The following is a 57,671-nucleotide window of genomic DNA, read 5'->3' on the forward strand; positions in this document are numbered from 1 at the left end:
GCCATGTCCAGTGTCAGAAATAATTATAGTAAAACGTTCCGGCATTACATTCAGAGATATGCAGACCTTTCCATCTATTGGTGTTGCATCCTGAGCATTTTGTATTAGATGGTTGACGACATTTTTAAATCGCTCCCTATTGGCCCTAAGGTGAATTGGCTCGTTGTTATTACCGTTAAATGTCGGGATAGGGGGCTGTATCATCCTCTGTGAACAAGCTTCTTTTATTACCTTAGTCAGATCAAACCATTCGCTTTCATCTTGTTCTAAGCGTTTATGTTGCAACTGGCTTAAGACGGCAGCGAGGCGGCCAGTTGCCGAATCAATGGTTTCAAACGCGTCATCAATAAATTCAGGGTTGTCTTTATGGCGTGGTGCATTTTGATTAAGTAACTGTAGTTGCGTTAGTACATTTTTAAGATCGTGAACAAGGAACGATGACATCTTATTGAATGCATCAAACTGCTTGTTGATGGCCAGCTTGTTATTGGCTTCGTACATCGTGAGGTAGATGCTAATTTGGCTGCTGAGAGCTTTCATCAAATCACGGTCTTCCCAATTTATCTTGTTGGTAGAGCGTGGACGTGAGAGCAAAAACAGGCCATGAGACCCATCGTATAAAGACAAGGGGATCATTAACGAGAACTGGCAGGGGAGGGGGAGTTCCTTTCGCTCGACATGAAAAGGAGGTGTTTCTTCCCCTGCTGCTAATTTATCGAGTTCCGATACCCAACCATGATCAACGACAGGTTCCCCCAGTAAATCAAGCAGTGGAGCCAGTTCATCCTCTTTCGGCTCACAGTTGATGCTGGCAACAACTGTGTAAACACCCTGCTGTTGGATAATGAGTACGCCATAATCACAATCAAAAGGGCCGACTATTGCCGCGAGCGCTCGTGAATACGGTGATTGTTGACTATTTTCCATGGCCGAGTAAAAGGTCATCCACTCCTCACGGTATTCGTACTTATTCGCAAAAAAATGTTTAGCAATAAAGACCTTAAGTTTTTTCCTCAGCAGCTCAGAGAAGAACAGCCCCGCGAGGATCAACCCGCTGAATGACATAAAGAGTATTTGCACGACATTTGCCCAATCAGAGCCAAACGATTTAATGTAAAAGCCGGTGATTGACATCATTAGCAGGTAAAGTCCTGCTGCGAGTGTTAGCGTACTGTGGAAGACGACATCCCGCGAAATATACACTCGGCTTCCCCATTCAGGGATACGGCGCGAAGCGAATGCAATGAAAGGAATGGATGCGCTGATCAGCCATCCGCGTCCTTGCCAGTACGTGCTGGCAAATGCATTAGTGAGGAAAGCATCCGCGTAAAAAGCAAAGTTGTAACCAAAGATGAGTCCTAGCCCGAGGCATAGCGGCTTAATACCTTGGTACATGCTTTCGGGGTATTGGTGACGGTAGAGGCCTTCAACCAACCATAAGCCGATTGTTGCCTGGACGAGATGGAGTAGGAAAAAGCCCTTTTGGCTCAATAGTGGATAAAAAAGCCGAGAAACCTCGAGTATACCGATTACACCGATAGCAATTGATAGCCAAATTAGACGATGTTTGAAAAAACTTTTTAGGTTGGAGCTGTTGATGATTGTGCCAATAAGCAGCAAGGTGAGTGTAAAGTTAAAGAGGGTTTCAGCCAGTAGAGAAGGGAGCACCGAATGGCCATAGTGTATTTTAATGCCACTGACAATGGACCAGATACACCCGCTAAAACAGACCTGAAGTAAGAGTATTTTTGCGATGTTTTTCCGGTTGAAGCTTGGGAGTAACAAGGTGCTCAGAAGTGCAAAGCCAATAGCAGCAATAAAATACCCAATGGAACCGAATTGCTCTAGCATGCCACCTCTCTACACAATTGTTATTACTCACCATATAGAGCGTAGTCGAATATCATACACCATGAGCATGGCAAATTATCTAGCCGTGAATTTGACTCAACGTTGAGATGGTACTGCCGCATAACAGGCCCGCCTCTTGTTAGAGGCTCGGATTTTGTTATGCGCTCAAGTCATGGGTGAGAGAAGGATATGGTAACGATGCCGAGTAACGAACAGTATCTACCTATAACGCACCTGCACTGTGGCGGCACCTTTCTCTGTCCAGGTTCTGCTGTTAACGCAAGGTACTTCTATTTCATGCCCAAAATGTTCTTGCAACATACCGGAAGCATTGAATGAAATGATGCTGGAAAGGATCAGGATAATGAAAAGATTAAGAATAAATATCAAGCATAATTTAGCCATTAGTAACCTCTTTAATTTCATTCTCCATCGTTGGGGTTATTTCCGTATGATGTTTTAATACTACAGTTAAATATTTGTTTCTGTCGATTAATATACCCGAGAGGGGATTGGATATGGTTGTCGGAAATAATGGTCTTTGCATAGTTCTAGCCTTACTGACGTTATTTATTGTATTGGGTCCATTCGTTTAATTGGTGCCGATGTAAGCTAAGTATAAGCCAGCAACAGCCGCTTGTTGTCTGCTTTTCGATACGGTTCAGCGCCTGCTAGGTGTCGGTAAAAATATGCCTAAGTTATTGTTGGTTAGTAAGAATATGTGGCAGTACATAGACAGGTGTTTCATTGAGGGGAATCTAGATATTACTGTCGAGTAATTGTGCGTTCTTCATGCCTATCGATGAGGTTTGCTTAGTGCAATTATTCCGATGGTGAGGGGTCTGCGTGCGTCGCAGGCTCAATGACTTATTATTAATACCTGAAAGGGGTAGTCAGTTGTTTTTCAACTCAACTTCATCGATTTTGACTCTCACCTATTACGACATGTTCGCGGTATACTTGGGTGTGTATTAAGCTTAAGGTTCGCCTAAATATGATGGTTATGGCGGTAACTGCTTGTCGGTTCAAGCGCGCCGTATATGAGACAGAGTTGACGCTAATGTAGCAGGCTGTGTCATATATCGACCACGTTACCCTTTTCGCTACAACGAATATCAGTATTGAGATTGACATGTGTAAAGGGAAATACTTATTTGTATGGCCAAAATCTGTCGCAGTATCGCCGACTGTACGGCAATATCGATAATTTAGCTCAAAAATCCCAGTGTTTTCTGGTTGAGTACGCTAAGTTAGGGAAGAGGTATCAAGTGAATCCGCAGAGCTGGGGGGACGCTTGCAGGTGTTTATGTGCTTCTGTTGGGGGGAGCGGTAGGGGCTTAGTGGACGTTAGTGGCCAATATCCGATGCTTTATATGTATGTTGTTACTTGAAACTGGATCTATGTCGTTGTTTAAAAAGGTATACTCATATACGTTGAAACGGTGAAGATTGTTTATTCCCCCTGTGGGTGCTGGGAGCAAGGATGGTGACTATGATGCCTTTTCTAAACCCAAATGGTGCAATTGCACTAGCCAAGGATCGGCTGGGTGGCCTGCTGCTGATAGCTTGTTGCTTATTCGCGTTCCTATGGGCAACGTTCCACCCATCATCTTACTCTGCATTTAAACACTACCCGCTCGCTGAAGGCATATCATGGCAACTCTTTGTCAATGACTTGCTCATGGTCCTTTTCTTCTTTATGGTGGGTCTGGAGCTAAGTAACGAAACTAAGCATGGGGTTTTCCGGACCAAGCGGGCGATCGTCCTACCTTTGCTCTCGGCTTGTGCAGGCTTTATCTGTCCTGCGATTATCTACCTCTTCCTGATTGGTGGTTTTGCCTCGCCATTGAGTAGTGGTTGGGCAATTGTCACGGCTACTGATATCGCCCTCGCGCTTGGCTTACTGTCACTGTGCAGTCGTGCTCCCGTTAGTTTGAAAATGTTTCTACTTGCTGTCGCCATCTTTGATGACCTGCTAGCCATTATCACCATTGCGCTTTTCTATACGACCTCGTTTGAGGTGCTGTACCTGTGCTTGTCTGTGGGTATTACCGTTTTGATGTTTTGGTTGACTCGCTGGCAGACCAAGCGTTTGTCACCGTATTTGGCACTGGGGGCAATTTTATGGTTTGTACTTCTGAAAGCAGGTATTCATCCCGTTTTAGCCGGTGTGGTGATCGGGTTCGCAGTGAGTCAAAGTGGTTGTGCATTTAGTCGCCGGAATGAGTCAGTGTTGCAGTGGACGGTAACGTTGCTGGTATTGCCTTTGTTTGCTCTGTCAAACGCTGGCGTGTCGCTCGCTGGTATTTTTAGCTTGGAGAGTGTTATTGATCCCATTGCTGCCTATATCGCGATTGCGATGCTCATTGGCAAGCCATTAGGAGTGTTCGGCTCCGTATGGCTTGGTGTGAGACTGAAGATCTTTGAGTTACCCGAGGCGACGAATTTGCGCATGCTGTTCGCCCTGTCCATTTTTTGTAGTATTGGTTTAACCCTCTCTTTGTTTATTGGAGAGCTTTCCGGTTTAGCGAATGATCACTATAAACTGGGTATTGTGGTGGCTGCGCTGGTGGCAAGTATATTGGGGCTGATATGCATGCATTTTGCGACCCGTCATGGGGCGGATGTGTTGCAGGTCGGTGGTGATCAATAAGACGGATTATAGGTTCCATGCTGGTCGTCCCAATTCGAGCGCTTCCAAGCAAGGAGGTAGGCTTTATGTTAGCCCACTTTTACTTAGTACCTGCTGTTTTGCCCATAGTGATTAGAAAGGTTGTCGGTGTTTGCGCTTCCTTTCCAGCCTGAAGGTTTGGCAATCGCGATGACCTGAAGAGCATTAAAGGCATGGCCATCAAACAAGCGTTGGGATAACTCATGATGTTGATCCGGGTATAAATCCCCAAAGAGCGCAAACGCATATTTCTGATAGCGCAAGCTCAAGGAAGAATGCTGCAGCATCGCTGAAATCTGCCCCTTGGTATAGCTCTCTCGTGGACCATAAGATTTGAGCAGTATCGGACTGAGTATCTTAATGTATTGGCGGATAGCCCTTCGCTTGAAGAACTGGATAATCGCGAACATCGCTGGCCTCTTATGCACAAAACACTATTAATACAGTGTTCAATAGTGTTTTGCAACCTATCTATTTTAATGGGGTTACTCAAACTATCAGTAACAAAATCGATAAAAGCACTTCTCGTGAATGGCGACGTTTACGTTGTCCTCATGCTTCAAGGTGTTTGATTGAACTTAAAAATGAACGGAAAGCATCCACCCGGTAAATCCCTCGGCTCGCCATTGGGAATAAAACCCAGTTTTTGATAAAAGTTAACAGCGTACTTCGACGCATTGAGCTGAACAGATTGCTTGGGGGAGCGCTCCTCACAGACCTCGAGAGCTTTGGCAACCAATTGGCGAGCAATGCCTTGACGGTGAAACTGAGGGGCGACAAATAAATTGGAGAGGTTCCAGAACTCCTTAACCAGAATGGTTCCCACGATATTGCCGTCGATACGGTAAACATAGTGTACCGAGTTGTCAGGGTAGCGTCGCCACCACAGTATACTGTCGGCGCAGCTGGCAATAATCTCATCTCGGACATTGGCTGGTTCGTCTACGCAGGCTCTAATTGCGAGCCCCGTAATAGCAATAACCTCTGAAGTATCTCTAAATGTTGCTTGTTGTATCACTTAATGACTACCATGTCTTAATGTTAATATTTCATTTTAGCGTGTTATCGGTTCATTTGTGTAGTGCCCTAAACTGGTTTATGTGCAATGCTTTTTTGTTGTAATTTTAATTCCACCTGCGTATCAATAAGTGAATATTGGTATGTTTTTTTTGGGGGGGAGGTAAGGTTAGCTTAAAACATTTTCTTTTTAAGTATATAAGTAAAAAGAAACAAATGGAAAAAAGTACTAACAATTTTAGCAATAGGTTTTGCGATATTTTATCGGTTTAGCCTCATTGTTTGTTTTTATTTGTTGGTAGACTATTTATATGCGGATTAAAAGGTGTGGATACCACGGAGTCGGTATATGCTACATGCAGCAACTCTTGATAATAAAACAAAACAAATCGTAAAAGAGCTTGAAAAAGATCTGTACAGTATAGAAACGTTGAATACTGAATGTACCCTTCATGGCGCACTGAGTGTGAGCAAAGCAACATTTAATCGTCACCGCCTGCGAGTAAAAAATGTAGAAGGCCCGCAGTCAATGTATTATTTTATGGCTGATAATGAATATGAAAAAAATGTCAGTTGGATTGTGGGGTTAAGTCAAGCTTATATTTTATATGGATTTAAGTCGCCAACTGACGTTGATGTGCTGTTACGCGTACGAGAATCGATAAGTCCTTTGGCTGATGTCCTGTATGTTTTTGGTATAGAAGGCTTGTATAACCATATTAACAAAGCATCTATTGATGATATATATAACTGGCTTTGTCCTATATTATCTGAAACTAAATCGGACTACCGAAATGGTTTTATAAATTGCAGTAACCCAGATTACTGGTTACATAGGCTTGTAGAAAGTTATGACTTATATGGATATCCCCTAGATGCTAACTTATTTAATGTTTATTTGTTAAATCTGTCTACTCTATCTTTTGGGCAATCACTTAAAATAAAAAGTAATCATATATTTATGCCAATAAAAGGCTCTTATTTGGAAGTGATTGACTTCCAGCAATCATTATGTGAATTCGATGTGGTAGATTGGCTGTACAGCAGAGAATATGAAACGGATAAATTGAGTTTTAGACAGTTATAGTCTAATTTTTCCAATGTTCAGGCTGTACTATGATCAGTCTTCGACATTACTGGCTACTGCAATATGAGTTAGGCACTTCGTGACTAGAATGCATAATAGCCAGTAATAACTGAAAGAAGATAGCGATCCAATGACTTAAGTTATCGTGTCATGCTGAGTGTCAACGCATTCTAATTTTTGCTATGCGACGCTTACCAACTTGGAATATATTTTCGCCTACCGGAAGGTCCATTGACGGGTTATCGACTTTAATTCCATCTATCTTAACGGCTCCCTGCCTGATAAGACGAAGGGCTTCTGATGTTGATGATGTTAACCCTGCATGCTTGAGTACCTGACTGATGGTTAACCCGTGTTGCATTTCAATAGCATCTAGATTATCTGGCAGGACCTTTGCCGCGAAACGTTGGTTGAACATCGACTCGGCGTTATTGGCCTCTTCATCAGAATGGAAGCGGGCGACAATCTCTTTGGCCAGCAGCACCTTTATCTCTTTAGGGTTACGTCCCGTGTCGATATCCCGCTTAAACTGTTCAATTTCATCCATGCTGCGAAATGACAGTAGCTCAAAGTAGTTCCACATCAAGTTGTCTGAAATTGACATTAGCTTGCCGAACATTTCGTCTGGCGATTCGGTGATACCAATGTAGTTAGCCGCCGATTTTGACATTTTTTTAATGCCATCTAGGCCAACTAGCAGCGGCATGGTGATCACAACTTGGGGCTCCATTGCGTGCTGTTTTTGCAGTTCACGGCCCATAAGTAAGTTGAAGGTTTGATCCGTGCCCCCCAGCTCAATATCGGCTTTTAGCTCAACAGAATCGTAGCCCTGTAGTAGCGGGTAGATAAACTCATGGATGCCAATAGATTGTTGCTCGGCGAAGCGCTTTTTGAAATCTTCTCGCTCAAGCATTCTGGCCACGGTTTGGCAGGCGCTGAGTTTTAACATGCCCTCGGCACCTAGTTGAGATAGCCAATGGGAGTTAAAGACGATCTCGGTTTTGCTAGGGTCGAGAATCTTGAATACTTGCTGCTGGTAGGTCTCAGCATTGGCGAGAACCTGCTCCGTCGTTAGCGGTGGACGAGTGGTGTTCTTTCCACTTGGATCACCGATTTTACCGGTAAAATCGCCGATCAAGAAAACAACTTTATGGCCCAAGTCTTGAAACTGTCGTAACTTATTAAGAATAACCGTGTGACCAAGGTGAATATCCGGTGCCGTAGGATCAGCACCAAGTTTGACCACGAGCGGTCGGTCTTTTTTTAATTTATCAATCAAAGCTGATTCTGGGGTAACTTGCTCTGTTCCTCGGTGAATGAGAGCAAGGGCTTGGTCAATATTCATAGTCGCTCCGTTAGTCGTTAAGTTCAGAGCTTATCTATCATTCATTCTGATACTCTGATTGTTGAGATGGTGTCAATTCGTGGCTCGGTGTACTAACATTCCACCGCGCTAATTGATGCTTCAGCGTATCAAAGAATATTTCATGTAAAAGTTAGCAGCTATCACAAGGTGTGATAGCTTGTTTGTGGTTAATGATTTGGAAGTGAGCAATCCGTTATGTACAGCTTTGAGCAATTGAAAATGTTTGTCGCCGTTTGTGAGTGTGGGTCATTTTCGGCTGCTGCAAGAAGGTATAAACGGGCACAGTCAGGGGTCAGCCAATCGGTATCGAATTTGGAAATCGCGTTGAATCAAACCTTATTTGACCGTTCGAGCAATATGCCGAGATTAACGGCCCAAGGAGAAGCGCTGCTACCCATTGCTCGTTCAATCCTGTTACAGCAGCAACGTCTGGACCAAAAGGTTATGGCTCTGGATGCCGATGAAGAGCATGAATTGGTGGTTGCGATCGAAGAAAGTCTGCTTGAGCCAGAATTGATTAGCCAGGTTGTCGCTATTGGCGAACAGCACCCGATGACCAATATTGAGTTAATCTCCGCATCAACTTTCGATATTAAAGCAATGGTAAGTGAGGGAAGGGCGCATGTTGGCGTGGTGTATTCTGATGGAAAAATGCTGGAAGATACCGAGTTTGCTACGGTAGGGTATAACCGTTTTTTGACCTTGGCTGCACCTCAGCACCCATTAGCTGACAAGGTAGCACTTAAAGATAGTGATTTGCGTAATTACCGACAAGTTGTGCAGCGTTCGTCCAGCGGTAAGGAGTTGTGGTTTAGTTATGCCATCAGTACTCAGGTATGGTACGCCAACAATCATCAGCTTTTACTGGAATTGGCTGCTCAAGGGCTTGGCTGGGTGATCGTTCCTGAACGTTTGGCTGCACCTTATGTTGAGCAAGGTAAGTTGGTGGTCTTGGATCTTGCTTTTGAGCCAGACGGGTGGCTGACAACGGTTGATGTGATCCAGACCCGCCGTTATACCGAGGGCCCTGTGCGTCAAGCCTTACTGCACATTTTAGAAAAGGCTCTCGCTTCCAAACAGAGGCTGTAAGTTTCGGCGCTATAAATCTAAGCTACCTCACTGTTTTTGCTATAGTTCAGATGTACGGGCCTGAATTTACTCAGCGTTAGCAAGGCGGCTGGCCTGAAACGAATTATTGCGCTGCTCTTTACCTACATTATTGCAGTAGGGATCGGTTTTGCTCTTGGTATTTATGTTCTGCCAATATTGATAGCCCCTGAAGCGCCGCCTATTTCAACGATTCAATCGGTTGAGGCGAAAGCGCAGTTTAGTGCAACGTTTGATAAAGAGCGCCAAGACAGTGATTTCCTTCACTGGGGGGAAGGTAAAGTTGCACTGGCTGCAGATAGCATCAGCTTTATGGGCGAGCTAGCCCATTTATTACCTCTGCCCGGTATCAGTGATGTAATCTCAGTAAAAGGAACGCCAAATGGTCACTGGTCATCAAACTGATTATGTCGACATTGCTTGTATGTATCGCTATCCCGTCAAGCTGACCAGATAATCGTAAGCACGTTACAACGCACACCGAACGTTGAGGAAGGAAATGAACGAAGTAAAAGCGGTATTGTTTGATATGGATGGCCTGATTTTTGATACTGAAGGGCTGTACAAGGCCTGCTGGCAATATGCGGCTGAAGAGCAGGGGTTAGTCTTAACCGACGAGGATTATCAGTCCTTCATCGGGGTTCAGGATGTAGAGTGTGAGCGTCGTATTACCGTTAAGTTTGGTGAAGCGTTGGATCTCGAGCGTTTTTGCCAAGTCAGGGATAATATGTTTAATGCCGAACAAGGTAAAGGGATCCCATTCAAACCGGGTTTCAGCAAGTTGTTTGCGCACAGTAAGCAAAAAGGGCTGAAATGTGCCTTGGTGACCTCTTCCCCGCTCAAAAAGGCCAAGCACCACTTTGCCGGCACCGATTACTTCTCGCAATTTGATGTCGTTGTTACGGCCGAGGATGTGAAGAACGGTAAACCAGCACCCGATTGTTACTTGATGGCTTGTGCCCAGTTGGATATCGGCCCTGCCAATTGTTTGGTTTTGGAAGACTCAAACAATGGCATGCGTTCGGGACTGGAGGCCGGTTGCCAAGCCATAATGATCCCAGATTTGTTGATACCTGCAGCGGAGGTGGAAAGGCGGGCGACGTCAATTTGTACCTCTTTGGCTGACGTTAAGTTTTATCTCTGACATTTGATCATTAGCGCCAATTGGCCGTTTTGTGATCTAAAAAGCATGCCTTTGCTGCGCCCTCTGGCACTATACTTGATTGGAAACAGAGGTTTAATGGAAGTGGATAACAAGCGGGGATAGCATGCGACAGATTGGTGATGATATTTGGGTTCATGAAGACTCAATGAAAATGCTGGGGACAAAACTTGGGCTGAGGATGACGGTTATCCGCTTGCAGGACGGTCGCCTTTGGGTACATTCACCGACGGCTATATCGCCTTCTTTGCAGCAGGCAGTCAATGAACTAGGCCCTGTTGGTTATCTGGTGGCGGCCAATAACCACCACAGTAAGTGGCTACAAGACTGGATTGAAGTTTACCCCGATGCTGAAGTGTATGTAAGCGCTGGTATTCCCCGCAAAGTACCGCTATCGAATTACCATATCCTTCAGAGCGGTATGGAAAATGTTTGGCAAGATGATCTTGAATGGCTGACAATGCCCTCAGTGCCGATGTTCAATGAAACGGTCTTCTATCATTCTCGCTCTAATTCATTGATTGTGACAGACTTGGTGCAAAACTATCCTGAAAATCCGAATAAAGCGGGTTTTGCTGGTGCCATGACCAAATACATCTTTGAACCAATTGGGTTCAAAGGTTTCTGCGTTGCACCGCCTTTGAAAATGGGGTTCACTCTTAAAGACAAACCGGCTTTCAGTCGATTCTTGCAAAGTGTGCAAGACTGGGATTTTACCCAGATTATTGTCACCCATGGCGACATTATTGAAAAAGAGGCCAAGGCTAAATTTGCTTCACTCTCTTCTCGGTTTGTTTCCTAGTTTATGGCGAAAGCCGAGAATATCAGCGGTCTGCTGAGAGTGTGAGCACTTATCCGTTTGGGGGATTTTTTTACTTTACACTTCGTCTAGAACTCCGTATTATCCACCCCGCTTACGGAGAGATGGCTGAGTGGTTGAAAGCACCGGTCTTGAAAACCGGCATACGTTTGTAGCGTATCTAGGGTTCAAATCCCTATCTCTCCGCCACATTAGAAGAAGCCGCTGAGAAATCAGCGGCTTTTTTGTATGCGTTAAATGATATTGAGTCGGGATTTGAATCAAATCCACCTTACCCAGAGCACTCCGCCACATTCAGATAAAGCCCATCAGAAATGCGCAAATCACAATTCATGAATGAGATAAGTGATTGAAGCGACAGGTTTCGTGTAGTCGTTCCAATGCCCATTTAGAGCGCATTTATAGTCTGATTAAAGCTGTTATTTTATGGCTTTACATTTCAGGGTATTGATAAATGAGTCGTGTATCGAGAAGAACGGTATTAAAAGGGGTAGGACTAGCTAGCATAGCTGGCGGTGTTGGTGTTTGGGCTCTTGCTGGGAATAAAAAGCCTGAACAGGTGCTGGAAGAGCACTTTCAGGATGCATTAACTGACTTGCCAGCTGCTACCATCAGTGCGGCGGTAATTAGAAATGGCGAGATCGCTTGGGCGAAAAGCGTCGGTTATCAAGACTTGAAGAGTCAGACCCCGGCTTCGCTGGATAGTATCTGGCCGACATTGGGATCGGTATCAAAGCTGGTCACTTGGACTGCCTTGATGCAGCTGGTGGAAAGCGGGGCAGTTGATCTTGACGGTGATGTCAGTGATTACTTGGGCTTCACACTAAGAAATCCCAGTTTTCCTGATACGCCAATCACGCCATATCATCTGTTGACTCATTCATCGTCACTCTCGTCCCGGAAAATGACGTCTGCTCCTGATGAGATGGCGGAGCTCTTTTGTAAAGATGACTCGGAAAGCTTGAAAACCTGGGTTCAGGCACGCTTTGCACCGGCTGGTCAGCATTACGATCCTGAACTTGCGTATGATGATTATCGCCCTGGGGATTTTGACCATGTAACTGCAGATCCCCTTGGGGTGATCTCGGGATACTCTAACGTAAATGCTATGGTGGCGGCTCTTCTTATCGAAAGTGTGACCTCATTGTCCTTTGAGCAATACACCAAGAAACATATCTTTTTTCCGCTGGGGCTAACCGATATTGGCTGGAACAAGGCGGAATTAGATCAAGCTAAAATTATTACGCCTTATGAAGCGAAGAATAGCCCCCGACCACCTGTTATGGCTATCTATACCAAGAGTATGCAAGATCGCGGATATATGAGCCAGACTGCTTTCGCTGCAGACGGCAACAAACGATATTTCTCGCTGGAGGACTGCCAGTACTTTTCGTCCTTCAATGCTGCGGCATTACTCGGCTCTTCGCTCCAAGCACTGACGATATTCATGCAGTCCTTTTTACCACAAGCTAACACCACCTTGCTGAAAAGAGAGACGATAGCGCGCATGTGGGATATTCAAAGGCAGGACCCTATTACTGGAAGCCTGTTGGGACTAGGATGGTTTCAATTTTCGACACCAAGGCACGGTGTGTTTTGGGGGCATGACGGAGGGGGGCCGGGTATTCTTTCTCGAGTCATGGTTAATCCGCAAACTGGAGACGGTGTGATATTACTGATTAATAATTTTTTCGTCGACTTCAGGCGTCGTTCGCAGCTGCTCGAAGAGCTTTGCTCTGCATTTAAGGTCGCGTAGAGAACATTACGCAGTGACTGAAACGACGGTGTCGGTATCTAGGCTAGGGTGGCCAGACTAAACTAAATTATCCGTATTGTTGTTGGACGGTAGTGGCAAGTTGAAAGCAAAAGCCACACTTATTTGTTTGCAGAACTATTTCAATGCGTTAGAGCGATGTAACTAAATAACTAGAATTGAACCTCGACTTCCATACCTTCGATCCAATACTTTTGCTCAAGAGCTCCTTCGAAGCGCAGAGTGACTTTTAAATAAGCAGGCTGTCCTTCAAAGGGGCGCTGAAGTTCTTGAGGTAATTTATTAACGATTTCAACCGGTTTATTTACTGTGGCGCTCATTGTTTTTCCATCTGGAAAGGTGACTTTCGCCTTGTTATCAATGTCGCTGTATTTCAGGTGTTTGGGATTGAGAAAGGCAATAATTTCTGGAGTATTGTTTTGTGACACAGTGATAAGTGGCGTATCGGCAGTAATTCTCTCGCCTTCCAGTACGTGGATATCGATGACTCGACCATTAATGGGGCTACGAATGGTAAGGTTATCTTGCTGGGCGCGTTTGACGACCAACTCCTGCATTAATGCCCGATAGGCTTGGCTTACCGGGCCTGCCAAAGCCATTTCCTTTAAATGGCGCTGGGCTTCAATATAGGCCAATTTTTGGTTATGTAGCTGATTGTTGAGTGAACTGCTGATATTAATTATCGCGGCGTAGTCAACTTCAGACACATGGCCTTTTGCTCTGAAAGTGTCGTACTTTTTTTGTATTTGCTGGAATTTTTGCAAGTTCTGCTCTGATTGTGAAATAGCAGCCTGATAGAGCTTGTCTATTTTTGGTGAGGGTGGGGAGAGTTTAAGTAACTCTTGCTCTATAAAACGGGTTTCTTCATCAAGCGCCGGATCGGACAGCAAAATGATGGCCTGACCTTTAGTAACCTTATTGCCAACCACTGTCGGCAGTGGCGCGACGAGACTACTTTCAGCAGAGGTGATGGTGACGGGGTATGACGTAATAATCGCTGGAGCGATAACCAATACTTGGGTGCGGAACAGATAATACCCCATGATGATCAGTGGGCTGATCACCAATGCAAGGATCAGGTACCAGCGCAGCTTATAACCGCCTCGCTTAGCCTGCCCATAAACGACTTTCATACCGTTTTCTGACTGGGGCTTTTGCTGTTTGTCGAGGTGAAATTTAACCTTCATCGTTTAGAACTTTTTCCCCCGTTTAAGTACCCACCAAGGTGCCATACTGGACTCTTCATGGCTGCGCCGGACGACTTCATTAATCATGGCAAACGCGGTCAGAAGGCGCATGAGAAATTGATAAATAGGGTAGATAGGTAACCACATAGCCGCTTTCCAATCACTTTTTCGTTCGGAAACCAAACTGTAGTACACAACAAAGAACAGTAATGAAAAGAGGAAGTAAACACCGTACAACAGCATGAAGAGTGCCAGAACGAAGGCAAGTGGATAGGCCGTGACAATATATATTGTGTAGCCGGCAACAATGATAGGGAGTAGTACGTTTTGGATGATACCGTATGCCAATGTGAAAATAAAATTACCCCATCCCAGTAATGATGGCGTTAACCCTTCACGATGCTTGCGGAGAAATAGAAACAACAGATCGCCATCCCACCTCAAGCGCTGCATAATCAATCCCTTCAACGTATCTGGCACATCGGTATGTCCAACCGCATGGGGAGAAAACTCAAGACGGTAACTTGGGTAGCGTACCTTGTATTGTTTCAGGCGCATGGTCAGGTCGAGATCTTCGGCTGTGTGAGTGTCCCATCCCCCAACTTGTTTAAGTAGCGGGGTTCTAAAAGCGCCAAATGCACCGGAAATGTTGTTCAATACCCCCCAGTTTGCCATCCCCGTCTTCCCCGCCTGCATTGACAGCATGTACTCCAGTGATTGCATCCGGGTGAGGAGGTTCTTAGTGTGGTTTCGTACTCGCAATGCGCCACCGCAGGCAAGTGTGTGGGGAGAAGAAAACACTCGGACCATGTTGTACGCCATATCGTTATCAAATGAAGTATCGCCATCAACATTGATAACAAGTTGGCCTTTCGCCATGGCCAGGCCAGCGTTGAGAGTGGATACCCGCCCACCGCGTTGCCATTTTGGGATAACGGTGACTTGGCGGTTTTTTATTTTTCTATGGTGCTGCTTACTACGCATAGCGGCAAGATAGGTATCTTGATTCAGGCTTGCGCCATCAACCACTGCCAGGATCTCAATGTGTCCCGGGTAGATTTGTTCGACGAGAGTATCGATAGTGATTTGAATGGCATCTCCTTCGCCGTAACAGGTGATAATGACGCTGATGTTGGGAAAATACGAGGGCGTGGGTGATGATTGATTGAAAGCCCAACGTAATATGCCCGTAATGACCAGAAGATACAGCGGTAATTCAATGATCAGTAGCATAGGAAATAACAGAAGCCATACTTCAAGATTATTTCTTAAGACGAGATATAAATACTCTAAAATATAGACACTATCTGGCAGCATAGATATTACCTACGGTTTCAGCGAGCCATATCTTTACTCCATCGTTAATTCTGGGATCCGGTATTTTGAATGCGGAGACATGCAGAGTAAAAAGTTCATCTTCAATCAGCTGGGTCAGCTGTTCGATTTTGTTCTGGAGCACTGGCATGGTTGATATCTTTGTTTTAGGCATCAAAACCAACAGTACATCTTGCTTATATTGACAGCAGATATCGGTATCTCTGAATAGGCCATTGAGTCTATGGGTAATTTGGTCGAGTAGAGCAAATAGCTTACTGTCGCCATAGAGATTACTGTATTCTTCGAGTCTGGGGAGGTGCATGCTGAGTAGCAGGTGTTCTTCATCATGCCGCAAGGCAACTTTATTTACCCACAATAGAATATTTTCAAAGTAACCAGCATCGACCTTGCCTTTAATCGATAGCTCAGGTGCCTGCAGTATTTTACCATGTTGATAGACGTACTCACCTAATTGTCCCAGCTTAAGTTGATGAATTTTTTGGACAATGAGTTCAGCAATATCTGTTTGTGTATCACAGTTAAGACAATGGCTGATAGTGTCTGCTTCGACAAACAAATGAGAGCACTTATGGCAAATATGGGTCTCTAATGGCCGGTCATAGTCGACTCCGATATGCCGCAGCTGGGTGATGCATTTAGGACACTCCAGCTTCCCTTTGCGTAAAAAGCTCTGCTGATCGCCAACGTGCCCACAGGTAAAGCAATGCAAAGACGTTTGTACATCGATATCAATGCTTTTGCAGTTTGGGCATACCTCTACGTAGTTGAGGTGCCCGCCATTGCATTGTTTGCATACCCTTATGCGGTCAACAAGGCGTTCAGCTTCCAGCATTTCACGCTTGGTCTCGGTCACTATAAATCGATAACTCGAATAGAGCTCGGGGTAGAGGGCTTCTATGATGGGGTAGCGATATATAGTCAGTGAATTAAGTTGTTTAACCGGCCTTATTCGTCGTTGCCTGTTGATACCAAGCCAGCCGACGAATGGTTCTATTTTCTCAATATCCGGTAGCTTACTCAGTTTTATCTTGGTGTTTTTCCCGTGTTCAAATGCAACCTTTTCATTGAAAATGCCGTCCGTCAAACACTCACAGTAGGGATTGTTTTGCACGACATACGTAGACCAAGACCAAAACTTTGGATGGCTGAACATGGTCGCAAGCATTGTATTTTGCTCTTGGGGGTCATCAAGGCTGAGGCATAAAATCCCTCCCCATATATCAGGCAGGTCATCTACCGTCGTCACCCTGATAACCTGTTCGAACATTGCGGCTTCAGGAGCGTTATTTCCGAGCCAATATAAGCATTTGTCTGTTGATGGCATATAACAATCCTGCTGGTTTCCAAGAATAAAACTCAAGCCAAGTGTTCATAAAGTGGTATGACAAAGATAGTCAACCAAAGGCAATGTCGGTTCCGAGAATCGCAATATGGCGCTCAGTAGGGCATGGCGACAGATAGAGGCCGACCAATGTCTATACGCTTTTTTTCAGTTGTTGTAAGACGTTATCCTTTTCACCATCGGCAATCACATGCCCTTGATCCAGTACAATCAGCCGATCAATACACTCCAGCATGGTGGTTTTGTGGGTGAACAAAATCAAGGTATGTTGGCTATCCAATGACGTCAGGGTTTGCTTGAGGTGTTGCTCAGAGCGGTTGTCCATCTGGCTGGTGGGTTCATCGAATACCAACAGCTTAGGTTGGTTGAGCAGTGCCCGAGCAATAGTGATGGCTTGTCTTTGCCCACCAGATAAATATTGCCCGCCTTCGCCTACTTGGCGGTTGAGACCAGAAGGTTCCTGTTGGATAAACAAATGGACGCCGGCTTGGTGGCAGGCTTGGTCGATGTCATTGTCGTTGGCCTGTGGCGAGCCAAGGGTAATGTTGTCGCGGATCGAGCCGAAAAACAGAGCATTGTCTTGAGGGACGCAGCCAATTTGCTGGCGCAGTGTATGGGGGTGGTATTGATTGATATCGGTATTGTCAAAGCGGATGGCTCCCGAACTCGGCTGGTACAGCCCCATCAATAGTCGCTGGAGAGTGGTTTTCCCCGAACCAATTTTTCCGATAATCGCCACTTTCTCGCCAGACTTGATGGTGAGGGAGACGGACTTCAATGCGGGCGTCTCGGCATGCGGGTAACTGAATGTAAGGTTGTCACACGTGAGGTTGCCGCTTAAAGGCTGGATCTGATCGGTTTGCTGGTTTGGCCGAGTCTCATCTGGCATCGCCATAATATCACTCAGGATGGCGATGGCTGATTTGGCTTGGTGATAGCGGGTGGACAATTGTGATAACTGGACCATCGGCCCGATAGCCCGGCCGGTGAGCATCGAGACGGCGATCAGGCCACCGACCGTTAACTGGCCCGCTGCAATCAAGTACACCCCGAAGATGATCACCCCGATTGATACGCATTGTTGGCTGAGACTGGCAAGGTTATGCACCGAGTCGGTCAGGCGGCGTGACTTGACGCCCCAGTTGGCCATATGGGCAACGGCTTGCTCCCAGCGGTACTGGTATTGCGGCTGGCTGTTGAACAGTTTGACCGTTTCGAGCCCTGCGATACTTTCGACTAAGTTGGCATGTTTTTGTGCTGCGAGCTGTGAGCCTTCCTCAATGGCTTTTCGCAAGGGGCGCTGTACCAGCAAGCTGTAGAGTGCTAACAGAGATATGGCGATGATTGGAATGATGACAAGGGGACCAGCAATGGTGTAAATCACCAATAGAAACAGCAGAGCAAAGGGGAGGTCAATCAAGGACGCGATGGTTGCGGAGGTAAAGAACTCCCTGACCGATTCAAACTCTTGCAAGTGGCGGGTGAATGCACCTACCGATGGCGGTCGGGCGGCGAGCTTGAGTCCCATGACTTTGCGGTAAATATCAGCCGATAACAGGATGTCTGACTTCTTGCTGGCGATATCGATAAAATAGCTGCGTAGAAACTTCAGTAGCACGTCAAAGCTAAAAATAATGGCCATACCGCTGGTGAGCACCCACAAGGTATCAAAAGCCTGATTGGGTACGACCTTGTCATAAATCAGCCGAGTAAAAAGTGGAATGGCCAACGCAAATACGTTGAGTAGGGCAGAGGCGACAAGCACGTCACGGTACAGCGATTTAGATTGCCACAGGGTTTGCCAGAACCATGCCTGGCTAGCGCCAGAGGTGCTGTGTGGCGGTGTATGGCCTGAAGTATTGTTGGCGCTCGTGTTGGCAGATGTTGCCGCTTGTTCACTTCGGGCATCGAATGGAAAAGGACGTCTTAGTAAAAACACCCGATTGAGAAATTGTTGCTCCAGCTCCTCGAAACTGACCCAGCTTTTATCTGCTGCCGTGCTTTCCGCGACGATAGCGTCAGCGTCGCTCGTATTGCTAATTAATTCGCAGGGAAGGGCAATTTCAGCCCGTTGCTTATCCTGATCAATATCGAGCAGTACGCAGGCCCGGTTGCTGTCGAGTAGAGCAATCACCGGCAACAGAAGTGGCGAGAGTTGGGGCAGGCTAAGGGTCGCCTCTTCGGTTTGGAAGCCGGCATTGTGAGCGGCTCTTGGCAGTAAGTGTGGTGAGAGCAGACCGTCTTGCAACGGCAACCCTTCCAACAGGCTTTTCACCGAACGGGGTTGGCCGTAATGCTGGCAGAGGTAGTGCAGGGCATTAAGAAGAGGATCTGCCATGGTTTGCCTCCTTCTGATTGGTGATGTAGTGCCCTTGGAAGCCGATAATCCCTAACGTTTTAAGTGCTTGATACTGAGGCTGGTGTTCAACCCGGGTCGCAATGGTTTTGATATTGCGGTGATGGGCCGTTTGGATCAGCGCGCGTAGGGCATCTTGCTGGATATCATCGGTTGGCTGGCGGGTAAAGTCGGTATCGATTTTGACATACTGGGGGTTAAATTGGCGTAAATAGCCCACGGAGTCAAAATGGTGGCCAAAATGATCAATGCCATAAGTAAAATGATGCTTGTCGAGGACCATACATAGCAATCGGGTTTGTGCGCTGTCTTCGAGAAAGGCAATCTCTGGCAGTTCGAAGATCAGCTGCTGGCTAACGACGGGGTGTTCAGCCAAGAAGCTATCTAGCCATTGGATAAATCCGGTATCGGCAATTGAGGTCGGGGCGATATTGATGGCCAGAAAGGTCTGGTGCAATGACAGGTAGCGAAGAGCTTTTTGGATAATATGGCGATCCAAATCAGCGGTCTGCTTTAGGGCACTCAGTGCTGGAATAAACAGGTGGGCAGAATAGCTGTGCTCATGATGCCTGAGTACGGCGAACACCTCTTGGTGAACTGGGTGGTGCTGGCTGTCCCTGACCATTTGGAAGGATAGAGTAAAATGGTCATCTTCAATGGCGGACTGACAAAGATCCAGCCATTGTTGCTTTCCCCACAGTAAATGCTCGGGCTGATGCCCCCCTTGTTGATGAATTTGTCGCAGCGGGCTTGGCTGTTTTCCATTCTGCTGGTCTTCATTGTGTTGTCGCTGACCATTTTGATGGTGAATTACCGCAAATCGCTGGGGACTGTGCTGGGCTTTGGACAGCACATTGTCGCACTGAGCCAACAGTTCGGACACACCCAGGGAGCTTTGAATGTGTTTGATAATAACACCACCATAGATAGGCTGGTGGCTCTCAGGAGAGCAACGGGTTTGGATGTGGTTAAGCTGATCAAGCAGGTTCAGCATTGCACTGTTGCTTTGCGCTTGGTCGGTGGGGGCTGCGTGCTCTGGCCGGATAATCATAAATTCACTATGGCTTAATCGTCCCAGCTTTTCCGATGCTGCAACTTGACCCTTTAAGTGGTGGCCGACTTTTCGCGCTAGCTGAGCTGCCCGTTGGTATTCTTTATTGTTCCGTAACCGACTGATTGCGTGTAATTTTATAATGACAATAGCCCCAGTAGTATCTTGCTCCAGCCAATCTTCCATGTGCAGCAGCAGTCGCCTTCGGTTATTAAGTTCGGACTCAGGATCTTGATAAGCCCTTTTTCGTAGTAAATCAGCTTCCTGGGCTTGCTGGCTGAAGTGCTGTTCTAGTTTGGCTGACATCTGGTTGAAAGCGTGGGTAAGGGGGGCAAACTCTGTGGTTGATGGCGTAGGCAGTGGCTGACCAAAATGCTTATCGGCAATGGCAAGGGCTTTTTGCTGAAATTGACTCAGGGGCTTTTTGACAAAATGATCCAGCAGCAGCTTCAATGCCAATACGCCAATGACAAAGCCGATGATGAAGGTGGTCAGGAGCTGCCAGCTGCTTTGCCAAAGCTTGCTGTAGGCCAACGTCGGAGAACTGGTGACCGTAATTTTTCCATACTGTAGCCAGCCACTGGTCAACGTATTCTGTCGGGTGACGGGAGAGATATTGACCCAGTGCTGAAACCAGTGTGGAACATTGCTTGGCTGGACAGGGTAGGATCGTTCAATGAGAGTATTGTCTTCCAGCAGCTGCAGAGAGACTTTTTGATAAAGGCTGCCGTCGAACATGGCGTTGATCACCGACTCGATAGCGACAGTATCGTCTTGTTCAACGAAGGGGGAAATAGCCAGGCCGACAGCATGGATAGCGTTGTCTATTTCGATGGTCTGTTGTTCAACCAGATAATTGCGTGTAATGGTAAATTGGCTGAAGGCAATGCCTGCAAGCAGCAACATGAATAACAGGCTTAACCCTAAAAACAATTGACGATAGAGTGACATAGTTAATCCATTGCCTCCTATTCGCTATCTAGCCGCAAAGCGGGCTTGGCAAACTGATGGTGCAGTACTCGCTGCTGCAAGGACTGCCAGTGTTTGATTCGGCCGGCGTCACCGACCAGTTGACCTTGCCCTCGCTGTTTCATCAGCCATAGCTTGCGACCGTTAAAGCTATAGATAGGCTGGAGATCAGGGCGTTGGCTCGCTTGTAATATGTCCGGGTTCAGGTTATCGAGCAGCAAAGGAACGGCGCTAGGGGTGGGGTAGTAAGCCAGTACCATATGGAATTGGTTCAGGGTAAGGGCTTTGACATATATTAGGCGCAGCTTTTCATCTTCCACCCCGATTTCACGCAACGACATATACTTGGCAATACTGAACTCTTCGCAATCACCGCCACCGGCACCTAAAAATTCCAATGGTGTTGCCCAATAATCGGCTGTTCCCCAGATGTCGATATCATCGATAAACTGTAGCTGGTTGAAGAAATCGTTGACCTGCTTAAGCTGGGCAAGCTCGTCGTGCTGCTTAGAGGCTTTCAAAAGCTGCCGCCAAGCTGTTACCCGCATAGCCGCTTGTTTGCTGTAAATATGTTCGATGCGTTCTACGATCTCTTTTTCTTCGGTACTCAGAGGGGGGGAGCCGATACGGGATGGCTCGGCAGCAACATCTGACGGGTAACCCCAATTGCTGCTAAGCAACAGCGAGATCAATAGCATCCGAATCTCCTTCATCGTCATGGGCGGTTAGTCGGCGCGTAGCGAAAAAATGGTCCACTCTTCCAATACGTTTCCTTTTTCTCCCCGTACCCGAGCAGTAACCCGCCGGCTTAATGCGTTGGATTGCTCTATTGTGCTGGCTGTAACAGGTTCACTGTCACCAAAACCAAGGGTTTTAATCCGGTTCGGGCTGACACCATAGTCGATGAGCTGTTGGCGGACCACTTTGGCACGACGCTTTGATAGGCCAAGGTTGTATTCAGATGCCCCCACAGGGCTGGCATAGCCTTTAAGCTCAATCCTTGCGTCTGCATAGGTTGCCAAAAAGTCAGCCATTCTTTTGATTTGACTTAAAAATTCATCAGGTATTACAGTCGAATCATTGGCGAACAAGATATGCAGATCATTTGACTCCGTGCGTTCAACGAAAGTTGGACAGCCGTCGTTATCGACAATGGCTGAATGGGGGGTAGCTGGACATTTGTCACGAGCATTGATCACACCGTCACCATCATCATCGAGTAAATCCCGTGATTGGTCGGCGATCGGTGGCGCTTCAGCTTCTGTTGAGCATCCTGATAACGTGAGCAGTGCAAGCACGCAGGCTATCGTCAACCATAACAACGGTTTGGTACAGAGTCTTTTCATGGTTCCTCCTAGCGTACCGATTCCGACCACCGATTAGGAACATCGACCCGCATCTCTTCCAGCAACTGCCCGGTTGAATTCAGTACCCGGTATTTGGCCAGGATCCCGGCATAGTGTGCATCAAGGTACGCCTTCCTCGCATCAAACAGCTCATTTTCAGTATTGAGGACATCCAGCAGGGTACGTTTGCCGATCCGAAATTGTTTTTCATAGGCAATAACCGTACGAGCCGAGGCATCGACATGCTTTTGCAGGTAAAGGATCTGATTTAGTGCCAGCTCCATGCCGCTCCAAGCCAGCCGAGTGCTTTCTTCCAGTAAACGGTATGCACGATCGCGTACATCTTTCGATTGACTCAGTTGGTAGGCGGCACGGCGGCTTTCGGCCAAATCCGAGCCGCCGTTGTACAGGTTGTACTCCATCTTTAGCATCGCTTTGAATTCATCGGTGTGACCCGGTGTACCATCGATATCCTCTCCCCATTCTTGGGACGCTTCGATAGAAAAAGTGGGATAAAAATTCCCTTTGGCCTGCTTGTATTGGTAACTTGCGGCATCGATATCATTCTTAGCAACGAACAGTACAGGGTTCTTCTCTTTGGCTTGGTTGATCGCACTCTCGAGTGAGGTCGGGATATAGCGTTGGTCAACTTCTGGTTTTTCTAGATTTACCGGGGTACTGCCGACCTCGCGGTAGAACTCGGTGATCTTATCCTGCAGGTTGTTTTCCGCCGCAATCAGATTGGAGCGAGAGCGGGCCAGCCGGCCTTCTATCTGGGCCAAGTCGGCAGTTGAGCCAATGCCGGAATCAGTGCGCTTCTTGATGTCGGTGAAAATACGCTGGTGGACGGCGAAGTTAGTTTGCGATAACGCCAGTACTTCCTGAGCTTCAAGGGTGTCGAGGTAAATCTCTGTGACCCGTAGGGCTTTGTCTTGGGCGTCCGCCAGAAGTTGGTAGCGCTGTGCTTCGGCTTCCGCTTTGTTGCGCTGGATATCATGGTAGGTAATGGATCCATCCCAGATTAATTGGCGCAAGCTGATGGTGGCATCGAGCGGCTCATAGTCTCCGGTACTGTTGGTCGTATTGTCGTAGTCTTCGTATCCTGCACTGGCCTCTAGATCGACAGATGGCAAGTAATCGCCGACAGAAGAGCGGGTAGATTCATTTCGGCTCATGAACTCGTTGTAAGTCCGCTTGATTTCAGGGTTGGTCGCCAATGTATCAGCGACTGCCTGCTCCAATGACTGAGCGGTCGCCAAGGGGCAGTAGAGGAGAATAGTGATCAGCGTGGATGTTATCCTGCGACGAGTGCTAGCTTGTAAGAATCGTTTGGGTGAATCAGTCATAGAAAACGGCCCCTAAATAATCACTCTCTGAGTGCTGTTTGCTGTGCTTTCAGCACTGGGTTGAGTAAATACTGCAAGACGGTTTGCTCGCCTGTAATGATGTCGGCTACCGCATTCATCCCTGGAATTATGGGCAGCTGGTTGCCTGCTGGATCGGTAAATTCCGTTTCATCAGTTCGGATCCGGATTTGGTAGTAGCTATGCCCTTCTTCATCGAGCTGAGTATCGGCGCTGATATGTTCTAACGTGCCAGTCAGACCGCCGTACTGGGTGAAATCAAAGGCGGTAAACTTCACCATTGCGGTTAATCCCGGTCTTAGAAAGCCGATGTCCTTGGGGGATATCTGCGCCTCCACCAATAAGCTATCTTCGGTGGGGATCACCTCGATGAGATCCATGCCAGGTTGGATAACGCCACCAAGGGTATTGATATGGATTTTCTGCACCGTACCGTTAACTGGAGAGGTGACAAGGGTGCGCACGACTTTATCTTGTAAGCCAAGATGAGACTGACTTAGAGCATCTAATTTGTCAGACGTTTGATTGAGTTCTGATTGAATATCGGAGCGGAAATTGAGGGCTATATCGAGTCGCTTGAAAATTGATTCGTTCAATGCCGCTGTCATTGCCGGGATCTGCAATTCAGTCGATGTCATATCCCGGCGGGTTTCATTGACCTGTCGTTGTAACTTAAGCAGTTCAATTTTGGGCACGACACCTTCATCGGCCAGTGGTTTGGTGATCCGGTATTCTTCACTGGTCAGGTAATAGCTGTGTTTTTGATTTTTTAATCTAGCTCGAGCTTCTTCCAGTTCTCGAAGCTTTTGTTGGATCTGCTGGGCCATCAGGGTTAACTGATTATCTAAACTGGCCAGTTGATCGCGGTATTCGTTTTGTTGCCTTTTGACCAAGCCTGCATTCTGTTGGAGAAAGTGAGCCGGAAATTCGAGGTTGGCTGGTGATATGCTCACAGACTGACGCCACAATTTGCTGGGTGACTTGTCTGGTGGAGATGTGGTGATGCTGTTTAACAAGGCATTCAAGCGGATACTATCGGCTTTGATGCCCAGTAAATCCTGATTTTTTTCATCAAAATCGGCTTTGAAACGGGTGTCATCAAGCTGAATGAGCGGCTGGCCAACGGTGACCTGCTCCCCTTCTCGCACCAAAATGGCCTCGACAATTCCACCTTCGAGGTTTTGGACAATTTGCCGTTGTGAAGACGGAATGACCTTGCCTTGGCCGCGGGTGACTTGTTCTATCGGGGCATAAGCAGCCCATATGATAGCGGCGACAAAAAACAGTGCGATAAGCCACAGTAACAGGCGTGATCGGCCAGAGGCCTCAAGTATTGAGCCATAGCGTGAGTCTCGTACGTAGTCGAGATGCTGTGGTTTGATTCGCTGCTTGTGATTTGTCATGCCTTCGTACTTCACCTCGTAACGAAAGACACGTTAGCCAACCCACGTCCATATAGTGGTAACGAAAACAATGTTTTACCTGCTCGTTTTTTTCGTTCTAATTGGCAGGCACTGAATGATGAAAGCTTAGAGCACGGCTAAACACCCTGTCGTAACGAGTTTGGGAATTCTAAAACCTGAGAACGGTTCAAGGTTTGTGATAGTTGGCTCGAAAGCGAGACTAGAATTGAAGGGGTTTACATTCCTTATCATACAGTCAAGAGTAGTGCATATGGCTGATTCATCGTCGTCTAATACTCCCTCTAATGTATCTTCAAATTTTACGCAACCCAGTGAAGTAGAGCTTGCTGAAAGTATTGGAGTAACGGTGAATCAGGGAGATGTCTATCTTGTTAAGTCCAATGGACAGACCCAGGCGGTAGAAACGCGCGAGGCTATTCCTATTACCGCAGGCCAGATGATATTGGCTGATAGCAATTCGCAATACGTGGTCATGCGAAATGGCGAGCCGGTAATCGTTGACTGGCCCTGTCCGACCTGTGTGCTGATTGCTCCATTTAGTGATGCTGCTCCCTCCGGCAATGTAGACAGCGGCTTAGCGGATTTCCCAGCAAGTTTGGTTATCCAGCCTTTGGGGCAATTTCCTGATGAGGCATCCTTTGCTCAGCTCGGGCTAAGTGAGCAAGAGTTGGCAACTATTCAGGAGCAAATATTGGCTGGAGCCGATCCAACCGATATTTTGGCTCCGCCAGCTGCTGGTGCTTTAGGAGGGGCTAGCGGTACGGGTAGCAGTGGCGAAACAGCCAATGGCGGTTTTGTTATTATCAACTACAACGGCGATGCGACGTTGGCAGAAGCGGGCTTTGATACCCAGTTTGAGCGAAGTGATATTGCCGCCGCTGATGACACTCCGCCATTGTTTGCCCCTTCTGGCGGTGAAACGGGGGCAATGCAGTTAACCGAAGCCGACTTCTCACCCAATGCTTATCCTTCCGAGTCCTCAACACAAGTGATCGTGAGTGCCGGGTCACTCCCGCTAAACCCTGATTCTTTTACTTTCGCCCCGGCGTTGTTGGAAGACTTGTTGGCAGAATTAAATGCCGAGGTGACGTCCAGCGGACAGCCTGTTGCCTTTACGTTTGATCCCACCAGTAATGCAATTATCGGTATTAGCAACGGTCATACCGTGGTGGCCTTCCAGATCTCAGCTGAAACTGGCGGGAGAGATGTCACTGTAACCGTCACGACCTTGTTGGAGCGACCGGTTGATCACCTTCCCGATGGGGAGGGCGGTGGTCTAGTCACCAATATTGATGATGCGCTTACGGTGCTGTTGCCATTGCAAGGGGCTGACCTGGCAGGTAATCCCTTGGGTGTTCCTCTTCAGGTCAGCTCGGTTATCTTTGATGGCGAGAATCCATTGCTCGGCACTGATGCGGGTACAGTCATTGATGAAGCTGATTCACTTGGCATTGATATCGAAGGGGCAATCCCCTTGGATGTAGGCAGTGACGAAATCAGCACCTTGGTGTTTGATACTCTTCAGCCTGATTTGGAAGACATAACCAGCAACGGCTTTGAGACAACCGTATCAGTAAACGGTAACCAGCTGGAGCTGGTGGATAGTCGAGGAGAGTTGGTACTAACTATTTCTATCAACACCGATGGTCGCTATGTAGTCAGTCAAATACAGCCGTTTGATGAGTTGGATCGTGCCGAGCTGGTGTTGCAATTAGCGGTAACGGCAACTGATTTTGACGGCGACAGTACTAATGGTTTAGTGGTGCTGATCAGTATTGATGGTAATAGTCCACCGGGAGGAGAAATCGGCGAGATCACCGTTGTTGAGCCCGACTTGGAACCCAACAACTACCCGGAGGCTGGGCAAGACACCGTTGAACTAACTCCGGGCATAGATAGGTTGGATCCCGATACGGTTACGATTGATGAACTGGTATTGGCCGATCTCATCATCGAACTAGAGCAAGAGATAAGCTCGGGCGGGGAGCCGCTTACCTTTAGTTATGACGATGCAACCGATGTGCTGTCTGGCGTAAGGCCTGATGGCGAAGTCGCCATGACGTTAACACTGACTTCCGTGCAAAGCGCCGATGGGTTGGGGATCACTATTACCGCTGACTTAGTTCAATTGCTGCCGCTCGATCACCTTACCAGTGGAAACAGTGATGGGTTCGTGTCTGTAAGCGGCGAACAAATTATGGTGACGCTGCCGATTCAAGCCAATGACACCGACGGGGATTTCCTTGATACCCCAGCAATATTAACCACCACCATTATTGATGGGGATGTACCTACCTTCGGTACTGATTCTGGCGCTGAAATTACTGATCCGGATAATACGCCTGCTGGGCAGGTCAGTACGACAACGGGGTCAATCGAATTGAATGTGGGCAGTGATGCCATTGCCAGTGTGGTGTTTATCGATACCCCCGAACTTGCGAGTGTGGTTGCTGGCTTTACCAGCAATGGCGAGTCGGTTAGCTATCAAGTTGATCAAAACCAGTTGGTGATCAGCAATAACCAAGGCGAAGTTATACTGACGGTGACCATTACCAATGATGGCTCCTATATCCTCGAACAAAGTGATGCATTCGATCAACCAGCTGATAATAATCAGCTTAATTTGCCCATAAATATACGGGCAACAGATGATGATGGTGATACGGATGATAGCCAAATAGAACTGACTCTAATTGATGGCTCAGATCCCGCGGGCGGAGAAAGTGCTGTGGCTGCTATGGTGGAGCCAGATCTTGAGCCCAGTAACTATCCCGAAACTGTCGAGGCAACCTTGGATATTGTTGCCGGAGCCGATCGCCTTGTTCCTGATTCGGTATCGATAGATCCAGCTCAACTTGCCGGTGTGATAGCTGATTTGCAAGCGGTACTGAGCTCGGCCGGTGAACCATTGGCAGTAACATTTGTTGAAGCCAGCGGTTTGCTGGAAGCGCGTTTGCCTGATGGAAGCTTGGTGCTAACGGTTGCGATTAGCAGTATTCAGGCAGATAACGGTGACGACTTAACCGTATCGGTGATAACGACTCAACTTCAACCGCTCGATCACCTCGACACGACGCTTACTTCGCCCTATATCACCAGCAATGAAGAGGAAATTGTCTTTACCTTGCCGCTGATGGCAACCGATACCGACGGTGATGACTTAACCCAACCTGCCAGTGTCTCTGTGACAATTACGGATGGTGAGTTTCCGGCTTTGGGAGACGGGGCTGGAGTTAGTCTCAATGAAACCGACGATGCAAATCAGGCCATTGAGGGCACGATAAGTATTGATAGAGGCAGTGATGACGTTGCTTCACTGCTGTTTGCCGATACCCAGGCAGCACTTAACTTTACCAGTGATGGCAATCCAGTCAGCTTGGTGAGCGGTGGGACACCGATAGGTAGTGAAATCACTTTGGTAGATTCGCTGGGAAATACCATCTTGTTGGTCACCATCAATATTGATGGCGAGTTTGAAGCAACGCTCAGCGGAACGCTGGATCATATCGACAGTGATAGCCTGTTAATACCACTTGATGTGGTGATCACTGACGACGATGGCGACCAAACCCCTGGGCAGATAGCCATTACGATCACTGATGGCGATGATCCTGCTGGTGGTGGCACTATCGCCGTCGATTTTACTGAGCCGGACCTCGCCCCGCCTGACCAAGCGCCGAGCGAATACCCGCTCACCGAGCAGCAACTGGAGGTGATTGTCGCGGGCGCTGATCGTTTGGTGCCGGAATCTGTCCAAATCGGTCCTGAGCAATTGGCTGCGATTTTGGCTGAACTAAATAGCGAACTGACGGCCGGCGGCGGAGAGGCACTGGCATTTAGCTATGATCCAGTTACTAACGAGTTAGTTGGTGTGTTGGGAGACGGCACCACGGTGCTAACTATCGTGTTTACCCCGGTACAGTCCGGTAATGGTCAGGATGTCGATGTGACTATGACGGTGACGCAATCGGCACCACTGGATCACAATATCAATGGAAACAGTGGCGGATTTATATCGGTCAGTGATGAGTTGATATTGGTAAATCTGCCATTGCAGGCTACCGATGTTGATGGCGATAGCTTAGTTGCGCTGGTCAGTACGACCGCTTCGATTACCGATGGGCCGATACCCGAGCTTGCAGAGGGTAGCGTTGTCACGGTAAATGAAACAGCAGATCTCAATGTACCGACCCCCGGTCAAATTGGCGTTGATGTCGGCAGCGATGAAGTCGCGACGATTAACTTTGTGGCTGACCAACCCGCATTTGATAGCCTGTTTAGCGACGGCCTTCCGGTGCAGTTTGAGGTCGTTGGCGGCAGTACCCTCAATGCCTTTATTGATGTCAACGGTATCCCGCAGAGTGTGTTCACTGTGGTGATGACCCCGGACGGTGACTACACCCTGACCCTCAACAACAACCTTGATCATCTTGCCGGTGATACGATCTCGTTGCCGTTAGATGTATGGGTTACCGATGATGATGGGGATACCAATATCGGCACCGTCACTATCAATATTGAAGACGGTGATGATCCTGCCTTTGGCGACGATTCCGGATTGGCCCTCAATGAAGGCGATGATGGGACATCATCGGGGACAGGCAATATCGAGGTCATTCAAGGCAGTGACGATGTTGTTTCCGTCTTATTTTCTGCCGCACAACCTGCGCTAGATAATCTAACCAGTAATGGTTTTGACCTGGTAGTTACGGTTTCTGGCAGTCAAATTACAGTGGCTAGGGCCGATGACCCGAATATTGTGGTGCTGGATATCTCAATTGATACCACAGGTGGTTACAGTGTCACTCAGTTGCAAGCTCTAGACCAAATTGATGATTCTGATCTTGCTACCTTGGTGTTAGGCACCGAGGTGACAGATCGAGACAATGACACAACACAAGGTTCAATCACTATAACGATTGAAGACGGGACGGATCCTGTTGGCGGAAATACGGCACAAATAGCTTTCACCGAAGGAGATTTGACACCAGAACAAGATGACCCGGAGTACCCAGTATCCGGTGACGTAGCGATCACTATTGCTGCAGGCGTAGATCGATTGGAACCAGATACGGTCGATCTCGATCCGGTTCAGCTAGCAACGTTACTCGCTGAACTAGAGGCAGAAATTACCGCAGGTGGGCTACCGGTTACTGCTTCTTGGGATACTGGCACTGGCACTCTTACGCTATCTGCTGGTGGTGAAACGGTATTAACCGCAGTTGTTACTGCGGTACAAAACAGCGATGGTGAACAGGTCGATATCACCACCACTGTGACCCAGCTTAAACCCTTGGACCATAACGGAACGGATAATACCGGCTTGGTACGCCAGCAAGACGATTCCATTGTGTTTGACTTGCCCATTCAGGTTCAAGATACCGATGGTGACTTCCTGGAAACACCTGTGCTTATCACCACCACGATTACTGATGGTACTGATCCGGCTATCGGAACCATCCCCTCGGTAACGGTATTGGAAAGTGATATAGATGAGGGAGGAGATTTTCATCCCGGTTCGACACCGGATGATGATGGGGAAACCGCCACCGCAACAATCATCTTTGATTCCGGCTCGGATGAAATCGTTAACTATGAGGTCGATGTTGATGCGTTCAATACCGCGAATGCAGGCACGCTAACGGCTGGCGGGCAACAGGTCACCTTGGTTTTCAATACCGCCACCAACACCTATGAAGGCCAAGTGAACGGTGTGGTGATCTTCGTCTTGGCGTTTATCGCAACGGGCACCTCTGCGGATGATAGCTATAGCTTTACCTTGCTGGGTGCACTGGATCATATCCAACCAGATAATGATACCGAGCTGACCATTGCTTTCTCGACCACCGCTATTGATCAGGATGGCGATATCAGCCCGGCAGTGACTTTTGCCGTGACGATAGATGATGATATTCCACAGACCCAAGATGCTGTCTTCCAATCGATAGAAGAAGGGGAGTCGACAGAGACACTCGATGTACTGACAGTCCCTGAAGAAGGGGCCGATGATGCCGAAGTTACGGCAGTTATCATTGAAGGTGTTAGGCAGGAGTTGACGGGCACACCTGATGCAGAGGGTTTCTTTAGCTTTGACGTTAATCAGGACGGTCAGTTGCTCGGTCAGTTATTGATCAGTGCCGAAGGTCAGGTGTTGTTTAATTCTCTGCCAAATATCGACCATGGTGCCGAGCCGATTGTTGCCAATGTTGATTTTGAAGTGACCGATGGCGATAGCGATCTTAGCCAGAGCACATTGACGATGACCATCACTGACGAAGAACCGACGCTGGTGGTACAGCCTTCCGAAGGTGTTGAAGATCAAGGTCGGAACCCTGACGAATCGCTTGGCGATCCTACGACCGGGATCCCGATCAATATGTCGATAGATATTGGTGATGCGGATCGCGGTGAGCAGATCGGTGATGTGCGCATTGTCCTGCCGGCTGATCCTCATGGTCAGTTTTTCCTCAACGGCGTCGAGATAGAGCCTGTTGGGGGGCAGGTGTTAATTGATCCCACCGCATTTATCGATCCCGATGGTGATGGGGTGTTTGATCTGCAAGGTGTCACTTTCGTGCCGGAGCCGGATTACTCGACCTTGTTTGAGCTGAATAATCTATTGGACTTTACGGTAACCGCTGAGGTTGTGACCGTTGATGGGGTAAACCAGCCTCTGCAAGATGGCACTTTATCTATTAGTGTATTGGGTATTGCTGATGAGCCGGCTTTCGCTGATACCGCAGTGTTTTACTATGGCGATGGAGAGGAGGACGGCGACAACATCAGCCTCAGTGAGTCATTTCAGGCACTGTTACAAGATACCGATGGGTCGGAGGAGCTAACTTATTTTATTACCATCACTGAAGGGCAAGCCCAGATCATTGGTGAGGGGATAATTGAAGTCGCGCCGGGTGTGTTTGAAGTGCCAGTGACAGCAGTAGATACTATTGACATTGACCCTATCGATAATTTCAGCGGTGATATTCGTTTGAACCTGACCGCGCAAAGTACAGAACTCGGACACTTTGTGCCGGGCTCGGAAACGGCACAAATAACCGAAGAGATACTGGTGAACGTCCTTCCTGTAGCTGATGACGCCCAGCTCAAGATCAGCCGGGTAGAGTCACTAGAGGATGAACCTATCACTCTTGCTCCGCTTATCGAGTTAACTGAGCTTGATGATCTTGATGACGACTTCGGGGTTGAAACCCTGTTTGTCCGCATTTCTGAACTGCCTGATGGCGCACTGTTATCACAAAATGGGACTGTCCTAACTCCAGGTGGCGATGGCGTATATGAAATTCTCTATGAAGAATTAGATCAAGTCGTGCTGATCCCGGTACCGGAAAGTAATGTTGATTTTCAAATTAAAGTGGAAGGTGTCGTCAAAGATGTGGTCGACATTACCCTTGAGGATGGCACGGTAGAGACTGTTGAAGATGTGCTGGTCACACCCGCGCAGTTTATTGAAGTGGCATTAACCGGTGTGGTTGATGAGCCTGAATTTGAGCTCGGCGGCAGTAACTGGACCGAAATTGTTGGTAGCGAAGTCCCCGGGATTGAAACCACGGTTGATGAAGATACCGATGCAGTACTCGATTTCAGCTTGGTATCGGGTGAACTGGCCAATGCGCCGTTGGATGACTCTGAAACCCTGAGCTTTGTGGTGTCCAATATCCCTGAAGGCACTCAGATTTTTGATGCTGAAGGCAATCAACAAACACTGGTTTTTGTCGGTTTTGACGATGATGGCCTACCTCGTTATGAAGTGAAGTTGACCGGTGAGGATATTGGTGACCCCGATCAGCCCGTGGCAATCAGCATCCGTCCTCCGGAGAACAGCACGGAAGATATTGTGCTCGATGCCAATATTGTGGTGACAGAAAACGATGGTGACCAAGGTGAGTTCGTATTCCAGCTCGTTATTCATATCGAGCCCGTGGTCGATGCCGAGGATTACACAAGGGGAAGTAATGGGCTGGAAGATGAGCCGATTAATCTTAATTGGCAGCCGGTATTGACCGACAGCAAAGAGCAAATCACCGGATTGGTGGTGAATAATATCCAACCCGACTATGGCTTGCAGAGTAATGATGGCGGCACGATTACCACATTGACTGTTGATGCGGCAGGTTCAGTCACCTTGACGGAAGCACAGTTGACTCAGTTACTGAATGGGGCGCAACTGCAATTGCTGGCTCCGGAAGATTCTGATTTAAATCTTACTGGCGCAACGGCTATTAACACACAGGTTACTGTTACTGAAGTGGATGTCGACTCGACGGCAACCGATGTTCAAGTCGTCAACGGCACCTTGAATGTCATTATTCAGGCTGTGGTCGAGCCGGATGCTGAGATAGGCGTGATCCCGGCAGGCTCTACGGATTTTGTCGATACGATTGTCTCGAACGATGGCAGCTTGGATCTTGGTGGTGGGGATGGTTCAGATGGGCAGATCGTGTTTGAAGATCTCGATCCCAGCAGTGACGAGATCATTTTGTCTATTGTGATCACCTTCCCTGATCCTGAAGCCGATTTTGTTGTTATTGGCGGTATTAACAACGGCGATGGCAGTTGGACGGTACCGCAGGGGAGCCTGGGTGATATCCAGATCCTCGCACCGGCAGATTTTATCGGTACTGTGGACATAGCCATTGCTGCCGAGGTGCGAGATCAGAGCGATGATGTTGACCCTAGCACTGTTGAAATCGTTAACAGCACGCTGACTATCGACTTTCAAGGTAATACGCTCAACGATCAATTTGCGGCCGATATCGTCGTAGATGACAGCATTATTGTTACCGGTGCAGAAGATACAGCGGTGACTCTGGGGACTTTCCTGAATCAGATTGTGAGCCTAAGCACAGTCGGGGAAAACCAGGGAGATGATGAGCTTTCATTGGTGATCAGTGCTGCTAGCTTGCCTAATGGGGCCACAATCTCCGGCATGGATTTCAACTTTGTCACTGGTGAATATGTGATTAAAGTACCAGTTCAGGCGGACGGCAGCGTCGATTTATCCGGTATTACCTTGAACCTTCCGCAGGATTTTGCCGGTGACTTCTTGCTTAATGTGAAATACGTCAATACCGATACCGCCAGTGGTGATTTCAACGAAGTTACAGGTACCATTCCGGTGCGTATTGCGCCTATTGTCGATGTTCCCGACAGAACCGGTGACAATGTTCGGGTGCCAGATATTGGTGTGTCGGTGGTGGAAACCCAAGGTTTGGATGCGGATCGCCAATCTATTGAAGGCGGAGAGCCTGAGGTAATTTATCCGGATATCGCTTATGAGGACGGCACCATCATCCTCGACGTTACTGCTACCGTTGCCGATATCAGCACCACAACCCTAGAAGGTCTCGAGACCATCGAGCAGGCTGTTATTAGTGTTGGTGTTGCTGGTGGCTTTTTGCTTAATGCGGCAGGTGAGCAGGTGACCAGTCTGACAATCACCGATATTAGCGAGTTAGGTGCTATTCGTTATGTTCCTCCTCAAGATTTTAGTGGTGATGTCTCATTGGATGTGGCTGTCACGATTGTTGACACAGCCGAATATGATGAAACCACAGGGGCGACGATCCAAACCGATACAGCCAGCTTTGATGGCAGCATTATTTTTGAGGTGATAGCGGTTAATGATGAAGTGAACGTCATCGGGATTGATACTCCGGTTGAGGGCGATGAAGACAGTGGCGCTATTAGCTTTGCCGATATCAGCGGAAATGTGGTCGATATTGATGGTTCTGAATCGATCTTGTCGATAAAAATCGTCAACGTACCGGAAGGTTTTATTATTGACGGTGCAGATAACAATGGTGGGGGCGAGTGGAGTGTGGCTGTGCCGCCCGGTAGTGACTCTTTTGATTTAAGCAGCCTTGGCCTTATCCCACCAAAAGATTTCAGTGGCTCGGTGGAGCTGGAGATTGTGGTTTTCTCCAAAGAGGACAGTTTGGACTTACCTGTCGAAAATACGGCAACTTTCACCGTGGTGGTAAACCCCATTGCGGACCGGGTCGATATTGATGTCACTCCAACAGGCGAAGGCACCGAGGATGACAATATCGACCTTATCCTCAATATCGAAGCCTTTGATAACAGCGACAGTTATACCGGCAGCGGGACGAATGTGTCAGAAAATCCACCGGAAACGCTGCAAATTCAAATCAGTAATATACCTGATTCGAGCCAAATTGCCTTGCCTGATGGTGTAACAGGCACGGTAGCGGATCAGGGAGGTGGTGTCTGGTTGGTCACGGTCGATAGTTCAGATTTGGACCGCCTAGTGTTTATACCCGGCGATGCCAACAGTGATAATTGGAATGGCCAGTTGGACTTGGAAATCCGCGCTGTTGATCAAACTGACGTGGCTACCGACGATATTGCGCAGTTTGTGACGATCAATTTGGATATTGAGGCGGTTAATGACGCACCAGAGTTGCCCGTTATTGGAGATCAGACTGTGGAAGAAGACTCGCCATTGGTGATCAGCGGTTTGAGTGTTACCGACATCGACTTCGATGAGGCGGGTAGCAGTGGGGTGATGACAGTCACCGTCACGGCCAACAATGGTGGTCTAACAGCGGTTGAAACCACTGGGGTTACGATAACGGATAACGGCAGTGCTGCGGTTACACTCGAGGGTAGTCTTACAGATATCAATACGGCGCTAGCTGCAGGGGTTACGTATTTGGGCAATCCTGAGTTCAAAGGTGATGATGTCATCAATGTGGTTGCCAACGATAACGGCAATGTCGGATCGGGTGGGCCGCAGCAGGCCGCTATTATTATCAATGTCACCGTTACCCCTAAACCTGAGCCACCGACGCTAGAGCTAACAGTGCCCCAACTGGCAGATACACGTGCCACCTTGAACACATTAGTCCCATTACTCGGGCTGGTGGTGATCCCCGCTGATGCCGATGAAGCCTTGTTTTTGGAAGTGCGGAACCTAGGCGCTGGGCGGTTGGTCGATAGCTCCGGGGCTGAAATTGGTACCGATAACGGTGATGGTAGCTGGCGGGTGGCAAGCAGTGAGCTTGATAATATCTTCGCGGCAGATCTCCCCGAAGGCACGAACAGCTTGACCTTAGTCGGCATCTCGCAGGAAATAGATGGTAGTGAAGCCGAATCGACCGAGCTGTTGATTGGAGTCCGTATCGATGACTTAGCCAACACCGGTAATGACGTCGGCGCGGGGGACAACGACGCCGAAAACCTTGTGCTCGGTAGCGATGCCGATGAACGTTTATTCGGCGGACTGGCAGATGACATCTTAGTCGGGGCTGGAGGCAGTGATGAGCTGCTTGGCGGCGCAGGTAATGACGAACTGTGGGGCGGTGAACTCAATGGTACCGGTGACGGTGCTGCAGATGTCTTCACGTGGCAAGCTGCAGATGTGTCCACCTCTGGCACGCCGTTTACCGATATAGTGAAAGATTTCGAAATCAATCTCGATCTGCTCGATATTGCTGAGATCTTACCGGATAACGGCGACGATGACCTCGATCGCCTACTCAATAACATCACGGCTGGTATTGATGCTGATGAGACAGTGAATCTGTCGGTCGCGGTCAGCGATACCTCTGAGCAAAACATCGTCGTTGAAAATATCGATGTCGCGTCATTAGGGCTTGGTACGGGCTCGACATCGAATGAAATCATTAATGAGTTATTTACTAACGGGGTGTTTATTGTGGATTAAGCATTCTAAATACTTCATCACTTTTTTCATCAAATATTTCTTTAACGGAATGACGATTGGTTTTGGCTACGGATATCCACTGCAAGCCTGTTCCGTCAGTATGCTTAAATTCGATTTGTAGCTCATACCTTTTAATTGAAGCGAGTGCTGATACTATTCCGCCAACAAGTACGAGGGGGGCTGTAAGTAGTCCCATAGTCGGTGGGGCGATAACCCATAATATACTCGAAATAAGTAAACCAAAGAAAACGGCCCTCAAAATATGATCTTTAAATTTGTTAGTCTTGACCCTTACGCGATTGATCTTTTTTAGTTGGTATATATTCTTTTTATATCGCATGCTACTTGTTGTAACCTCAAAATCATTAGAAACAATCATTTTACACTCACGTTTTTTAGCCAATTAGGATGATATTAGCGACAGCTGTCAAAAATGAATCAACCAACAATATTTTCCTTACACTAACACCGCGTATATACTAATACCAATGGAAACAATGACTTAAGCGTCACGTTTCGAGGTTTAAATTTATCGAAATTTTTGTAATTTGCTAAATTAGCAAACCTATAACGCACCTTAGACCAGTTAGGTGTTCTGTTCATAGCCACCACACCACCAAGAACAATCTTCAAGATCACATTTATCCCAAATATTCATCCTATTACTATTCAATCTTGGCATATAAGCCTTTATGATTGCTGAGTGTACTCATTGAATAGGACAAGGAATGCCATGAAGAACTCGTTTGATCACGCTTTACCGAATGCTGAAGGCTATTTTGGTGAATATGGTGGAAGCTTTATTCCTGAAGAGCTGCAAAAAGTGATGGAAGATATCACGGCAGCCTATGATGAATGTCGCCAAGACCCGGCGTTTCAGGAAGAATTAGCGCGGTTATATAAACACTTTGTTGGCCGACCAAGTCCTATTTTCCATGCTGAGAACCTATCGGCTAAATACGGTGCGCCAATTTATCTGAAGCGCGAAGATCTCAACCATACCGGTGCGCATAAGATTAACCACTGTCTTGGCGAAGCCCTTGTGGCCAAGAAAATGGGTAAGAAAAAGCTGATTGCCGAAACAGGAGCTGGTCAGCATGGCGTGGCGCTGGCAACAGCAGCCGCGCTGGTCGGGTTGGAGTGTGATATTTACATGGGCGAGGTAGATATTGCCAAAGAGCACCCGAACGTTGTTCGTATGCGTATTCTCGGTGCCAATGTCATTCCGGCTACCCATGGCCGAAAAACATTGAAAGAGGCGGTGGATGCCGCCTTTGAAGCTTACCTGAAAGATCCTATCAACCAGCTGTATGCCATTGGCTCTGTGGTTGGTCCGCATCCTTTCCCAATGATGGTCCGTGACTTCCAGTCGATTATCGGCAATGAAGCCCGTATCCAGTTTAAGGATATGACCGGAAACCTACCCAATAACTTGGTAGCCTGTGTTGGTGGTGGCTCGAATGCGATGGGACTGTTTACCGCTTTCTTAGATGATCAGGATGTTGCTATTCACGGTGTTGAGCCAGCTGGACGTTCATTAACGGAAGTGGGTGAGCATGCAGCGACACTGTCTTTAGGCGAGCCGGGCGTGATGCACGGTTTCAAGTCTTATATGCTCAAAGACGAACATGGCGAGCCTCAGGAAGTGTATTCAGTCGCCAGTGGCCTGGATTATCCGTCGGTAGGTCCTCAGCACAGCTACCTGAAAGATATTGGTCGCGTGAACTACGGTACTGCCAACGATCAGGAAGCGATTGATGCCTTTTTCGAGTTATCACGCTGCGAAGGAATTATTCCGGCAATCGAGTCGGCCCATGCTTTGGCCTATGCCCTGACGTTGGCCAAGCAAGGTGAAAAAGGCTCAATCCTAATTAACCTGTCTGGTCGTGGTGATAAAGATATCGACTTTGTGGTCGAGAATTATGGTAAAGAATACGGTATTGAATCACTGATTTAATTTAACACACACGAAACTAGACCGTTGAGCAAGCCAGCGAGTTATCTTCGCTGGCCTTTTATTGTCTCAGTTTTCATCACATAGTGTCTGCATGTCAGTCAGTGTTTATTGATTCTTAAATCACTCTTTTTAGTTTATTTTTGCTAGGGTTAATGCAAATTTTAGCAACGTTAAGGATATAGCGACATGGAAATGGATTGGGTTAATGGTATTTTGAGGTTTGATTCCTTTTTTGCCGTCACCATCGGGATTCTGGTGTTATTTATTGGTCGCCAACTTAATAGTGTGTTTAAGCCGCTCAAAGAGTTCAGTATTCCTGAGCCGGTAACAGGCGGTATTCTGTTTTCGGTACTGATTGCGCTTATTTATAGTGTGTCGGATATAGCCATCGAATTTGATTTGGTCGCTCGTGATGTACTCTTGGTGTACTTCTTCACCACGATTGGTATCAATGCCAGCCTGAAGGATTTGCTCAAAGGGGGCTTGCCGCTGGTTATCCTGCTGGCGATCACCATTGGCTATATGATGGTGCAGAACTTTACCGGGATTGGTGTTGCAACAGCGTTCGGCCTCGACAGTTCGGTGGGAATGCTCGGCGGCAGTGTATCGTTAATTGGTGGTCATGGTACTGCAATTGCCTGGGCACCGCGTATTTCTGAAGGTTATGGCATCAGTAACGCGATGGAAATTGGGGTAGCCTGTGCCACTTTCGGCCTGATATTGGCAAGCCTGATGGGCGGCCCTATCGCCAAGTTCTTGATCACCAAACATGACTTGAAGCCAGAGAAAAAAGAAGCATTGGATATAGGGGTAGCGGAAGATAGTTCAAACGGCCATATTACCGGTTTTGATTTCCTTGATGCCGTTTTCTCTATCCACGTCTGTGTCATTCTGGGCTACATCCTCAACGAGTCAATTGCTGAGATGGGCTTGCAGCTACCGCTTTTCGTCACCTGTTTGTTTGCTGGTATTGTAATGACCAATATTGTGCATAATATCGGTTTTCGTCGGATTACCGGTACCCGTTGGCCAGCAAGAAAACCCGCAGTAGCCCTAATTGCAGATATTGCCTTGGGGACTTTCTTGGCGATGTCATTGATGAGTATGCAGCTATGGACGCTGATTGATTTGGCTGGGCCGATTTTCGCCATTCTTACCGCGCAGTTTATCATTGCGGTATTGATCAATATCTTTATTGTTTTCCCGGTGATGGGGAAAAACTACGATGCGGCGGTAATTTGCTCTGGCTTTGGCGGTATCTCGCTAGGTTCAACACCAACAGCCATGGCTAATATGTCTGCGGTCTCCCTGCGCTACGGTAACTCCCACCTTGCCTTTATCATTGTGCCTCTGGTGTGCGCGTTTTTTATCGACTTGGTCAATGCTCTGATGATCCCGTACTTCCTTGCGAATTTTTAATTTTTCCATTTCTAAATGAACCTCAGCCTTTTGAGCACGATAACTTCAATCGCCACTATGGCTACAAGTCCGATACAAAACAGAGTGAATGCCAGTGGATTATCAATCCCCGGCATTCCTCCAATGTTGACGCCAAGTAAGCCTGTGAAAAAGCTTGCGGGAAGGAATATGCCAGCAATGACAGAAAATAAATAGGTATTTCTATTCATTCTTTCTGTTTGTTGCTGGTTGATATTGGCAAAGTAAAGATTGACCTGGTCGATATAGAACTCAATAGATTCGTTCATTCTCACAATGGTATCTAGGCAGTTTTTGAAATGGTTCTTGTGTCCGGCCAACACCTTAATATCAGCTTGTATCAGGTCTTCTAGTACATAGCGCTGTGGCTTGAGATATCGGCGTAGCCGAAGCAGGCGAGAAGATATCGCATTGATCTCTTTGGGATCGGCGGTGAGATTGTGGTCCATGTCATTGAGCGTATCTTCTACGGGGGCAAGAAAACCTGAGATGATCCCGTTTATGCTGTTTGCCATTGCTTGCAGCAGGTCCGGTAAGCTACGCGGACCGTTTCCTTGTTCTAGCTGGTTAATGATATTGGTGACGGCTCGTGAAGGTACTTTACGTGTTGAGATAAGGGCACCTTTAAACCAGAGAATACGTAGGCTGAGCATATCATCGGGCTCAGCCCCTTGGTTGAGATTGATGCCACGCAATATCATCAAAAAACAATCGTCGCTGTATTTTTCAAATCGCGGACGTGTGTCATCGGTTAGAAGAGAGTCAACAACGGCCTCAGGGATCTGGCTACCTATTAGCCAGTCCTTCAGACCAGCGGCATCTCGTTGGCAGTGATACCAATTTTCGGCGAGGACCTGTTGTATCTCCGGATGCTTCTGTTTTGCTGCGCCGGATGAAAAATCCCAGCTAGAAATGATAAATCCTTTCATCACACATTCCTTTTTGGTTGATGTGTAATTAATTCACTAGAAAATGGTTTCTTGCAATAATTTCGTCAAGGATTGATATCTGTATCATGGCTATTTTGCACTGCGGCTACGTAATTTAAAAATTCTCATCTATATTTCAAGCTATTGAGATACAGGGGAGTTTTCTATGCGTGCCAGGTTGGCTTGCGGATTATCTTCGTGCTTTAAGGCCTTGCTGTCAGGTGCTTTGTTAGCCGCCGCAGTTGTTCCCTGCCAAGTGATGGCAGAAGAGGGAGCAAGTAGTCACTATCGTCCGGGTACCTTGTCATCAAGGATAAACAAAATCCCACCCCGTCAATCGGTCAATGTGTATCTGGATTTGAGTGAGTACGAAGGACGCTCCCGAAGTGGACTTTCAATACCGTTGGCCGGTTTGACGGTAAACGACCTGAATATTACCTCCCAAACCTATTCGATGAACGTTATTTGGAATCCGGGGGTTCAATTAAAAGGCGGCTGGCAATATGCCATGGCGATTGCGCTGCCATACAGTTCGGTGGAAATATCTGCCAGCCAAGAACATAATACGCAAGGGCATCGCTTGCGAGACTGGGATAGTGGGTTAGGCGATATTGTCATTTCACCTTTGATGCTGGCTTACTCTTTATCTGAATATTGGCTAACGGAAATTCATTTTAACCTTTATGCACCAACGGGCGGTTTTGAGGCCGGTAAATTGGCCAATGTCGGTAAAAATTACTGGAGCTTTTCACCTGTTGCTTGGCTGCAGTACATTGAGCCGATCACTGGACAAGAATTTACTGTGTCTGGCGGAATCGATTGGAATACCAAGAATGAGGATACCGACTATCAGACGGGTACCCAGATGCATGTTGAATCGACGCTGATCCAATATGTTCCTTTGTTGTGGGGGTTCACCGGGATCGGCTTGTCGGGGTATTGGTACCAACAGATCCGTTCGGATTCAGGCAGTGGGGCCGTGTCGGGAAACGTCAAAGCAAAGGCTGTCGGACTTGGACCTGTACTGAGTTACCAAACAAAATGGTCAGGGCGATCTGTTCGAGCAGAATTAAAGTGGATCAATGAGTTGGAAGCTCGAAACCGCCCTGAAGGCGATCTGATTTCCTTAAAGTTATCTGCCCAGTTTTAGGGCTTTTTTAATCGACTTATCGCACTGAGCGACTGACCATGACACGCTGTTGGTATTGTGTATCACATCTAAGACATATCAAGTATTAGCGTCCTAAAAGCATTCGCAATCACTAAGCTGTGAGTAATATACCCAAGTTACCTCAAGGTGCAGGATTCAGAGGGTTGTCAGCGCCTTCAATCCAAGGCGAAGGTTTGCAGGAATGGCATTTAATAATACCCACCCCACCGGACGGGATGTTTGAGTTGTTACATCCCGCTGTAAAGTTATCCAGTTAGGCTGTAGCAAGCTCCTTTTATTGTCGATTATTCTATTGAGTTGATGTGGTTATGGCAGCGATGATGTACCAGCCGACGATCGATCCTATCGAGTCGCTGAGTGATGAGCAGTTGCAGCAAGCAATTGCCGATAGGCTTAACAAGCAGTTGAACAATAAGGATGTTGCCACACAAACTGCGCAGTTTTTGATGGACTCTTTACTCAATTGGCATGCTGAAACCGTTTCGGTCAAACAGGTAGAGAGTATTCTCGCTTTTGCATTTGGAAATCGTATATCCCCCAATGGCAACCAGTATCCGGGGCCGATGAATGAGGCGATTGCAGATACGGTCGTGTCATTATATCGCCGAACGAGTGTGCCGGTTTATGCCCAGTGGGAGGTCGCAGAGGCCGTCGGTAACCGGATTCCTGCCAATGATCTCCATGCTATTTATCCTCGTCTTTCAGGGAAGGGCAATACGAAATACCTTTGTACCCTGGGAGTCGCTGAGAAAGCGGTATCAATGGCTGGAGGTGTTTCTAATTTGGGTAAAACGGCGGTGGTTGCTTTTTTTGAGCATAGCCTGCGTACCGTAGATAGCGCACGTGACGCGGGTATAGAGGCGTTTTTGCCACAAGGGGTAGAAATGCCACGCCAGTTTGATCCCGACTCGGGGCAGGCGTGGACGCGGGATCAGCAAACCTATGTCTTGCATGAAATCCGCACCCGTGCGACCAATGAGCGTGATAGATTAATCCAATTAAAGAAAAGCGAAGGGTAGGCCTTCGCTTTTTTATTGGTTATTTACCGAGCACAAACTCTTCAATCACTTTTGCCACACCGTCGTTGTCGTTGGTGTCAGTGACATGGTTGGCAATTGCTTTGATATCATCGGTAGCATTACCCATTGCAACACCAAGGCCGGCGTATTTGATCATGTGGTGATCGTTGCCTGCATCACCCATGCAAATCACTTCGCTGGCATCTAGGCCTAAATGCTCGGCAAGCATGGCAACGCCTGTGCCTTTGTTGCTGTTTGGGTTCATCAGCTCAAGGAAGAATGGGGCGCTCTGGACAACCGTGTACTGGGAGTACAGGCTCTCAGGTAGTTGGTTGATAGCCGCAGTAAGAATTTCAGGATCGGCAACCATCATCACCTTGATCACTTCTTCATCATCTGCAAGCTCTGCAAAATCAAGTACCGTGGTTGGTACGCCATTGATCACTGATTCGTGCTCGGTGTATGGGTTGTTCTGTGGGGTGATCAGGCCACGCTCCGGCGTGAAGGCATGGATGAAAGTACCGAAGTCATTGGCTAGGCTAGCAATGTTCTTGGCATCACGGCCTGTCATGATCTGCTTGCGGATCACTGTTTTGCTTTCTACACGTTGTACCAATGAGGCGTTGTAGCTAAGGACGTAATCATTTTCGCCAGTCATACCCAGTTCATCAAGGTATTTGGTCATGCCTTCTAGTGGGCGGCCTGAGGCCAACACCACTTGCACACCATTGTCGCGTGCGGCCTGAATAGCTTGTTTGGTTCGTGGAGAAACGGCTTTTTGCGAATTAAGCAATGTGCCATCCATATCAAGAGCAACCAGTTTGTACATTGATTCGTCCAATCAGTGAAAAATTTTAGAACCCGCATACTAATCAATTTTTGTGATCAACTCGACACCCTTTGATGATGTTACTGTGACATTTCAACGTTAGGTTGATATGTGTCAATCACATAAATAGGGCGTCAAACATTAAGGGGGCCAGCGTTACAGTTTGTTACTTATCTGGAAATGGGACAAAGGTATAAGTTTTTGAATTAAATCATAAAACACCTTTATTTCGATCTTGGTTTCTAACATGTAATAAGTGATTGTTTTATCAGGTTATATCACCATTTTCATCCATGAAATGTGTGAAACTATCAAACAACGTACGGGGATTTGTGGTTTTTCTCACTGTTTAATTCGCATGGCGAATTTAATATTTCGTCATCGATAAGGGGTGAGTGTTAATGGTGTCCAGCCCCCCATGTAACGTTGAATAGTAACGCTGGATATCACCCCAATAAATAATGATGAGTATGTCTGAGGAATAATCATGAAAAAAACGATCCTGTCTGCGTTGGTTCTGGGCGCCATGCTGTCGCCGGCAGTGAATGCTGGGGCACCGAATACCGATTTGAATTTAATGCCTTATCCACACTCAGTTGAACTTCGTGACGGCAAGGTCGAAATTGATGGTGATTTCAAGGTATTCATCAAAGGGTATCAGTCTGAGCGTGTAGCGTTTACGGCTAAGCGTCTGCTGAAACGCCTCGAACGCCAAACCGGTGTACCGATGCTAAACCCATATGTCGATAGCGAAGCCAAAGCAACATTGGTGATTGATATTGATCAGGCACCGAAAACAGCAGTTCAAACCGTTGAGGCTGACGAGTCTTACACCTTGACGGCTAAGAATGGCAAGATTGTGTTGGCTTCTGAGCGCCCTTATGGTGCTATCCGTGGTATTGAAACCTTGCTTCAGTTGGTTGAAACCGACAGTACAGGCTACTTTGTGCCGGAAGTGACCATTGAAGATACTCCACGTTTCCCATGGCGTGGTGTGTCTTACGATACGTCTCGTCATTTTGTTGAAATTGATGTGATAAAGCGTCAGTTAGATGCGATGGCGTCGGCGAAGATGAATATTTTCCACTGGCATATCTGGGATGATCAGGCTATTCGCATTCAATTGGATAGCTATCCGAAGCTATGGCAAATGACCTCGGATGGTGATTACTACACCAAAGATGAAATTCGTGGCGTAGTCGAATACGCCCGTAACTTGGGTATCCGAGTGATCCCTGAAATCTCGCTGCCGGGTCATGCGTCGGCGGTTGCTCATGCCTACCCGGAACTGATGTCTGGTGGGGAAGGGCAAAGCTACCCGCACCAGCGTGAGTGGGGGGTGTTTGTTCCGCTGATGGATCCGACTAACCCTGAACTGTATACCTTCCTCGGTAAAGTGTTTGATGAAGTGGTCGAGTTGTTCCCAGATGAATACTTCCACATCGGCGGTGATGAGCCAAACTATGCGCAGTGGACCGACAGCGAAGAGATCCAGGCGTATATCAAAGAAAAAGGGCTAGACGGCAACCACGGTCTACAGTCATACCTCAATTCACGCGTTGAAAAAATGCTCGACGAGCGCGGTAAGAAGATGATTGGCTGGGATGAGATCTGGCATAAAGACTTACCGACCTCGATTGTGATCCAGAGCTGGCGAGGGCATGACAGTATTGGCCGTGCAGCAAAAGAAGGCTATCAGGGGATCTTGTCGACGGGTTACTACCTCGATCAGCCGCAGCCGACGAGTTACCACTATCGTAACGATCCAATGCCAACAGGTATTACGGTGGATGATAAGCTGCATGCCGGTGAGACATTCGCGACTTACGAGTGGCAGAAACCGCGTACCAAAGGTGGACCACGTAAGGGCCTAATTACGATTATCGAAGATACAGACGGCAACTTCCGTGCGTTTACCGATTATAACGGTAAGTCACGTGAAGAAGTGTACATTCTTGAATACGTGCCGGGCAAAGTGTTCCGTGGCCATTTCGATAACTTCATGTCTTATACCGAGTTCAACCTTGCTTTTGATGGTGGTGAGTTGGCTGGCAACAGCTACCAGCTTATCGGCAACGTGCGTTGGCCGACTACAGGTAAGTTGATTGCAGGTACCGAGATTGACGACTCAGTGATCCCTGAGCCAAATGGCGGTTACCCTGCTGATTTGACCGAGGAAGAGCAGAAACTGATTTTAGGTGGTGAAATTACGGCATGGGCAGAGAACTACGACTCGATGACGGTTGAAAACCGTCTCTGGCCTCGTAGCTATGCGATTGCCGAGCGATTCTGGTCACCGGTTGAGCTGACAGATGAAGACAGCATGTACAAGCGTATGGCGGCTATTGATAACTGGTCTGAAATTTCACTTGGCCTGCAGCACCACAACAAAGCCATGATGATGTACAAGCGTCTGGCAAATGGTCAAGATGTTCAGCCGCTGGTGGCATTGGCTGAGTACACCGAACCTGCTCAATACTATGCACGTAACTGGGAGAAGTGGATCCAGACACCGAACCATGGTGATTTGTATAACCAGTACGAGCGTCTGAACCGTTTTGTCGATGCGCTGCCAGTTGAAAGCCATGCCGTTTACGACATGGTAAAACTAGTCAACCAATATGCCGAAGGTGACAGTGAGGCACTGGAAGCCTTGAAGGGGCATTACGAAACGGTGCTGCAGGCTGCTCAGCAAGCCAAGCCAATTCTGGCGGCAAATGTGGCTTCGGTAGACAGTGTGGTCATTGCTGAGAAGACAATCGAAGTGGCTGAGATAGGGTTGACTATTATTGCCAAGCTGGAGCAGAACCAGTCGGTTAGTGAAAAAGAACGAAGTGAATACTTAGTTAAATTGAATGATGCTGCAAAAATTTACGATGAAGCGATTGTGGCGATTGTTAAACCAACAGAAATGTTAGTGGTGCAATCTAACAGCGGCAAATAATGCGCGGTTAGTTCATTGTATTGAAATGTAATTTGAAAACGCGCCTCTAAGGGCGCGTTTTTTATTAGTGTGGAGTTTATCAAAAAACAAATCATTCATAGCAGTGATAAAAGTGGTGGGTTATCAATTATGAAAAATATAATTGACATTATATGCAAAATTAACGATATTTTATTCTTTATTTTTAAGTGGTAGATGAAGAATAATAATGAGCGATACAACATCGGACGTTGTCCAAAACAAAACCTGGAAAATGCCAGATACCCTGGTATTGATCTTCTTTATCGGCCTGTTGGCGACGGCAATTACCTATGTCGTACCGGCAGGTATGTTTGAGACCCAAACTATCTCTTATATTGCTGACGGGGCAGAAAAGACCCGTACAGTATTGGATCCTGAGTCATTCACCTACGCGACCGATGAGCAGGGTGCGCTGGTCTACAACAGCATCGGTCTGTTTGCCAGTGGCGGTGGTATAGGCCTGATGAACTTTGTGTTCGAAGGTTTGGTTTCTGGCTCCAAATGGGGCTCGGCAATTGGCGTCATCATGTTCATGTTGGTGATCGGCGGTGCGTTTGGCATCGTGATGCGTACCGGGACGATAGATAACGGCATTTTGCGGCTGATTGACCGAACCAAGGGCAGCGAATCCCTGTTTATTCCGGTGTTATTTTCCCTATTTTCCCTGGGGGGGGCTGTTTTTGGTATGGGTGAAGAGGCGGTCGCGTTCGCGATCATTATCGCCCCGCTCATGGTTCGAATTGGTTATGACGGCATTACCACTGTGATGGTGACCTACGTCGCTACCCAGATAGGCTTTGCAGCATCATGGATGAACCCGTTTTCAGTCGCCGTCGCCCAGGGCATTGCTGGCGTACCTGTATTGTCTGGTGCCTCTGTACGTGTTGGCCTTTGGATTATGTTCACCCTCATCGGTATCGCCTTCACCATGTGGTATGCCAATGGGGTGAAAAAAGATCCGACCAAGTCTTTTAGTATCAAAGGTGATGTCCACTTCAAAAATCAAGATGCGTCGGTAACGTCATCTCGCTGGAACCTAGGTGATACCCTGGTCATGCTGACGGTTGTAGCGACTATGGTTTGGGTAATTTGGGGCGTGGTAGCGCACGCTTGGTACATCCCTGAAATTGCCTCTCAGTTCTTTACCATGGGCTTTGTGGCTGGCTTGATTGGTGTGGCCTTCCGCCTCAATGGCATGACGGTCAATGATATGGCTGATGCGTTTAAGGAAGGTGCAAGCATCATGTTGGCTCCCGCTTTACTGGTGGGGAGTGCCAAAGGGATCTTGCTGATCCTCGGTGGTGGTGGTGATGCAACCGAAGCTAGCGTTTTGAACTCTATCTTAAGCAGTGCAGGTAACGTTATCGGCTCATTGCCAGAAGTGATGGCGGCATGGCTGATGTATGTGTTCCAGTCAGTATTCAACTTCTTTGTGACGTCGGGTTCAGGACAGGCGGCGCTGACGATGCCGCTGATGGCACCGTTAGCTGATTTGGCCGGTGTTACCCGTCAGGTTGCCGTGTTGGCCTTCCAGCTCGGTGATGGCTTCACCAATATCATCGTACCGACGTCAGCCTCTCTGATGGCAACGCTGGGTGTATGTCGCATTGACTGGGGTGACTGGGCGAAGTTCGTCTGGCGTTTTATTGCCCTGCTGTTTGTACTGTCGAGCGTGATTGTTGTAACGGCACACATAACAGGTTTTGCCTAAGTTATAACAAGGTAATGGAGTCCTGGCTGCAACTTTGTGTCTAAGAGACGCCACCAGTTTAGCTGGTGGCGTTTTTGTTGCTAGGGGCTATAGCGTGAATGGCCGTAACCGCAGTTGATGAAGTTGATTAGCGTGCACTTCGTTAGCGAGACTTTGCAGTGAGCCTATCAGCAATTGCAGTGAAGCCAGTAGTCGGTAGCTGGCATCAATATCAGCCTGGCTGAGCGAGAGCCGCAAGACAGAGTCCTGTTCGAGGTATTTTAAATCGCGATAGAGCTCGAACATTAATGCGTTAAGCTTTTGCTCGTGGTCAGTCAGTTGCTCACTGACTGCCGTGCCCTCCATCACGTTGGCGAGCGCCTCGATGGCGTGGTTGATCAGCCTGCAGATGGCGGGATTCGATGAGGAAGTCGACCAGAGCCGATAGCTATCTTCAAAGGCGCGCAGGTGCAGGCAGGTGTTGTAGCCGTGATCGATCAGTGCCGCGACCCTTGACGGATCCTGCTCGGGAAAATGCGGCCAGTGTATTTTTTGCATCGCAAGGTCGGCGCCGGTTATCGCACGAAGCGGATCTTGACCGGTAGTGGCCAGCGTATTGAGTAAGCAGGGCTTTGATAAGGAGGTTAGCCGCTGCTGCAGGCCATTGCAGAGGCTGCTCAACTGGCGCAGCAAGGTTGCCTCGGGGCTGCTAGGAAAAATCCCTTGGTTAACAAAGAAAATGACCAGCATTACAATACTAACCAACATCAACTGCAATAAGGCGAGTTGGATGTCGTACACCGGTGTAAGCTGCATCGCACCGCTGGTCATCAGGATCAATATCTGCGAGCCGAGCAGGCGGTGGATGGCATGCTGCGGTTGGTGAAATATGCGCCAGATACAAAAGATATTGATGAAGTAGAAGGCCACCAGTTGCCAGACTTCGGTGAATGTCGGCATGATGAACACATACTGGATCAGTACGAACAGTGACCAGACGAAAATGAGTATCAAGAGTGCCCAAATGCTGACAAATGGCAGCGGGATGACAATAGCGCCAAGGATCGCCCCTAATAGCACCACCATGGCTCCACCAGGCATTGGTACATAGATCCATAATGCGATACAGACCCAGATGATAAGGCAAATTTTGATGGCGTGAATCGCTGAATCCGGTCGGAACCCCCACTTATTCCGGCGAGCTCTGTCTGCTGTACGGTGTGGGTCGCTAGGTGTGGGTCGAAGCCGTGGTGGCTGCTCTAGGGCAGAGATAGACTCGAGTTCAAAACGGTTTACTTCAACCAAGGACCGTAAGATATCATGGTGGAGTTGATCGATTTGGCTCAACTGCGTAGCGAGCAACATGGTACTGCCTTGCTCGAGGTGGTCATCAAGGTCCAGCCTACCGCTAGGCAGATTAATAGGCTGTGGATCGGGGTTGTTGTATTGCAATTTGGCAGGCAGCGGATCTTGCAGCAGTTGCTGGCAACTGGCGATCCGTACCGTGATCCGCTTGAGCAAGTCCCGGATCTGGGGAGTCAGGGAACTATCGAGAGGGGTGCTTAGGGCTTCTGTATGTTCAGCCAGATGCCCGCACAATAGCGCCCACTGGTTGAGCCGGTCTAGCAGAGTCTGCCATTGTTGGCGATCGCTGGCGATATGGTAGCTGTCGGCTTGCGCTGCGTAGATCAAATCCTCCAGCTGGGTCAATTGTTTGAGGCTATCGCCCAAATGCAGCGGCTGGGTAAATCTCCCGTTCTCATCGAGCTCGGTGATGGCGGCCTCAATATGCTGGGATTGGCTGTCGAAGTATTGGCGTAGGGTCGACAGAACGGTATGGCGACTGGATCTAGGCCAAAGCAGGCTAAATACCAAGGTGAAGCAGAAAATACCGAGAATGGTTTCCTGTACCCGAAGTACTGCCACGGCGAAGGTTAACTCTGGCTGCAGTTTGCCCATCACGATCACCAGTGTGCCGACCACTAGGCTGATAGTCCAGAGATAGCCATTGCGTGGATTGTCCTGCAGGTAGACGCAGGCTGCCGCGAAGGCACTGTAAAACAGTGTAAAAAGCACAAGTTGTTGGGCAAACAGCCCGACAAGCAAAAACGCGGCAATGACCCCCAGCAAGGTCCCGAGCAAGCGGTGGCGGCCTTTCTTCATGGAATGGCCGAAGGTTTCTGTCGCCGCCATTACAATGACGGCAAATCCGGCCCAGTACGGGCGCTCCCAGCCCAGCCAAAGTGCACTGACAATGGCCAGAGTCAGGGCAGTGGCCACTTTAAGTGGCAAGATACAGCGCTGATCAAGCATCGTTGTTCCTTACCGGTTTTGGGTTGGCGTAGCATTTGCGTATGATTTATTAACCATGACCGAGGCCGTGGACCCGACGCGGAGCTGGATAGCATCGGGGATCTCATCAAGGGTAATTTTAACCGGAATGCGTTGGGCCAGCCTGATCCACTGAAAGTTGGGATTGACGTTGGGCAGCAAGGAGACGCCAGTACTACCATCTTTATGGGCAATACCGTACCCGATGCTTTCAACGTGCCCTTGCAATGGCTGATCACCATAGGCCATCAAGGTTACCGCTGCCTTGTCACCTAAAGCGACGTCCCGGATATCGGTTTCTTTGAAGAACCCCTCTATCCAGAAACTGTTTTTGTCCACCAAGGCGACAACGGGCTGGTTGGCAACGACTTGGCTACCAACACGTAAGTTTAAGTTGGTGATAAACCCGTCGACGGGAGCGGTGACCTGGGTGAAGCTGAGGTTGAGTTGGGCTTCCTCAAGCGCTGCTTTAGCAACCAACACGCCGGCCTCGGCGGATTCGACAGCATTGCTGAGTTTGTTCAGAGCGAGCTGCGAGATAGCACCGGGCTGGCGGCGGGCAAGCGATGAGCCGCGCTTGGCTTCATCGTCAGTTTTTTGCAACTGTGCCTGAGCCTGCGCCAGACTGGCCTTGGCTTTCGCGAGCGCTGCTTGGTAGGTACGCGGATCGACTTCGAACAACAGTTCACCGGCGGCAACTTCGCTGTTATCGCGTATCGGCAAGTCAATAATTGGTCCGGTCACGCGAGGGGTGATCTGGATAACCTGTGCTCGGATCTGGCCGTCCCTTGTCCAAGGGTTATCGAGATAGTGGTGGTATTTCCAGCCGATAGCCGTAAGGGCAAGTAATAGAGTGCAGGTGGTGACGAGATAGCGCTTGATCAAGATAGGCTCCGATAAAGGTCATGAGGGAAAAACATAGGTACTAACAACGACGGTGTAGATGATTGTCAGTGATAGTTCGACCAGCGGTGGACTGGCAACATGGCGAAACCAGCGGAACCGGTTGAACAGGCGGACTGTCACTGAAGTGCAGATCAACCCAAGCAAGGCGGCGACAAGCAGGGGAGGGAGGTAGATATCACCAAAAGCGACTTCTTTCGGAACGGCAAAGGACACGTTTTTTCTCTTTTGTACAAAGTAAGTCTTTATAGTAATGAGGAAAAACGATGTGATAAATTCCCCTAAGGGGAATTCACTAGAAACTGATAGTTTCTAATGTTGCTTAAAATAGAACCCGTATATTGGCAATAAAGGAGGGGTTGGTGGATAGGTTAACCAGTATAGAGATCTTTGTTCGTGCCGTTGAATTGGGCTCGTTCGCTGCCGTTGCTGATGAGCGGGGGATCAGCGCCCAGATGGTGGGCAAGCATGTCAGGGGGCTTGAGGCCTCGATCGGTGCGAAGCTGTTGGCCAAGTCGACCCGTTTTCAGAGCCTGACGGCAGCCGGGGAACAGTATTTCAAGCGGTGCTTGGCGGTCCTTGCTGAGCTCAAAGCAGCCCAGGAAGATATCTACCGTGACATGAATGAGCCATGCGGCAGCCTCAAGATCAGTTGTGGGGTAAATTTTGGCATCAAGGCGTTGGCTCCGATTCTAGCTCGGTTTCAGCGGCAGTATTCCAAACTGGACATTGACTTGGTGTTGGAAAATAACCCACCGGATTTAAAAAAGGGAGGTTATGACATTATCTTCCGTGAGCAATTGAAAGGCTATGATGACTTGATTGCAGTCAAATTGCGCAGCTACAAAATGGTGGCTTGTGCTTCGCCACTCTATCTCGAGCAGAACGGGATCCCGCAGCACCCAGAGGATTTGATTACACACCAATGCTTGCAGAGTAACCTGTCACCCAACCCCCATAAATGGTGTTTCTATGATGGCCAGCACTTGATCACCCCGCCGGTCGCATCAAGGTTTACGATGAACAGTGGGCAGGCGATGCTAGCGGCGGCTTTGGAAGGTGCCGGCATTACTTTACAGCCTATTTTCCAAGTCAGTGATGTGCTAGCAGAGGGGGCTTTGGTCCCCATTTTGCAGGACTACACATTGCCTGCGGTTGAGTTCTATATGCTATATCGACCATCACTGCGCAATACCGCGAGGCTGACAGCCTTGCAGGCATTTGTCCGTCAGGCTTTGGAGGACCACGCCGAGGCTTAAACTAAAGGCGAAAAGCTGGACGCTCTTCATGCCGGTAGTGTTTGTTGCCGTGACAACGTAAACCTGTTGCAAGTTTTGAAATCATTGATAGTCGCACGGGGATCGTTAAGCCAGCAGGAGTGTACTGCTGGCTTTATACTGCCTTACTTTCATTACCGTATTATACAATGATCGACGCTGGTTTTTTAAATAGCTGCTCGGGGATAACAGAGAGCCAACCATTGCAGCGAGCGTATTCTATTAATGAGGCACGGTTGGTCACGCCAACATCATAAAAGCGTGTTATCAAGTTAGCGATTTGCTTTTCAACCGCTTTGGGGGTTCTGTGGATCAATTGGGCAATCTGTTTGGTTTGTCGCCCACGCAGCAGCCAAAATAGGACAATTTCCTGTGAAGGCGTTAGCGGCATACGCTCTGGTTTAATAGTGCTGAAAGAGGTATGGGTATTGTTCAGAGCCATAATTTCAGCAAAAGATGCTAAGTTGACCAATTCCCTCAAGTTGGTCGCGCTAAACTGGATTCCCCAAGGTTCACCATTGATGATGACGGGACGCTTTTCAAAAGTATACGCATCGAACCCATGCGCATACTTATGCACGTCGATGGTTACTACTGTCTTGTTTTCCGTTATTGCTTGTTTGTCTTGTTGTACAAAGTCAGGTGCAAATTGGGCTGTATCACATGGTAGGTCACAATCAGTGAGGCCCGCTATATCATCAGGTGCATTGACTAAGTCACGGTAAGCTTTGTTGGCAAAGGCAAAAATGCCATCCTTAGACTTCAATCCTGCCGGATAAGGGCTGTGCTCTAGCATATGAATCAGAACGGATAAGTATGTATTTTGGTCTATATTCACCCGCGCATTTTATCACCCCGATCAAAGAAATAAAGTAGGATAAATCCCCCTTTTTGATTAGTTTGTCAAAAGCACGGCTTGTACAAACTTACCATTGGCGGTAGCCACAGGTGTCGATATGAAAGCGCACACCACTGTAAAGGCCAAGGCCCATCTTGTTTTCCTTACCGACCGAGGTGTATACGCTCTTGAGGATTTTATGGAGTTCGGCCCGAGAAATATTCCTCGTTGGGACGAGATCGAGAGCGCAGAAGTCGAGGTGAGAACTTCTCGGTGCCCCTCCTGCATGTTGGTTGTATTCTTGACTTCGGTCGCCAGAGACTGGGATCAGTAAGCCGGTTTTGGGCATGACATGCTCTTGAATAAAAATGAGGGTACGGGCCATATTCTTCCAAACTTTCTCATCTGGCAGGTTGAAAATGGTCGTATTACTGAGGCGCCAATCTGTCCCCTGCAAAAGTACAAGGTGCAGAGGTATGCCTTCTTTTACTCCTTTGTCTAGAAAGTATTCATGTCCTTTCTGAATTTTCTTTTGCATGCCATTCATCAGAACCCAACCTCTAAATGCAGCAAGAGTCGGAACCTTGAAACCCTGAATTTCAATGACTAAGTCACTGTAGTCAAAATCGGTATGAACTTCATAAAGCTTTGATAGTTCAATTGCTTCCGCTTTACTGGCGTGCGGAAAAGTCAGAAATAACGACAATATAATCCACTTCATCTCTTACTCCATATCACTATCCGTAGGATATATATCGACATGATCGTTTAAGTGTAGGTTATCTGCCTGATAGCGGATGGGGGGATTCTTAAGTTTTTATTTGTAATTTTCTATGAAAATCTGTCTGAATTGGTGAGATAAAAAAGCTATTACCAATTAATCTGTTAAAATTAGTCAGGTAATCTCATCGTAAAAAAATCGCTTTTTGTTAATGCTTATGATCAAAAAAATACTGCTAACTTTGCTTTTTTCTTCTCTGGTGCAGGCGGGTACTATTGAAGAGCATATTGAAGATCTTGCCACTGAAGTGTACACAATGGCCTCATTGGATGGCGTCATTGATTACGCTCTACTCAAAGAAGGTGTCGAAGCTTATATGACCAAAGGCACTGGGGCGAATCCCAATTTGGTGATTATTGACTTTCGCCGTCCATCTCATGAAAAGCGATTTTATGTTGTTGATTTAGCAAATAAGAAACTGAAGTATCATACCTATACGACTCATGGCATTGAAAGCGGTGGTGCGTACGCTGAACGTTTTTCCAATACGGTAAATTCCAAGCAGACCTCATTGGGCGTGTTTAAGACGGCTGAGACATACTACGGTAAATATGGCTATTCGCTCCGTCTTGATGGGTTGTCTGAGGGGGTTAATGATAATGCCCGCCGGCGTTATATTGTGATCCATGGTGCAAAATATGCGTCGCCTGACTTTCTGGCATCGAATAATTTTATCGGCTGGAGCTGGGGATGCCCAGCATTGCCACCTGAAAAGAACAGGGAAATTATCGATTTAATTAAAGGTGGTAGCATCATCCTTGCAGCCAATGAAGAGATGGTCGGACGTGACTTATCCCCCCCATCTTTGTTGGCATCCAACTCTTATCATGAGCGAGCAGAAAGCAATAATCGCATGGTGATAAGTCGATAGACCGTTAGGGAGGCTATCGAGCCTCCCTTCTCTTTAGATCTTACAGTGCCGCTTCCAAAATGGCACGGCTGTCACTGATAGTGATGCTGCCACGCTCACCGAGCGCTTTCATACCGTGTTTTTCTAAGCTTGTTACCAGAATGTCGATATCTGCAGTGCCTAGTTCAACATCGCTCAGGCTGGTTGGTACTTCCATTTGCTTGAAGAAAGCGACGGTGCGGGCAATAGCTTGTTCGATACGCTCATCAGTAGACCCTTCAGTAATGCCAAATACGCGCTCTGCGTACTGTAGCAATTTACCTTCTTTGTCTTCACGGCGTTCTTTCATAACGGCAGGCAGAACAATACTTAGCGTGCGCGCATGGTCGATACCGTAGTTACCGGTTAGCTCGTGACCAATCATATGAGTGGTCCAATCTTGTGGAACGCCGACACCAATCAAGCCGTTCAGCGCTTGGGTTGCTGTCCACATAATGTTGGCACGCACATCAATATCGTCAGGCGTGGCAAGGGCCTTAGGTCCTTCTTCGATGAGATTGAGCAGTAGGCCTTCGGCAAAGCGGTCTTGCACTTTAGCATTTGCCGGGAAAGTGAGGTATTGCTCCATAACATGGACATACGCATCAACGACACCGTTGGCGACCTGGCGGGGAGACAGGCTTAGCGTTGTCGTCGGATCAAGCACGGCAAACAAAGGCTGAACTTTCGGTGTCATGAACGCCAACTTGTCTTTACCACGGGAAACCACAGCGCCCATATTGCTTTCTGAGCCTGTTGCAGGAAGCGTCAATACGCAACCTAGTGGTAGGGCGCTTTCGACAGGGTGTTGCTGGGCCAAAATGTTCCACGGGTCTTCGCCCTGGTAAGCCGCGGCTGCTGCGATAAACTTAGTACCATCGACCACCGAGCCACCACCAACGGCAAGCAGGTAATCAAAACCTTCGGCTTTGATTTTTTCTACTGCTTTCATTAGCGTGTCGTATTGTGGGTTCGGTTCTACACCGGCAAATTCACCCCAGTTATGCTCGCTCAAAGCTGCTTTAACTTGCTCATATACACCGTTTGTCTTGATAGAGCCACCACCGTAGATCACCAAGACTTTTTTATCTTGGGGGATATCATTGGTAATGGCTGAGATTTGACCATCACCAAAGTGAATGCGGGTAGGGTTCTGGTAAGTAAACTTGTCCATGAAGTATCTCCAGTGTGTGCTGTTATTGTTTCTCTATTTGATGACAACAGTCTATGCCAATGAATCAGAAAGTGTCATGCTCAAAACTGTTTAATACTTGCCTAAATCTACTTTTTTACTCGAAGGGAGAATGCCGCTATCTTGTTGTGTGTTGGATCGCTAAGCGCTAGTAATTCATGGGTACCTGTGCTTTGATCTGTAGGGATAAGCAATAGGTATACAAGAATAACGAGGTAAGAGTCATGGGGTCATCTGTAGGATCAGTTTCTGAAACGTGCGTACAAAAAGGTGAAGAACTCTGTGTATATTATGGCTTAGGGGCTGAGTCGGGTATTGTTGATCTGGAAGTGCCGGGTATTCGTCTGTTTAGGATTAATCACTACCATAAGATGACACCACAAATGTACCAGCAAGGTGTGGTAGTGATACTACAGGGTAGCAAAGTTGGTCACCTAAATGATTACCGGTTTGATTATGATACTGACCATTGCCTGATTGTTGCAACGCCTTACCCTATAGCTTGTGAAACATTTGCTTCGCCA

38 protein-coding genes, 1 tRNA gene and 1 pseudogene (2 of these 40 running past the window's edge) are annotated in these 57,671 nt (G+C 47.8%); 18 read left to right on the top strand and 22 right to left on the bottom strand.

Features of this window, described 5'->3' with window-relative positions; translation table 11 throughout:
* Positions 1-1,851 carry the 5' portion of an XrtA/PEP-CTERM system histidine kinase PrsK gene (gene prsK, locus C9I99_RS00805; protein ID WP_107346948.1) on the bottom strand. Its footprint begins 228 nt before the window's first position, so the window shows 1,851 of its 2,079 coding nt (coding positions 1-1,851); it begins with the start codon at positions 1,849-1,851; the stop codon falls past the left edge of the window.
* 1,492 nt (positions 1,852-3,343) lie between these two features.
* Here prsK and nhaA point away from each other — a divergent pair.
* A complete protein-coding gene (nhaA, locus tag C9I99_RS00815) occupies positions 3,344-4,504 on the top strand; it encodes a Na+/H+ antiporter NhaA (RefSeq protein WP_166645340.1) in 1,161 nt (386 codons plus the stop codon).
* An 83-nt stretch (positions 4,505-4,587) separates the two neighbouring features.
* On the opposite strand, the gene C9I99_RS00820 is transcribed toward nhaA, so the two are convergent.
* On the bottom strand, positions 4,588-4,932 hold the full coding sequence (locus C9I99_RS00820) for a DUF6559 family protein (RefSeq protein WP_107346951.1): 345 nt from the start codon (positions 4,930-4,932) through the stop codon (positions 4,588-4,590).
* Between the two features lie 149 nt (positions 4,933-5,081).
* Positions 5,082-5,540 carry a GNAT family N-acetyltransferase gene (locus C9I99_RS00825; protein WP_107346952.1) on the bottom strand — a complete coding sequence of 153 codons (459 nt, stop codon included), beginning with the start codon at positions 5,538-5,540 and terminating at the stop codon, positions 5,082-5,084.
* 348 nt (positions 5,541-5,888) lie between these two features.
* Here C9I99_RS00825 and C9I99_RS00830 point away from each other — a divergent pair, with 348 nt between their 5' ends.
* The gene (locus tag C9I99_RS00830; protein WP_107346953.1) at positions 5,889-6,626 is read left to right on the top strand and encodes a hypothetical protein; all 738 of its coding nucleotides are present in this window, start codon (positions 5,889-5,891) and stop codon (positions 6,624-6,626) included.
* A 160-nt stretch (positions 6,627-6,786) separates the two neighbouring features.
* On the opposite strand, the gene tyrS is transcribed toward C9I99_RS00830, so the two are convergent.
* A complete protein-coding gene (gene tyrS, locus C9I99_RS00835) occupies positions 6,787-7,971 on the bottom strand; it encodes a tyrosine--tRNA ligase (RefSeq protein WP_107346954.1) in 1,185 nt (394 codons plus the stop codon).
* 216 nt (positions 7,972-8,187) lie between these two features.
* Between tyrS and C9I99_RS00840 the strand changes: the two genes are divergently transcribed.
* The 6 genes from C9I99_RS00840 to C9I99_RS00870 all read left to right on the top strand — a co-directional run bounded on the left by C9I99_RS00840 (position 8,188) and on the right by C9I99_RS00870 (position 12,837).
* On the top strand, positions 8,188-9,081 hold the full coding sequence (locus C9I99_RS00840; RefSeq protein WP_107346955.1) for a LysR family transcriptional regulator: 894 nt from the start codon (positions 8,188-8,190) through the stop codon (positions 9,079-9,081).
* A gap of 177 nt (positions 9,082-9,258) precedes the next feature.
* Positions 9,259-9,504, top strand: coding sequence for a hypothetical protein (locus C9I99_RS00845; RefSeq protein WP_107346956.1), 246 nt, complete (start codon positions 9,259-9,261; stop codon positions 9,502-9,504).
* A 94-nt stretch (positions 9,505-9,598) separates the two neighbouring features.
* Entirely contained in the window at positions 9,599-10,243 is a 645-nt protein-coding gene (locus C9I99_RS00855; protein WP_107346957.1) for an HAD family hydrolase, read from the top strand.
* A 124-nt stretch (positions 10,244-10,367) separates the two neighbouring features.
* Positions 10,368-11,063, top strand: coding sequence for a DUF4336 domain-containing protein (locus C9I99_RS00860; protein ID WP_107346958.1), 696 nt, complete (start codon positions 10,368-10,370; stop codon positions 11,061-11,063).
* A 116-nt stretch (positions 11,064-11,179) separates the two neighbouring features.
* Positions 11,180-11,270, top strand: a tRNA-Ser gene (locus C9I99_RS00865).
* Positions 11,271-11,535: 265 nt separating this feature from the next.
* Positions 11,536-12,837 (top strand): serine hydrolase domain-containing protein, encoded by a 1,302-nt coding sequence (locus tag C9I99_RS00870; RefSeq protein WP_107346959.1) that lies wholly within the window; start codon positions 11,536-11,538, stop codon positions 12,835-12,837.
* Positions 12,838-13,007: 170 nt separating this feature from the next.
* Here the strand turns inward: C9I99_RS00870 and C9I99_RS00875 are convergent, their stop codons facing one another.
* From C9I99_RS00875 to C9I99_RS00915, 9 genes are all read right to left on the bottom strand, one after another.
* On the bottom strand, positions 13,008-14,042 hold the full coding sequence (locus tag C9I99_RS00875; protein ID WP_107346960.1) for an HlyD family secretion protein: 1,035 nt from the start codon (positions 14,040-14,042) through the stop codon (positions 13,008-13,010).
* 3 nt (positions 14,043-14,045) lie between these two features.
* Positions 14,046-15,359 (bottom strand): glycosyltransferase family 2 protein, encoded by a 1,314-nt coding sequence (locus tag C9I99_RS00880; RefSeq protein WP_107346961.1) that lies wholly within the window; start codon positions 15,357-15,359, stop codon positions 14,046-14,048.
* Entirely contained in the window at positions 15,346-16,704 is a 1,359-nt protein-coding gene (locus C9I99_RS00885) for a TackOD1 domain-containing metal-binding protein (protein WP_107346962.1), read from the bottom strand. Before C9I99_RS00885 ends, C9I99_RS00880 begins: the two co-directional genes overlap by 14 nt.
* A 151-nt stretch (positions 16,705-16,855) precedes the next feature.
* Positions 16,856-19,060, bottom strand: a complete 2,205-nt coding sequence (locus C9I99_RS00890; protein ID WP_107346963.1) for a type I secretion system permease/ATPase — start codon at positions 19,058-19,060, stop codon at positions 16,856-16,858.
* Positions 19,041-21,080 carry a bifunctional diguanylate cyclase/phosphodiesterase gene (locus C9I99_RS00895; protein ID WP_107346964.1) on the bottom strand — a complete coding sequence of 680 codons (2,040 nt, stop codon included), beginning with the start codon at positions 21,078-21,080 and terminating at the stop codon, positions 19,041-19,043. Before C9I99_RS00895 ends, C9I99_RS00890 begins: the two co-directional genes overlap by 20 nt.
* 17 nt (positions 21,081-21,097) lie before the next feature.
* The gene (locus C9I99_RS00900) at positions 21,098-21,796 is read right to left on the bottom strand and encodes a transglutaminase-like cysteine peptidase (protein WP_107346965.1); all 699 of its coding nucleotides are present in this window, start codon (positions 21,794-21,796) and stop codon (positions 21,098-21,100) included.
* Positions 21,797-21,823: 27 nt separating this feature from the next.
* Positions 21,824-22,444, bottom strand: coding sequence for an OmpA family protein (locus C9I99_RS00905; protein WP_107346966.1), 621 nt, complete (start codon positions 22,442-22,444; stop codon positions 21,824-21,826).
* Between the two features lie 8 nt (positions 22,445-22,452).
* On the bottom strand, positions 22,453-23,790 hold the full coding sequence (locus C9I99_RS00910) for a TolC family outer membrane protein (protein WP_107346967.1): 1,338 nt from the start codon (positions 23,788-23,790) through the stop codon (positions 22,453-22,455).
* A 20-nt stretch (positions 23,791-23,810) separates the two neighbouring features.
* Positions 23,811-25,211 (bottom strand): HlyD family type I secretion periplasmic adaptor subunit, encoded by a 1,401-nt coding sequence (locus C9I99_RS00915; RefSeq protein WP_107346968.1) that lies wholly within the window; start codon positions 25,209-25,211, stop codon positions 23,811-23,813.
* Positions 25,212-25,482: 271 nt separating this feature from the next.
* On the opposite strand from C9I99_RS00915, the gene C9I99_RS00920 reads away from it, so the two are divergent.
* Positions 25,483-36,939, top strand: a complete 11,457-nt coding sequence (locus C9I99_RS00920) for a retention module-containing protein (protein WP_107346969.1) — start codon at positions 25,483-25,485, stop codon at positions 36,937-36,939.
* Here the strand turns inward: C9I99_RS00920 and C9I99_RS00925 are convergent.
* Positions 36,926-37,318 (bottom strand): DUF6232 family protein, encoded by a 393-nt coding sequence (locus tag C9I99_RS00925; RefSeq protein WP_107346970.1) that lies wholly within the window; start codon positions 37,316-37,318, stop codon positions 36,926-36,928. The genes C9I99_RS00920 and C9I99_RS00925 overlap by 14 nt on opposite strands.
* 354 nt (positions 37,319-37,672) lie before the next feature.
* On the opposite strand from C9I99_RS00925, the gene trpB reads away from it, so the two are divergent.
* Both trpB and gltS read left to right on the top strand, forming a co-directional pair.
* Positions 37,673-38,896 (top strand): tryptophan synthase subunit beta, encoded by a 1,224-nt coding sequence (trpB, locus tag C9I99_RS00930; RefSeq protein ID WP_107346971.1) that lies wholly within the window; start codon positions 37,673-37,675, stop codon positions 38,894-38,896.
* A gap of 192 nt (positions 38,897-39,088) precedes the next feature.
* Positions 39,089-40,315 (top strand): sodium/glutamate symporter, encoded by a 1,227-nt coding sequence (gene gltS / locus C9I99_RS00935; RefSeq protein WP_107347809.1) that lies wholly within the window; start codon positions 39,089-39,091, stop codon positions 40,313-40,315.
* Positions 40,316-40,326: 11 nt separating this feature from the next.
* Here gltS and C9I99_RS00940 read toward each other — a convergent pair whose 3' ends face one another.
* Positions 40,327-41,262: a CorA family divalent cation transporter gene (locus C9I99_RS00940; RefSeq protein ID WP_107346972.1), complete on the bottom strand. Its 936-nt coding sequence runs from the start codon at positions 41,260-41,262 to the stop codon at positions 40,327-40,329.
* 166 nt (positions 41,263-41,428) lie between these two features.
* Between C9I99_RS00940 and C9I99_RS00945 the strand changes: the two genes are divergently transcribed.
* Together C9I99_RS00945 and C9I99_RS00950 are read left to right on the top strand one after the other, a co-directional pair.
* Positions 41,429-42,412 (top strand): SphA family protein, encoded by a 984-nt coding sequence (locus C9I99_RS00945; protein ID WP_107346973.1) that lies wholly within the window; start codon positions 41,429-41,431, stop codon positions 42,410-42,412.
* A gap of 329 nt (positions 42,413-42,741) precedes the next feature.
* On the top strand, positions 42,742-43,452 hold the full coding sequence (locus C9I99_RS00950) for a hypothetical protein (RefSeq protein ID WP_107346974.1): 711 nt from the start codon (positions 42,742-42,744) through the stop codon (positions 43,450-43,452).
* 19 nt (positions 43,453-43,471) lie between these two features.
* On the opposite strand, the gene yidA is transcribed toward C9I99_RS00950, so the two are convergent.
* Positions 43,472-44,281 carry a sugar-phosphatase gene (gene yidA / locus C9I99_RS00955; protein WP_107346975.1) on the bottom strand — a complete coding sequence of 270 codons (810 nt, stop codon included), beginning with the start codon at positions 44,279-44,281 and terminating at the stop codon, positions 43,472-43,474.
* Positions 44,282-44,768: 487 nt separating this feature from the next.
* Here yidA and C9I99_RS00960 point away from each other — a divergent pair, with 487 nt between their 5' ends.
* Together C9I99_RS00960 and yfcC are read left to right on the top strand one after the other, a co-directional pair.
* On the top strand, positions 44,769-47,225 hold the full coding sequence (locus C9I99_RS00960; RefSeq protein ID WP_107346976.1) for a family 20 glycosylhydrolase: 2,457 nt from the start codon (positions 44,769-44,771) through the stop codon (positions 47,223-47,225).
* A 253-nt stretch (positions 47,226-47,478) separates the two neighbouring features.
* Positions 47,479-48,957 carry a putative basic amino acid antiporter YfcC gene (gene yfcC, locus C9I99_RS00965; protein WP_208113343.1) on the top strand — a complete coding sequence of 493 codons (1,479 nt, stop codon included), beginning with the start codon at positions 47,479-47,481 and terminating at the stop codon, positions 48,955-48,957.
* Positions 48,958-49,044: 87 nt separating this feature from the next.
* On the opposite strand, the gene C9I99_RS00970 is transcribed toward yfcC, so the two are convergent.
* The 3 genes from C9I99_RS00970 to C9I99_RS00980 are packed head-to-tail and all read right to left on the bottom strand — an operon-like array spanning position 49,045 to position 52,386.
* Positions 49,045-51,249: an FUSC family protein gene (locus C9I99_RS00970; RefSeq protein ID WP_107346978.1), complete on the bottom strand. Its 2,205-nt coding sequence runs from the start codon at positions 51,247-51,249 to the stop codon at positions 49,045-49,047.
* Between the two features lie 9 nt (positions 51,250-51,258).
* On the bottom strand, positions 51,259-52,152 hold the full coding sequence (locus C9I99_RS00975; RefSeq protein ID WP_107346979.1) for an HlyD family secretion protein: 894 nt from the start codon (positions 52,150-52,152) through the stop codon (positions 51,259-51,261).
* Positions 52,153-52,170: 18 nt separating this feature from the next.
* Positions 52,171-52,386 (bottom strand): DUF1656 domain-containing protein, encoded by a 216-nt coding sequence (locus C9I99_RS00980; RefSeq protein WP_166645341.1) that lies wholly within the window; start codon positions 52,384-52,386, stop codon positions 52,171-52,173.
* 146 nt (positions 52,387-52,532) lie between these two features.
* Here C9I99_RS00980 and C9I99_RS00985 point away from each other — a divergent pair, with 146 nt between their 5' ends.
* Entirely contained in the window at positions 52,533-53,429 is an 897-nt protein-coding gene (locus tag C9I99_RS00985) for a LysR substrate-binding domain-containing protein (RefSeq protein WP_107346981.1), read from the top strand.
* A gap of 160 nt (positions 53,430-53,589) precedes the next feature.
* Here the strand turns inward: C9I99_RS00985 and C9I99_RS00990 are convergent, their stop codons facing one another.
* Both C9I99_RS00990 and C9I99_RS00995 read right to left on the bottom strand, forming a co-directional pair.
* Entirely contained in the window at positions 53,590-54,243 is a 654-nt protein-coding gene (locus C9I99_RS00990; protein ID WP_107346982.1) for a PAS and helix-turn-helix domain-containing protein, read from the bottom strand.
* A gap of 130 nt (positions 54,244-54,373) precedes the next feature.
* On the bottom strand, positions 54,374-55,006 hold the full coding sequence (locus tag C9I99_RS00995) for a D-Ala-D-Ala carboxypeptidase family metallohydrolase (RefSeq protein ID WP_107346983.1): 633 nt from the start codon (positions 55,004-55,006) through the stop codon (positions 54,374-54,376).
* A gap of 220 nt (positions 55,007-55,226) precedes the next feature.
* Between C9I99_RS00995 and C9I99_RS01000 the strand changes: the two are divergent.
* A pseudogene (locus tag C9I99_RS01000) lies at positions 55,227-55,835 on the top strand (murein L,D-transpeptidase catalytic domain family protein); the annotation flags it as partial.
* Between the two features lie 142 nt (positions 55,836-55,977).
* Here the strand turns inward: C9I99_RS01000 and C9I99_RS01005 are convergent.
* Positions 55,978-57,129, bottom strand: coding sequence for an iron-containing alcohol dehydrogenase (locus tag C9I99_RS01005; RefSeq protein WP_107346985.1), 1,152 nt, complete (start codon positions 57,127-57,129; stop codon positions 55,978-55,980).
* Between the two features lie 242 nt (positions 57,130-57,371).
* Here C9I99_RS01005 and C9I99_RS01010 point away from each other — a divergent pair, with 242 nt between their 5' ends.
* On the top strand, positions 57,372-57,671 hold the 5' end (the start) of the coding sequence (locus tag C9I99_RS01010) for an AraC family transcriptional regulator (protein WP_107346986.1). The gene runs 621 nt beyond the window's last position; only the first 300 of its 921 coding nucleotides appear in the window; the start codon lies at positions 57,372-57,374; its stop codon lies off the right edge, out of view.

The sequence above is a fragment of the Photobacterium lutimaris genome (assembly GCF_003025555.1).
Taxonomy (GTDB): Bacteria; Pseudomonadota; Gammaproteobacteria; order Enterobacterales; family Vibrionaceae; genus Photobacterium; species Photobacterium lutimaris.

Coding starts and splice junctions, on each gene's coding strand:
- nhaA (WP_166645340.1), top strand. CDS start 3,344: ATGATGCCTTTTCTAAACCCAAATGGTGCAATTGCACTAGCCAAGGAT.
- C9I99_RS00820 (WP_107346951.1), bottom strand. CDS start 4,932: ATGTTCGCGATTATCCAGTTCTTCAAGCGAAGGGCTATCCGCCAATAC.
- C9I99_RS00830 (WP_107346953.1), top strand. CDS start 5,889: ATGCTACATGCAGCAACTCTTGATAATAAAACAAAACAAATCGTAAAA.
- tyrS (WP_107346954.1), bottom strand. CDS start 7,971: ATGAATATTGACCAAGCCCTTGCTCTCATTCACCGAGGAACAGAGCAA.
- C9I99_RS00840 (WP_107346955.1), top strand. CDS start 8,188: ATGTACAGCTTTGAGCAATTGAAAATGTTTGTCGCCGTTTGTGAGTGT.
- C9I99_RS00855 (WP_107346957.1), top strand. CDS start 9,599: ATGAACGAAGTAAAAGCGGTATTGTTTGATATGGATGGCCTGATTTTT.
- C9I99_RS00860 (WP_107346958.1), top strand. CDS start 10,368: ATGCGACAGATTGGTGATGATATTTGGGTTCATGAAGACTCAATGAAA.
- C9I99_RS00870 (WP_107346959.1), top strand. CDS start 11,536: ATGAGTCGTGTATCGAGAAGAACGGTATTAAAAGGGGTAGGACTAGCT.
- C9I99_RS00875 (WP_107346960.1), bottom strand. CDS start 14,042: ATGAAGGTTAAATTTCACCTCGACAAACAGCAAAAGCCCCAGTCAGAA.
- C9I99_RS00880 (WP_107346961.1), bottom strand. CDS start 15,359: ATGCTGCCAGATAGTGTCTATATTTTAGAGTATTTATATCTCGTCTTA.
- C9I99_RS00885 (WP_107346962.1), bottom strand. CDS start 16,704: ATGCCATCAACAGACAAATGCTTATATTGGCTCGGAAATAACGCTCCT.
- C9I99_RS00890 (WP_107346963.1), bottom strand. CDS start 19,060: ATGGCAGATCCTCTTCTTAATGCCCTGCACTACCTCTGCCAGCATTAC.
- C9I99_RS00895 (WP_107346964.1), bottom strand. CDS start 21,080: ATGTCACTCTATCGTCAATTGTTTTTAGGGTTAAGCCTGTTATTCATG.
- C9I99_RS00900 (WP_107346965.1), bottom strand. CDS start 21,796: ATGCTATTGATCTCGCTGTTGCTTAGCAGCAATTGGGGTTACCCGTCA.
- C9I99_RS00905 (WP_107346966.1), bottom strand. CDS start 22,444: ATGAAAAGACTCTGTACCAAACCGTTGTTATGGTTGACGATAGCCTGC.
- C9I99_RS00910 (WP_107346967.1), bottom strand. CDS start 23,790: ATGACTGATTCACCCAAACGATTCTTACAAGCTAGCACTCGTCGCAGG.
- C9I99_RS00915 (WP_107346968.1), bottom strand. CDS start 25,211: ATGACAAATCACAAGCAGCGAATCAAACCACAGCATCTCGACTACGTA.
- C9I99_RS00920 (WP_107346969.1), top strand. CDS start 25,483: ATGGCTGATTCATCGTCGTCTAATACTCCCTCTAATGTATCTTCAAAT.
- C9I99_RS00925 (WP_107346970.1), bottom strand. CDS start 37,318: ATGATTGTTTCTAATGATTTTGAGGTTACAACAAGTAGCATGCGATAT.
- trpB (WP_107346971.1), top strand. CDS start 37,673: ATGAAGAACTCGTTTGATCACGCTTTACCGAATGCTGAAGGCTATTTT.
- gltS (WP_107347809.1), top strand. CDS start 39,089: ATGGATTGGGTTAATGGTATTTTGAGGTTTGATTCCTTTTTTGCCGTC.
- C9I99_RS00940 (WP_107346972.1), bottom strand. CDS start 41,262: ATGAAAGGATTTATCATTTCTAGCTGGGATTTTTCATCCGGCGCAGCA.
- C9I99_RS00945 (WP_107346973.1), top strand. CDS start 41,429: ATGCGTGCCAGGTTGGCTTGCGGATTATCTTCGTGCTTTAAGGCCTTG.
- C9I99_RS00950 (WP_107346974.1), top strand. CDS start 42,742: ATGGCAGCGATGATGTACCAGCCGACGATCGATCCTATCGAGTCGCTG.
- yidA (WP_107346975.1), bottom strand. CDS start 44,281: ATGTACAAACTGGTTGCTCTTGATATGGATGGCACATTGCTTAATTCG.
- C9I99_RS00960 (WP_107346976.1), top strand. CDS start 44,769: ATGAAAAAAACGATCCTGTCTGCGTTGGTTCTGGGCGCCATGCTGTCG.
- yfcC (WP_208113343.1), top strand. CDS start 47,479: ATGCCAGATACCCTGGTATTGATCTTCTTTATCGGCCTGTTGGCGACG.
- C9I99_RS00970 (WP_107346978.1), bottom strand. CDS start 51,249: ATGCTTGATCAGCGCTGTATCTTGCCACTTAAAGTGGCCACTGCCCTG.
- C9I99_RS00990 (WP_107346982.1), bottom strand. CDS start 54,243: ATGCTAGAGCACAGCCCTTATCCGGCAGGATTGAAGTCTAAGGATGGC.
- C9I99_RS00995 (WP_107346983.1), bottom strand. CDS start 55,006: ATGAAGTGGATTATATTGTCGTTATTTCTGACTTTTCCGCACGCCAGT.
- C9I99_RS01005 (WP_107346985.1), bottom strand. CDS start 57,129: ATGGACAAGTTTACTTACCAGAACCCTACCCGCATTCACTTTGGTGAT.